This is a genomic window from Nonomuraea thailandensis, assembly GCF_024172165.1.
GTDB lineage: Bacteria > Actinomycetota > Actinomycetes > Streptosporangiales > Streptosporangiaceae > Nonomuraea > Nonomuraea thailandensis.
The window spans coordinates 5031702-5089372 of record NZ_JAMZEB010000002.1 but is presented as its reverse complement, the minus strand read 5'-3'; the positions used below and the strand labels follow the sequence as shown (position 1 = coordinate 5089372).

Sequence of the window (57671 nt, the reverse complement as noted above, 5' to 3'; positions counted from 1 at the left end):
CCAGCAGCGCGATCGTCTCCTCGCTGACCGACCTGGGCGGCACGGTCAAGGCGAGCGCGGCCCCGCTGCCGGTGCCGGACGGGCAGCGGCTGGTGCGCTCCCCCATGAACGCCGGCTACCCGTACGCGATCTCGTCCACCTCGCAGAACCCGGAGAAGGCCGCCAAGGTGCTGGAGATCATGGTCGGGGACGGGGTGCAGGAGGCGCTGGCGGCCAAGGCGGCGCCGCCGCTGAACGCGGCCGTCTGGGACTCGGCCGCGATCAAGGACAACGCGTTGCTGCAGCAGTTCCGGCCGGGCGAGCTGGATCAGCAGTGGCCGAAGACGCCCGGTGGGCTGCTGCAGGTGGAGGGGGAGAGCGTCGATCAGACGATCGAGAAGCTGCTGCTCGATCCGTCGGCGGCGATCGGGCCCGCCCTCACCGGGATGGCCGGGCGGCTGCAGGCGGCCTATGACGCCGCGGTGAAGGCCGGGGAGCTCGACCCGCAGGAGTTCCAGGCGTGAGGACCGACCGCACCGGGGAGTCCGGGGCGTGACGGCGCCGAACCTCGTCGTCCTGCTGGCCGACCAGTGGCGGGGGCAGGACCAGGGCTGGCTCGGCGGCGCGGGCCTGCCCGGGTTCCAGGTCCGCCCCCCGCGAGGCGCCCGCACGTCCCAGGTCCGCACCCCCCACCTGGACCGCCTGGCGGCCGGCGGCGCGGCCGTCGCCGGCGGCCTGGCCGGCTCGCCCGTGTGCGGCCCCAGCCGCGCCAGCCTGCTCACCGGCCGCCTGCCGCACCAGCACGGCGTCGTCGCCAACGACCTGCCGCTGTCACCGGAGCTGGACACGCTCGCCACCGCCCTGTCCGCCGCCGGATACCGGACGGGCTGGATCGGCAAGTGGCACCTGGCCGGCCTGCCCCGCGACAAGTGGGTGCCCCCGGCCGCGCGGCCGGGCATCGGGTACTACGCCGGCGTCGACTGCTCCCACCAGCACGTGGACGGCCACTACTACATCGGCCAGGGAAGCCGCGACCGGATCACCTTCACCGGCTACGAGCCGCGGGCCCAGACCGGCCTCGCCCTGGACTTCCTCGCCGAAACAGACGGCGGCCCCTTCTTCCTCACGATCTCCTACAACCCGCCCCACGACCCGTACGACTCGGTGCCCGCCCACCTGCGGACCGGCTACCCGGCCGAACGGATGACGGTCCCGCCCAACACCCCGGACAGCCCCGCCCAGCGCGAGCTCCAGCGGCTCTACTGGAGCGCCATCACCGCCGTGGACACCGAGATCGGCCGGGTCGTGGCCGGGCTGGAGCGGCTCGGGCTGCGCGAGGACACGATCGTCGTCGTCACCTCCGACCACGGCGACCTGCTCGGCGCCCACGGCCTGCGGGCCAAGCAGAGTCCGTACGCGGAGGCCGTCCGCGTGCCGATGGTGATCAACGGGCCCGGCGTGCCCGCGTACCGGCCGGACGGGCTGCTCGGCCTCACCGACCTCGCCCCGACCCTGCTCGGGCTGCTCGGCCTGCCGCCGATCGGCACGTACGGCCGCGACCTGAGCGACCGGCTCCGCTCCCGCAGGGCGCTGCGCGAGGAGCTGCTGATCGGCAACTGGGTCAGCTTCGACAACGGCTACGACCAGGGCATCGGCGAATGGCGGGGCTTCGTCACCGGCGAGCTGACCTACGCGCGCAGAGCCGACGGCCGGCCGTGGCTGCTGTTCGACGACCGGGCCGACCCGTGGCAGCTCCACGACCTGGCCGCCGATCCCGCGTCGGCCGGCCGGGTCGCCGAGGCCGACGCCCGCCTGACCGGGCTGCTGGCCGAGGCCGGGGACGCGTTCCTGCCCGCCGAGCGGCTGCTGGCCGAGCTGGACCTGGTCGACGCTTGGAACGCCAGGGAGTCCGCCCTGCGGGGCGACCGGGCCAGACTGCTGCCGGCGCCCGGTCGCCGGCCGCCCTTCGAGGAGTGAACCCGTCCATGCCCACCCGCCCCAACGTGCTGTTCGTGATGACCGACCAGCAGCGCTTCGACACGATCGCGGCGCTCGGCAACCCCCACGTCGCCACCCCCAACCTCGACCGGCTGGCCGCCCGGGGGACCGTCTTCGACAACGCGTACTCCACCAGCCCGGTGTGCGTCCCGGCCCGCTACACCCTGCGCAGCGGCTGCGAGGCGACGCTGACCGACGTGTACGACAACACGGTCCCCGACGGCGGGCACGCCGCGATCCGGGAACGTTGCGGCCCGTACCTGGCCGAGGCGATGCGCCTGCGCGGGTACCGCACGTGGGGGGTCGGCAAGTTCCACACCACGCCGTGGGACGCGCCGGTCGGCTACGACCGGCAGCGGCACAGCGAGGAGTTCTACGACAGCCCCGAGCAGCGGGCCGGTGATGCGTACGCGGCGTGGATCGCGGCCGAGCACCCCGCCTACGACTGGATCGAGGCACTCATGGGAGAGCGGACCGACATGTACTACATGCCGCAGCTCAGTCCCCTGCCGGCGGAGTGCACCGTCGAATCCTGGGCCACCAGGGAGGCGATCGCGCTGATGGACGCCGACGACGGCCGCCCCTGGTTCGGGCTCGTCTCCTACATCGGCCCGCATCCGCCGTTCGCGCCGCCGCTGCCGTACAACCGCATGTACGACCCGGACCGCATGCCCGACCCGGTGTGCGGAGACCGCGACGTCGACCACCTCGACCAGCACATCCCCTGGATGAACCACCTCGTCTACGCCGAGGACGTCGACCCGCACCGCGCCCGTACCCTCAAGGCCCGCTACTACGGCGAGATCAGCTACATCGACGGCTGCGTCGGCGACCTGCTGGACGCCGTCGAACGCAGGCCCGACGCGGACGACACCGTCATCTGCTTCTTCTCCGACCACGGCGACCTGCTCGGCGACCATCACGGCTGGCAGAAGGAGAGCTTCTTCGAGGCGTCCGCGCGGGTGCCGTTCCTGATCTCCTGGCCGGGCCGCGTCGCCGCCGGCGAGCGCCGCTCCGAGCTGGTCTGCCTGACCGACCTGTTCGGGCTGGCCACCTCCGCCGCCGGGCAGCCCGAGCTGCGGCAGGGCGGCGACCTGCTCGGCCTGCTGACCGGCGCGGCACGACCCCGCGAGACCCTGTTCGGCTTCCACGGGCGGCCGGGGACCCGCCGGTTCAAGGCGATGGTGCGGCAGGGGGATCTGAAGCTGATCTGGATGGCCAACGGTGGTCATCGGCTGTTGTTCGACGTGGCCGCCGACCCGTACGAGCTCGAACCGCTTCGGTCGGAACGGGCCGGCGAGCTGACGGCGCTGCTGGCCGAGCGGCTTCGGGCGGATGGTGTGGTGGAGGCCTTCGACGGTGGCGAACTGCGCACCTTCCCGTACGAGGAATGGCCTCTGACCCGGATCCACCAGTTCGACCGGTCGCGAGGGGTGACGGGCTTCGGCGAGCCCGGCTGAACGGCCACCGGCCGGTCGTGGCCGCACCGTTATCCGGTCACGGCATGATCTCCGGGCATGAAGAAAACGATCTCCGTCCTGGTCGTCTGCGGCGCCTTCCTGGCCGGGACCACCCCCGCCCAGGCGCAGACCGCGCCCAAGGACCCCGTTCGCGTGCTGAAGTCCGAGCTCGTCCCCGGCCATGGCGTCCGCTACACCGAGATTGCCAACTGGTCCGACGGCACCGAGACCTCGCAGGCGTACGCCACGAAGGGTGTCCTGCAGTTCGGGAAGAAGGGCCTGGCCGCCTACGACATCGCCAGCACCGCGTTCGACGACGAGAAGGACCGCGTCATCTACGACGGCAAGGCCACGTACTACTCCGGCGCGCTCGCCGGAGACCTGCCCAAGGGCAAGACCTGGCTCAAGGTGCCCGGCGGCGGCGGCATGCCCAGCGAGTACGACCAGGTGCTCAACCCCACCGAGCCCGCCACGCTGTCGGCGCTGCTGCAGAAGGGCAGCAGGAGCGGCAACACGGTCACCGGCACGATCACCTTCAAGGACCTGCGCAAGGTGTCTGGCTGGTTCTCCCGCTCGGACCTGCGCTCCTGGGCCTCGGACACCGAGGTCTCCTACAAGCTGACCCTCACCTCGGCCGGACTGGTCGGCAAGCTGTGGAGCTCGTACACCGCCAAGGGCGTCTCGGACGGCTTCGAGGAGTTCGAGGGCAGCACCGTCATCGTCGACACCCGCTACACCGGGTGGGGCGCCAAGGTGTCGGTGAAGACGCCCAACCCCAAGACCGTCAGCGAGTGACGTCCCGTGACCGGGCGGGGCCGGGCCTCTGGACCGCCGCCTGGTCACTCCAGTGGCAAGACGTGGAATTGACGGGGAACCTCGGCGTCGATCGCACCTGGACGCGAATCCCTCTCGGTGACGGCCTGCGGAGGCTCGCACCGAAACTCGGTCATCGCGCTGTCACGAAGTCGGGGTCAGCAGGGCGTGGTGCGTCCCCATGTGCCGGACAAGTGTTCCCGGCCAAGGGCAGGCCCTCCAGCGAACGCTCGGCTTCTCCCCTGAACAGGCCCCGGGACAAGGCCGTCGCCGACCAGGACGAACAGGCCGGGCTCGAACCGGATCGGGTCACTCCACCAGCCAGTGACAGGACGCCCCGGTGCGGCCCGGGTCGGTGCGGCGCCTGACACCCGGGCCACCCCCTCCTGGTACTCCTGTCCGCGCCGTGCTACTTCTGCACGGCCAATCCTCCGGCTCGCGGGATCCTGGGGATTCTCCGTGGACGAGCGGTACTGAGCCACGCTCCCGCAGGCGTCCCTCCGCGGTCGCGGAGGGACGCCTGCCCATGGGTGCTCGCCATGGGCGTGGGACGCCCGGCGGCGTCAGGCCGCGTGCGCGCGGATCCCGGCCTTGCGCCACACCTTCAGCAGCCGCCTGGCCGAGCCGCCCACCGGGCCGACCGCCTCGTAGAGGACCTCGCGCGAGACCGGCCCGGCCGTCTCCACGGCGTTCACCGCCCCGTCGGGGGTGGTGATCGTGTGCGAGCAGACGCTCAGCAGGTAGCCGGGGATCTGCAGCGCGGGGTCGGTGCAGCCCACGAGCGGCACGCCCACCGCCGCCACGACGGGGAAGACGGTCCCGGGGATGCCGACGGCGACCTCGGCGCGCGCCGCCGCCTGGACCGACGGGACCGTGCTGATCTCGTACCTCTCCCACAGCGAGCGGTCCTCGCGCGGGTGCAGGCCGACCAGGATGTGCCGGCCGGCCGCCGCGAGCCGCTCGGCCGTGGCCAGCAGCAGCTCGGTGCCGGGGGCGGAGCCGCCCGTCTGGCCCGACTTGGTGACGCTCGTGAGCACGAGGACGGTGCCCGCCTCCGGCCGGTGCCTGGGCAGGGCGTCGGTCTGCGGGGTGCCCACGACCGAGATCGCGCGGCGGGTGCCCAGATAGTCGTCGAACACCTTGGCCTCGGCCGGCGACGACGCGGTGATCGCCCGCAGCCGGTCGCGGAACTCCTCGGCCCGCGGCGCCTCCCGCGGCAGCTGGTAGGCCAGCGAGGAGGCGACGAGCGGCAACAGGCGCAACCGCGCGGCGCAGTCGGCGGGCCAGTCGCCCGCCCCGGTCACCACGAGCAGGTCGGCCCGGGAAACCTCCTCGGGCGTCACGACGGGGACCGGGTCGTCCGGCTTGATCTGGGACCGGTCGGGAACCAGTTGCACGACGTCCCACCCCTGCCGGCGCGCCTGCGGCAGCAGCGGCGCGGTGTGGTAGGTGCCCCACGGCTCGTTCGTCGCGATCAGGACGCGTGGCCGGAGGCCGTCCGGCCGGCTCGCGGCCTGGGCGGAGGTGCCGCCCAGGACGGTGATCCCGGCTCCCGACACGAGCCCGGCGAGCAGGGATCTGCGCGACAGAGGACCGGAAGACATGTCATTGATTGCCATGGCTTGGTAACTTATGGGGCTTTTGTGAACGTTGGGGGACGGGCAGACGAACCCACGGCCCGATCGTCGGGCATGGCCTCGGGGCGCATGCCATGCCGGAGCGGGTCCGCGACCAGGGAAGGGCCTGATCAAGGGAGGCCCGTGATCATTCCCGCGCCCACCGTGGCGTTGTCGGCCTCGTCGATGAGGATGAACGCCCCGGTCGCCCGGTTGCGCGCGTACTCGTCGGCGAACAACGGCCGGGCGGTGCGCAGCCGGACGCGGCCGATCTCGTTCATCGTCAGCGCCCGCGCCTCGGTGTCGCGGTGCAGGCTGTTGACGTCCAGCCGGTAACGCAGGTCCCCGACCAGCGCGGTGGCGGTGGCCGTGGTGTGCTTGACCAGCAGCCTGGTGCCGGCGGTGAGCGGGCGCTCGCCGCTCATCCAGCACACCATCGCCTCCAGGTCCTGCGCCGCCCGCGGCCGGTTGCCGGGTCTGGCGATCATGTCGCCGCGTGAGATGTCGAGGTCGTCGTCCAGCCGCAGCACCACGGACATCGGGGCGACGGCCTCGGCCAGCGGGCCGCCGGGGCCGTCGATGTGGGTGATCACGCTGGTCAGCCCGGAAGGCAGGTGCACCACCTCGTCGCCGGGCCGCAGCACGCCGCCCGCGACCTGGCCCGCGTAGCCGCGGTAGTCGTGCAGCAGCGGGTCGGCGGCCTGACGCGGCCTGATCACGCACTGGACGGGGAAGCGCGCGTCGATGAGGTTGCGGTCGGAGGCGATGTGCACGTGCTCCAGGTGCCGCAGCAGGGACGGGCCGTCGTACCAGGGCATGTTGATCGAGCGTTCGACCACGTTGTCGCCGTGCAGCGCGCAGACCGGGACGAACGTCAGATCGCCGATGTCCAGCTTGGCGGCGAAGGCGGCGAACTCGGCCACGACCCGCTCGTACGCGGCCTGCTCGTAGCCCGCCAGGTCCATCTTGTTGACCGCGACCACCAGGTGCGGCACCCGGAGCAGCGAGGCCAGGAAGGCGTGCCTGCGCGATTGCTCCAGCACGCCCTTGCGCACGTCCACCAGGATGATCGCGAGGTCCGCCGTCGAGGCCCCGGTCACCATGTTGCGGGTGTACTGGATGTGCCCCGGCGTGTCGGCGATGATGAACGTCCGGCGCGGCGTGGCGAAGTAGCGGTGGGCGACGTCGATGGTGATGCCCTGCTCCCGCTCTGCCCGCAGCCCGTCGGTGAGCAGCGCCAGGTCGGCGTGCCCGGAGCCGCGGGCGGCGCCGGCCCGCTCCAGCGCGGCGAGCTGGTCCTCGAAGATGGCCTTGGAGTCGTAGAGCAGCCGGCCGATCAGCGTGGACTTGCCGTCGTCCACGCTGCCCGCCGTGGCCAGGCGGAGAATGTCCATCAGAAGTAGCCCTCTCTCTTGCGGTCCTCCATCGCGGCCTCGCTGACGCGGTCGTCGGCGCGGGTCTGGCCGCGTTCGGTGACCCGGGTGGCCCTGAGCTCCTCGATCACCTCGCCGACCGTGGCGGCGCCCGACTCGATCGCCCCGGTGCAGGAGGCGTCGCCGACGGTGCGGAAGCGCACGGTCGCCGGGAAGGCCGGCTCGTCGTCCTGCCGGCGGGTGTGCGGGTTGTCGTCGAGCAGCAGCCCGTCGCGCTCGAACACCGTGCGCCGGTGGGCGAAGTAGATGGCCGGCAGCTCCAGCGACTCGCGCCGCACGTACTCCCACACGTCCAGCTCGGTCCAGTTCGACAGCGGGAAGACCCGCGCGTGCTCTCCTGGCCGGATGCGGGTGTTGAAGAGGTTCCACAGCTCGGGCCGCTGGTTCTTGGGGTCCCACTGCCCGAACTCGTCCCGGAAGGAGACCACCCGCTCCTTGGCGCGGGCCTTCTCCTCGTCGCGGCGGGCGCCGCCGAACGCGGCGTCGAAGCCGTGTCCGGCGAGCGCGTCGAGCAGCGTGACGGTCTGCAGCCGGTTGCGCGAGGCCCGCAGGCCGCGCTCCTCGCGCACCCGGCCCCGGTCGATGGACTCCTGCACCGAGGCGACCACCAGGCGGACGCCCAGCCCGGCAACCTGCCGGTCGCGGAACTCGATCACCTCGGGAAAGTTGTGCCCGGTGTCCACGTGCAGCACCGGGAACGGCACCGGCGCCGGGCGGAACGCCTTGCCCGCCAGCCGCAGCAGCACCACGCTGTCCTTGCCGCCGGAGAACAGCAGCACGGGCCGCTCGAACTCGGCGGCGACCTCGCGGATGATCTGGATCGACTCGGCCTCCAGCACGTCGAGCTGGGAAAGGCCGGGGGTGGTCAGCATCGTGCTCCTCCGGTGGTCAGCGCAGGTAGCGGTCGAGGAACGGGCTCGCGAACTTGCCGGCCGGGTCGCAGTCGCCGGCCAGGCGGGCGAAGTCCGCGAGACGGGGGAAGAGCCGCCCCAGCTCCGGCGGCCCGATCGTGAAGATCTTCGCCCAGTGCGGCCGGGCGGCGAACGGCGCCAGCCGCTCCTCCACCAGCCGGACCACCGGCAGCACGGCCGTGGTGTCGGAGGTCCAGGTGAAGTGCACGCTGACCGAGTCGGCTTCGTAGAAGGGGCTCATCCAGAGCCGGTCGGCGGCGATCGTGCGCACCTCGCAGATCTGCAGGACCGGGCGGATGCGGTCGCGGACGGCGTCCAGCGCGTGCAACGCCGCCACCGCGTCGCCCCGGCCGATCATGTACTCGGAGTGCAGCTCGTCACCGGCGCTGCTCGGCTCGTGGTCGGGCCGGAAGTGCGGCAGGCGCTCGTGCCAGCGGCCGGGCACGCCCAGCTGCCCGGTGCAGCTCGCCGCGGGCATCCCGTCCACGGGATGGCAGGGCCCGTCGGCCGGCAGGGCGGTGAACCACGGCAGCTTGGCCACGTCCGCGGGGGGCTCGTCCAGCCGCTCGCCGATCCAGATCTGGGTGAGGCGGGGCGCGCTCCAGTCGGTGAACAGGCAGACGCTGTACGCGCTCGACACCAGCTCGCCGAAGTGGTCGTCCAGCACGTCCAGGGGCAACCCCTTGTAGACCTGCTGGCGCATCTCGTACGCGGGCACCAGGTCGAGCGTCAGGTGCGTCACCACGCCCAGCGCGCCCAGCCCGACGACCATCCCGTCGAAGCACCCGTCGCCGCGCGCCACGGTGACCAGGTCTCCCTCGGCGGTCACCAGGTCGAGGGCGGACACCGAGGCCGCCAGACAGCCGTTGCGGACGCCGGAGCCGTGGGTGGCGGTGGCGCACGCGCCGCCGACGGAGATGTGCGGCAGCGAGCCCAGGCTCGGCAGCGCGAAGCCGCGCTCGTCCAGGCACCGGGTCAGCTCGGCGTAACGCATGCCGGCGGGCACCCGGGCGGTGACCCGCCCGGTGTCCACTTCGACGGCGGCGGGCAGCCCCGCGACGGACACCAGCGCGCCGGGGGAGTCGGCGAGGTCGTTGAAGGAGTGCCGGGTGCCGAGCGCCCGGACCCGGCGGCTGCGCGCCACCACCGCCTGGAGCTCCGCGACCGAGGACGGCCGGTGAACCTCCTGCGCCCGGTAGGTGATGTTGCCTGCCCAGTTGGTGGTCATGTCCCTTCCTCGATTCTGATGATCAGGCCCTCGCCGGGCGCGAGCCGCAGCGGGCGCAGCCCCACCGCCGACCCGGCGGGCCGGTCGCCGGTGGACACCTCGGCCAGGCCCTCGCCCGGCAGCCCGGACAGGACGGCCGCTGCCGGGCGGGAGGCGAAGTTCAGCGCGACCAGCAACCGCTCCCCGGGCGCTGACCGCAGGTACGCGAAGACGTCATCGCCGGCCTCGACCGACCGGTAGTCGCCGCCGCGCAGCGCCGGGCTGGCCCGCCGGTAGGCGATGAGCCGCCGGTACAGGCGCAGCAACGAGCCGGGATCGTCCTGCTGGGCCGCCACGTTGACCTCGGCCTGGCCCGGCGCGAACGGCATCCACGGCTTCCCGGCGGTGAACCCGAGGCCGGTGGCGTCCCACTGCATCGGGGTGCGCTGCCCGTCGCGGCCGTCCACGTCCAGGGCGTCGGGCGGCGGGGCGTCGGTCATCCCGATCTCCTCGCCGTAGTAGACGCACGGGATGCCCCGCAAGGTGAGCGCCATCATGGCCGCCACCCGGGCGCGCGCGGCGCCGTACCGGGAGGCGGAGCGGGGGATGTCGTGGGTGGCCAGGGCGTACGTCGGCAGTGCGCCGGGCCGCATCGCGGCGGCCAGCCCGTCCACGGTCCGCCGGAAGGCGGCGGCCTGCCAGGGCTGCTCCCAGAACGCGAGATGGAAGGCCGTGTGCATGCCGTCGCCGCCGAAGTAGTCGGCCAGCCGCCGGTCGTCGGAGATGGGCACCTCGCCCAGCGCCAGCTTGCCGCCGTACTCGTCGAGCGTACGGCGCAGCTCGCGCAGCACCTGCAGCGTCTCGGGCAGGTCGAGGTTGCGCATCCGCAGCGTGGGATGGACGGTGTGCCGGCGGGCGTGCGCCAGCTCGGCCGGGTTGTCGCGCAGGCCGGCGTCCTTCAGCAGCCGGTGCGCGACGTCGATGCGGAAGCCGTCCACGCCCCGGTCGAGCCAGAACCGCCACACCCTGCGCATCGCCGCCCGGACCTCCGGGTTGCGCCAGTTGAGGTCGGGCTGACCGGGGGTGAAGCTGTGCAGGTAGCACTGCCGGGTCTCCGGATGGTACGTCCACGCGGGCCCGCACCGCTCGAACGAGCTCAGCCAGTTGTTCGGCGGCTCGTTCCCCGGGCGCGGATCGGCCCAGATGTACCAGTCGCGCTTGGGGGCGGCGCGGTCCGAGCTCGACTCGGCGAACCACGGGTGCGCCACGGACGTGTGGTTCATGATCAGATCGATCAGCACGCGGATGCCCCGCTCGTGCGCGGCGTGCACCAGCTCGTCGAAGTCGGCGAGCGTGCCGTACGCCGGGTCCACCGCCTCGTAGTCGCTGACGTCGTAGCCGAAGTCGGCCAGCGGCGAGGGATGGAACGGCGACAACCAGACCGCGTCCACGCCCAGCTCCCGCAGGTAGTCCAGCCTGCCCAGCAGCCCCGGCAGGTCGCCGACGCCGTCGCCGTCGCGGTCGGCGAAGCTGCGCAGGTAGACCTGGTAGATGACGGCCGCCCGCCACCACTCCGCCTGGGTCGTGACGCTCATCTGCCCACTCCTGACATGTCCGGATATCGATCGCCGGCGGCGCTGCCGGGCGGGGCCGCCGCGTCGAGCAGCGCGCGGTCCTCGGCGCTGAGCCGCAGGCGCGTGGCGGCGACGTTCTCCGCCAGCCGGGCCCGGTTCTTCGCGCCGGGGATGGGGACGACGTCGTCGCCCTGCGCCAGCACCCAGGCCAGCGCGAGCTGCGCCGGGGTGACGCCGCGCTCGCGGGCGAGCCGGGCGATCCGCTCCACCAGGCGGGCGTTGCGCGCCAGGTTGCCCGGCTGGAAGCGGGGCAGGGTCCGGCGGAAGTCGTCGTCCGTGAGGTCGTCCGTCACGGTGATGCGGCCGGTCAGCAGGCCGCGGCCGAGCGGCGCGTAGGCGATGAACCCGATGCCGAGCGCGCGCAGCGTCGCCAGCAGCCCGTCCTCCGGATCGCGGCTGACCAGGGAGTACTCGGTCTGCACCGCGGCCATCGGATGCACCGCGTGCGCCCGCCTGACCGTCCCGGGGGACGCCTCCGAGATCGCCAGGTGGCGGACCTTGCCCGCGCGGACCAGCTCGGCCAGCGCCCCCCACGTCTCCTCGACCGGCACGGACGGATCGACGCGGTGCTGGCAGTAGACGTCGATGACGTCCACGCCCAGCCGGCGCAGCGAGCCCTCGCAACTGGCGCGGACGTACTCGGGACGGCCGTTCACGCCGACCACCCGCCCGTCCGGGCCCTTGACGTTGCCGAACTTGGTGGCGATCAGCACCTCGTCCCTGCGGTGCCGGACCGCCCGGCCGATCAGCTCCTCGTTGGTGTAGGGGCCGTACATGTCGGCGGTGTCGAGCAGGTTGACGCCCAGGTCCAGGGCATGGTGGATGGTGCGCAGCGAGTCACCGTCGTCCCAGGGGCCGTAGAACTGCGACATCCCCATGCAGCCCAGGCCGAGCGGGGAGACCCGCGGCCCGCCGCGTCCCAGCGTGCGATGAGGCGCCGGCGCGCCCTCGATCGTGTGCGTCATCATGCCGCCCTCTCCGTCGTCAGGTGCTCGATGAGCCGGCTCCACCGCAGGAGCTGGCCGTCGGGCAGGTACCGCTCGCGCACCCGGCGCCGCGCGCCCTGCCCGAGCCGCCGCGCGAACGGCCGGTCACCGCAGAGCCGCCGCAGGTGCGCGGCCGCGGCCGCCACGTCGCGCGGATCGTCCAACAGCAGCCCGGACCGGCCGTGGACCACCTGGTCGCGCAGCCCGCCGACGGCCGAGGCGAGCAGCGGCCTGGCCTTCCACATGGCCTCCGTCGCCGTCAGCCCGAACCCCTCGGCCAGGCTCTTCTGCACGACGACGCTCGCGTGCCGCTGCAGCGCGTTGACCACCACGGCGTTCTCGCGCAGGTCGTCCATCGGCAGGCAGGCGAGCTGGCAGCGGCGGCGGTGCGCGGCCGGCAGCGCCTCCCATACCCGCCGGCACTCCTCGTAGACCCGGGCCGCGCCCGGGTCGTCGGCGACGCCTGCCAGATCGGCGCCGGCCAGCGTCAGGTAGCCGTCCACGCCGGAGGCGAGGAAGCACTCCAGCACGCCGGCCATGTCCTTCAGCCGGTCCCAGCGGGAGACCTGCACCACCATCGGCAGGTCCGCAGGCGGCGGCGGGCCCTCGCGCAGCACCACGGCCGGCCTGCTCACCCGGACCGGCGCGCCGACGGGCACGGGCGTCTCGACCGGCGCCGGCCGTTCGTGGGCGAGGATCCCGGCCGCGCCGAGCACGTCACGGACCTGGGCCGGAGTGAGAGGCATGTTCTTGGGCCCGCAGGGGTCGATCGAGGGCGGGACGACCACCGGCCGGGGCGCCCACCCCGGGATGTGGCCGGGCGTGGAGAACACGCCGGCGTCGGCGGCGGCGACGTGTTCGGCGACGAACCGGCCGCCGTCGCGCGTGTGCTCGTTCGGCCGGTCGCTGCCGATGTGGCAGCGCCACACCACGCGGGCGCCGCACCGCCGGGCCGCGCCGATCAGGCCCGCGGGCTGCGGGTCGTGCACGACCACGACGTCCCCGGGCCGGACGAGGGCGGCCAGCTCGCCGGCGGCGCCGGCCAGGTGACGGCGGTATCGGCGGGCCTCGTCCACGCCGAGCGGGCCGCCGTCGCCCGCGACGCCGTACAGGCGCGACACCAGCCGCTTGGCGATGGCCTGGAAATCGGCGTCGCCGTCCAGCACGAGCCAGCGCACGTCCACGCCGGTCGCGCGGGCCAGCGGGCCGAGCACGTGCAGCAGCTCGGCCACGCCGCCGCCGGCGGCGGTGGAGTTGACGTTCCAGACGGTACGGCCGCCCAGCAGCTCACGCACCCGCTCGCCGCCCCTGCGCAGCTCCGCCAGCCGGCGCTCCCCGAGCACGTCCCCGTACGGCTCCAGCGGGACCTCGGCGAAGGGGATCTCACGCATGGCCCGCCCCCGCCGTCTTCGGCTGCTCCAGCATGCCGATCCAGCTCGTCTCCCACAGCGCGGCGCCGGCGGGCGGTATCAGCTCGACCAGGCTCGGCCCGGGGCCCGCGGCCAGCGCCTGCAGCGTGACGGCGAACGCCTTCGTCTGCGCGGCCAGGTAGTCGGGGTCCAGGCGGCCGCTCAGGTCCACCCGGCGGGTCCGCAGCCCGAGCGCGGCGGCCAGCTCGCCGTAGCGCGGGCCGCCGTCGCCGCAGACCACGAACGTCACCGGCGCGGCCTGGCGGGCGGCGTCGGCCAGCGCCCGCACGCCGTCGCCGCCGCCGAGGCCGCACAGCACCTTGGCGGACGGCTCGCCGAGCGCCAGGCCGGTGGCCAGCGCGGTGGCCAGGGCGGGGCGGGAGGCGGCGGCGAACGCGGCCGCCGGCAGCTCCTCCGGCGCGCCGCCCAGCACGTCACCCAGGACCGCGGCCACGGAGGCCGCCGTCTGCCCAGCCGTTGTCCCGGCCGTCTGCCCAGCCGTTGTCCCGGCCGTCTGCCCGGTTTTCTGCCCGGCCGACTGCCTGGCCGTCTGCTCGGATGTCTGCCCGGCGGCCTCTTGGCCGGGCGACCGGTCCGCGTCCACGGCGGCGTCCGTGGCCGCGCCCGTGCCCGTGCCTGCGAGTGCGGCCAGCGGCACCCAGGTGGTCTGCGCCCACTGCTGGGGGAGCGCCACGAGCGTGGGGCCGGCCGGCGACCGCTTGCTCTCGTGCAGCGCCTGCCGGACCGTCGTGACCAGGGCGTGCGCCGCGGCCGTGCCGTCCGTCGTGGCCGGAGGCGGCAATGGCTCGTGACAGGACTTGGCGAACGCGCCGCAGGCCGCGAGCAGGCCGGGGTCGGCGGCGGGCAGCTCGGCGAAGACGACCGTGCCGATCCCGTCGCGCCGCAGGTCGGCCAGCGCGCCGAGCGCGTCGGCCAGGCCCCGCGCCCCGGACAGCACCGCCGCGCCGTTGCCCGGCCGCACCATGCCGGCGCCGCCCGCCTGGATGGCCGCCTCCCGGTCGTCACGCGCCTCCGCCAGCAGGCCCAGGCGCGCGGCGGCGTCCCGCAGAGGCGACTCACCGGCTCCGGGTGCGGCGAAGACGATGCCGACGCCCTCGCGCCGGAGCGTGAGGGCCACCGCCTCCGCGCCGGTCAGCAGCACATCGGCGGGATCGGGCAAGGCCTGGGCGACGGCGTGCCTCAGCGCCTGCTCGGACGCGCCGCCCAGCGCGCCGGCCAGCGCCCGCCCGAACGCCGGCCGCCCGGCCTCCTCGACCAGGGCGGCGACCAGGCCGTCGAGGCCGCCGTCCGGGCGAGTCAGCAGGGCGCGGAGCAGGTCGTGCACCGTGGGCCCGGCCGTGCGGGCCGCGTGGACCTCGCGCGGGCTCAGGCCGAAGGGGGCCAGGGCGTCGGCGGCGGGACCGGCGGCGAGCACCCGAACGCGCACGTCCGCCGCGGCGGACGGGTCCAGCTCGTCGAACGGCACCCCGCCGTCCTGGGCGAGCGTGATCCGCAACCGGTAGTCGCCCGGCTCGCCGGGCGTGCGCGCCCGCACGGGCACCGCGACGACCCCTTCGGGCGGCAGCGTACGCGGCAGCGCCGCCCTGATCGGCTGGGTGGGCACCTCCTGGCCGTCCGCGTCGTACCAGCGGTGCACCACCCTGACCGGGTACGGCGGCGCGGGCGTGAGCAGGCCCGCGCCCGTGTTGGCGACCCGGCACTCCACGGTCAGCAGGCTGCCCGGCTCGGCCCGCTCCTCGGCCGGCCCGCCCGTCGTGATCTCGGCCCGGCACTCCTCCTCGGCCAGCCGGTCGCCGATGGCCCACAACCGGCTCGGCTGACGTCCCAGCAGGTCGAACAGCTGCCGCTGGCCCTGCTCGTGCAACCGGGTGTGGTTGGCGGCGAACCCCTGCCGCGCGCCTTCGGCCAGCGGCGAGGGCACCAGCGCCAGCGCGTACACCTCGCGGGCGGGCAGCGGGACGAGCGCGACCTGCCGCCACTCGGCGCGGTCCACGATCGCGACGGCCGCCGTCTCCACCGAGGCGGTCAGGTAGCGGTGCGGGCTGACCCCGACGTACAGGTAACGGTCGGTCACGGCCAGGCCGCGCGGCCAGCCCGGCAGCCCGAGCCGCCGGGTCTCCTGCCGGGTCTCGTCGGAGAACTCCACCAGGTCGCCGGCCGCCGAGTCGCAGACGAGCCAGGTCCCGTCGCCGTAGTAGGGGTTGTGGGGGGCGTGCAGGCCGCGCAGCACGGGCTCACCGGTCTCCAGGTCGACGACCTGGCCGGTGGCCGGTTTGCCGCATTCGTCCCAGCCGCGGCGGCGCAGGAACGGGCCGAAGCCGCACACCATGATCTGGTCACCGACCACGGCCAGGCTGTTGAGGTGCCAGCTGTCCGCCTCGCCGGGAGCCCGCCAGAGCCAGGCCACCCGGCCGTCGGGGGCGACGCAGCGCACCTCGTTCTGGGTGGTGCCCACCACGAGCACCTGGCCGTTCACGGCGAGGATGTCGTGCGGGGTGGAGACGTTGTCGAGCCGGTGGTAGCGGCGGACGCCGGTCGCGTCGTAGGCGATCAGCTCGGCGGGGCTGCCCTCGGCGCTCCACAGGCAGCGGTACAGCAGCCCGTCGTCCGCGTGCAGGCCGGTGCTCGAGATGTGGTCGATCTCCTCGACGGCGCCGTCCGCGCCGTCGATGGCGAACAGGCCGCCGCCGATCGTGTGATGCGCGTCGAAGCAGGACGCGAGCAGGTGGTGGCCTGCCGGGATCAGCCCCGGCGGGCCGGTCGGCTTCTCGCTGGTCATGGGTTTCCCCTCGTGGTCGTGGTCGTCTCGGGGGCTCCGGACGCGGCGACCAGCGTGGTGTCCAGCCACGTCGTGCCGCCGGAGCCGGTGAGGAAGATCGCCGCCCGGGCGACGGCCTCCGGGTCCGTGGCGACGACCGTGTGCACGGCCGCCCCGCCCCCGGCGAGCCCGTCCGAGCGCGATCGCCCGTCGCCGGCGGGTTCGCAAACGGATGGCTCCGCGCCGCCCTCGCCGAGGAGCAGGATCGAGCCCGGGCGGCCCTGCCGGGCGAAGACGGGCAGCGCGGCGCGGGCCAGGCCGTTCCCACCCGCCGCGGGGTTCACGCGCGTGGCGGGCGCCACCACCGCGTCGGAGGCCGCGGCGGTCATGCGCGTGGCGGGTGCCACCACCACGTCGAAGCCTCCGTACGCCAGCACCGCCTGGCGGACGGCGCCGCGGTCGGTGTCCCTGACGAGCGCCACCGCGCGCCGTTCCCCGTACCGGCCGCTGATCGCCGCGGCTGCCGCGACCGCCGCCGCCCGCCGCCCGGGCGGGGCGGCGAGGGCGACGTGCGCGCCGGCCGCGGCCAGGCGTTCGGCGACGGCGTCCGCGCGCTCGTCGTCCGCGGCGACGAGGAACACCACGCCCGCCAGCGGCTCCTGGCCCGCCCGGAGCTGCGGCTTGAGCCGCATGAGCGGCCAGTACTCGTCCGCCGCGCCCTGCGCCTCCGACAACGACCGGTAGCCGCCCGCCGCGTCGGCCGCCCTGATGACCGTCATGGTCTGCGTCAGGTGGTCGGCGCACAGGCGGGCCTTGGCGGCGTCGGGGCCGCTGGTCACCGCGCCGAGGCCGGGCAGCACGACGGCGCGCGGCCCGTTGTCGCGCTTGCCCGGGGCGCGCGCGGGCCCGGCGACGTGCCGGTCGTAGTACGCGTCGTACCAGTCGCGGTGCCGCCGGATCGCGGCCAGCACCTCGGCGGGCCCGGCGGGCGTCCGGTCGAGGACGAGGGGCCGGTAGCCCACCGTGACCAGGTGGTCGGGACAGCCCGGCCCCGCCTGCGTCCACCCGGGCCCGCGCACCGACGAGGCGAAGCCGACAGCCTCGGGGCTGCGGTCGAGGTGCAGGACGACCCCCCGGCCGACCCCCCGGCCGTCCCCCCGACCGGCGCCGGGAAGGGTGCCGGACAGGGCGCCGCGGACCGCCGGCAGCAGCTCGGCCAGCAGGTCCTCGGCCGCGTCGGGCGGGGGAGTGGGCACGGCCTGGCCGCCGAGGTCCGCGGGCCGGCACTGCACCTTGCGCAGCGCGCGCGTCGCCCGCTCGACCGCCTCCAGGGAGTTGCGGTAGCACCGCTCGCTGGTGTCGGCCCAGGTGAAGATGCCGTGGTTGGCGAGCAGGACGAAGCGGCAGCGCGGCTCGGCGGCGATCCGCTCGGCCAGCTCGCGGGCCACGCCGACGTCGAACTGCCGGTAGTCGAACCAGATGGCCTCCTCGCCGAACTCGTCCTCGGCCGCCTGCCGCCCGCCGGGGGAGGCGGTGAGCGCGATGACCGCGTCCGGATGGCAGTGGTCCACGTGGCGGGCGGGGATGAAGGCGTGGGTCAGCGTCTCGATGCCCGGCCGGCGCTGCTCGCCCCGCAGGCCGCTGTCCACCAGGTGGCCGATCATCTCGCTCTCGCTCAGCGGGCCGCTGTCGCGCAGGCGCAGCAGGTCGGCCAGGCGCAGCGCCGGGAAGTCGTCCGGCGTGGCGGTGGCGCCGTCGCACCCCCACGCGCTCATGTACAGGACCTCGACGGTCCGGCCGCCGCGGTTCACGGCGACGTCCTTGACGGAGAAGTTGCCTCCGCCCTCCTTGGTCAGCGCCGGATCGGCCCCGACCAGGTGGGAGCGGTAGACGACCTCGTCCCGGCCCGAGAGCCTTCCGGCGACGGCCGGATCCCACCGGTCCACCGGCGGCGTGAACAGCTCATCCATGACCGCTCCTCGACATCGGCTCGGTCCGGCGGGCCGGGACGAACGGGAACGAGGTGCGCGCGTCCACCCGCAGGGTGGCGGCGGCGGCGTCGAACGCGGCCTGCCGGAAGTCCGGCACCACGGCCGTCGCACCCGCCGCCCGCACCTGTGCCTCCCGCCGCGCGCAGGCCAGTGCCACGCACGCGGCCCCGGCCGCCACCGCGGAGGTCACCCCGCTCACGGCGTCCTCGAAGACCAGGCAGCGGCCGATGTCCACGCCCAGGCGCTCGGCCGCCAGCAGGTAGCCCGCCGGGTCCGGCTTGCCGCGCGGCACGTCGTCGGCGCAGATCACGGTCGCGAAGGCGGAGGGCAGGGCGAGCTGGCGCAGCACCTCGACGGCCTTCCAGTCCTGCGCGCCCGTCACCAGCGCGAGCGGCACGCCGGCCCGGCCGAGCGCGCCGAGCAGCGCGGTCGCGCCGGGGATCGCGGTGTAGACCAGGCTCTCCTGGTTCTCCCTGAGCCGCTGGTAGATCTCGCCGTACGCGCTGGGGGGCACCTCCGGGAACAGCACGCGCAGCGTGTGGTCGGCGCGGTGGCCGTACACGTGGCGCTCCAGATCCTCGGCGCGCAGCAGGTAGCCGAGGTCGGCGGCCAGCCGCTGCCAGAACTCCGTCACCGACCGCTCGGTGTCGGCGATGACGCCGTCCATGTCGAACAGCACTGCCTGGTACACCTCAGGCTCCTTCCGCGCGCGCGAACCGGTCGAGCCGCCCGATGGGCTCCGCGGGCTTCCAGCTCAGCGGAGGGATGTGGGCGTTGATGAGCGTGCCGTCGTCGTTCAGCACCGACGACTCGGGGTGGGTCAGGTGCAGCAGCCGGTCGTCGTAGCTGTCGAACGGGGCGGCGATGTCGAAGCGGTAGACGAAGTCGTGGTCCTCGCCGCCCCAGCCCTCGTAGCGCTCGTCCATGCCGCCGATGCGCTCGAACACCGACCGGCGCACCCACAGGCAGCAGCCCGGCGGGCGCCGCAGCAGGAAGCCGCGCAGCCCGGCGGGGGCGGCGTCGGGGGCCCCGCGGTCGATCCGCTCGCGGATCGCCCAGGAGGTGGCGGCGTCGTCGAGGCAGAACATGTCCCGGTAGGTCAGGTGACCGGCGGTTCCCGGCCGCCGGAAGCGGGCGATGTTGCGGGCGACGAAGTCGCGGTCGGCCAGCACGTCGGCGTCCAGGATGCAGACCAGCTCGGCCGCGCCGCCGCGGTTGGCGACGCCCGCGTTCACCGTCCAGCACTTGTTGAACAGGCCCCCCTTGGGGGCGAACAGGTAGTCGTCGGCGTACGGCTCGATCTGCTCCCGCCACCGGGGCTCGTCGTCGGACTCCACGACCACGACGCGGTAGTCCGCGCGGGCGGCCGACTGGTCGCGCAGGGCGAGCAGGCAGGCCAGCAGGTTGCGCAGCCGGACGCCGCCGGTTTCGCGGTCGCGGAACGGGATCACGATGAGCGCGCCGGCCGTGGACGGGCCGGGCGGCGGCCCGTCCACCGGGCGGCCGGCCAGCTCCGCGGCGCTCACCCGCGGCTGCGACCGGTCGTAGGAGCGTCCGACGTGGTAGGCCACCCGCGAGTTGCACTCCGCCTGCCACGCCAGGTCGAACAGCGTGCGCACGGCGGGCTCGCCCGGGTCGCGGCGCAGCAGGGCGGAGATCAGCCCGTAGTACGCGCCGGGGTCGGCGGGGTCGTCGGCGAGTGCCTGCCCCAGGGACCTGAGCGGCTCGTCGATCTCCTGGACGGCCTTGACCACGGCCGAGGTCCACGGCTGCGCGAGCTCCCAGTAGAGCAGGCCCGCGCGGCGCGCCCCCAGGTCGGAGGCGATCACGAGGGAGTCGGCCACCGCGGTCGCCAGGACGGTGGGATTCGTCGGCATGAGGATGGACATCGCGGTTCTACCCCTTTGCGGTGGAGGCGTATTCGCGGGCGAAGGCCTGCTCGGCCTCGATGCTCGCCGGGTGGCTGAGCAGCTCCCGCAGGACGGGGAGCGGCGCGGTCACCGCGTCCGCCCCGGAGGCGAAGGCGTGCAGGACCTGCCCGGAGTTCTTCACGGAGGCGGCGATGACGCGGGTGGACCCGCGGCGCAGGCCGGCCAGCGACCGGATCAGCTCGGAGTCCGTCCGCAGGTCGCGCACGGCCCGGTCCAGGTACGGGATGACCGCCGCGCAGCCCATCGACTCGGCGACGAGCATCGCGTGCGGCGTCTGGGCGGCGGTCAGGGCCACGCGGGCGCCCCGCCGGGTCAGCGTCCCGGCGAGCGCGGCGCCGTCCGGGGTGGCGGGCAGCTTCAGCACGACGCGGTCCTTGTCCGCCGACCACGCCTCCTCCGCCTCCGCGCCGGGCGTCCCGTACGCGCCGGTCGGCTGGTAGTACACCTCGGGCAGGTCCACTGCGGCGAGCAGGTCGCGCAGGTGCCGCAGCGGGTCGCCGGTCTCCTTGCGCATGAGCGCCGGATTGGTGGTGATGCCGCGCACGAACCCGAGCGCGGCGGCCGCGACGGCGTCGTCCAGGCCGGCGGAGTCGAGGTAGAGGCCCATCACACCGGCACCGCCGTCCGCTGCTCGAAGCCCTGCGTGATCCAGATGCCGCGCCAGACCTCGGGGTCGGCGGGCAGGACCAGCTCCACCAGAGCGGGGCCGTCCGCCGCCGCGGCCCTGGCCAGGGCGCCGGGCAGTTCGGCCACCGCCCCGCGCACCTCGTCCGGGGAGCCGCCGATCGGGATCGGGACCCGCTCGGCCGGCATGCCGAAGGCGGCCGCGAGCCGGCAGTAGGAGAACCCGGCGACGTTCGACAGGTAGCCGCGCCCGCCGAGCGGCTCACCGAAGGAGGCGAGCGCCTGCTTGGTCAGCGACACCGACCGGCCGTTGTTGCACACGACGAACAGGACGGGCGCCCGCTCCTGGACGGCGGCCACCAGCCCCTGGAAGGAGTTGGTGAACCCCTGGTCGCCGAGGGTGCACAACACCTGGGCGCGCGGGTCGGCGATCGCCAGGCCGACCGCGTACGACAGGCCGCCGCCGACGAACCCGCCGTGGCCGCCGAAGACGCGCAGGCCCGGCGGCAGGTCGTCGTAGTGCTCCGACAGCAGCCCGCCGAACATCTGGCTGTCGTCCACCAGCACCGGCCGGTCCCAGCCTCCGAGGAGGCCGGCCAGCGCGCCCGCCACCGCGCCGCGCCCCCTCTCGACGGCGGCGGCGGCCGGCTCCGGGGTGACGCGGGCGGCCGACAGCACCTCCTCGCGCGGCCACCACCGATCCGCCCGCCCCCGGCCGGCCCGGCGCAGCCGGTCGGCGAGGCCGGACAGCACGCCGGGGGCCTCTCCGATGACGAGGACGTCGTCGGCGTCCAGGTACTCGTTCTTGAGCACCTTCTCCGGATCGGTGTTGATCGCGATCTTCCGGCAGGCGGGCAGCCGGCCGGCGGTGCGTTCGTAGAGGTTGCGGTCCTCGACCGTCACGAGCAGGTCGCATGCCTCCAGCAGGTCGGTGTGCACGGAGCTGAACTGGTTGAGCCAGCCGGCGAAGTTGGCCACCTCGGAGGTCTGCAGCCGCTCGAACATCATGGGGCCGCGCCGGTAGCGCAGTTGCAGGACGGGCGCGCCGAGCATGCCGGACAGGTCGTCGAGCGCCTGCCGCAGCCCGGGGTGGCGCAGGGCGTAGTCGTCGATGAGGAACAGCGGCTTGTCGGCGTGGCGCAGCTCGCGGAAGGCGGCGTCGAAGGCCGGCTGGTCGAGGTCGAGCGGCCGTTCGGCGGCGGGGGCGCGCATCAGGTCCTCGACGGGGATCCACCGCTGCTCGGCCACGTCCTGCGGCACGCCGAAGATCGCGGGCCGGGTGGGCGGCTGGGCGGAGCTGTCCAGGCCGTCGCGGAGCTGCGCGACGAACCGGCGGGCGGCCTCGCGCCGCCGGCCCGGGTCCTCGGGCACCGGGCCCGCCTGCCAGATCCAGTCCGCGAACGCCCCCATCCCGCCCATCAGGTCGTCCTCGCCGTGCGGCGGCAGGAATCGGGCGGAGCTCGTGGACGGCATGCCGACGATGAACAGCGTCCCCGCCTCGTTGCGCCGGGCGTCGGCCACCGCGCCGGCCGCGTTGGTCAGCCCGCGGGCGCCGTGGAGGATGGCCACGCCCCGGTTGGGCTCCAGCAGCGACGCGCCGGCCGCCATGAACGCCGACTCCTTGTCGCCGCGGCCGTTCACCAGGCGCACGCCGTGCACCCGCTCGACCGCGTCGCACATGGACAGCTCCGAGGTGCCGGCGTAGACGAACACGGTCTTCACCTCGCCGGCGGCCAGCAGCACGGCCACCGCCTCCGCGCCGGTCAGCCGGACGCGCCAGCTCAGCACCTCGTCCACGGCGGCGCGGGCGATGGCCTGCTGGGCCTGCGGGTCGGTGACGCCGCGCAGGCCGAGCACCTTGCGCAGCAGCAGCTCCGCCCGCTCCCGCCCGGCGACCAGGAACTCGCCGCAGCGCAGCGCGTCGGGGGTGCCGTCGGGGCGGCGGAACGCCTTGGTCAGCAGGGCGGCGTCGGGGCGGTCGCCGTTGAGCGAGTAGATGATCTCGGTTTGGAGAGATGACATGGGAATCCGTCTCCTTCAGCGGATCAGGGCAGGGTGAGGTGGCTCGCCGGGCGCCGGGCACGCTGGGTGCCCGCCCGTGAGCGCGGTCGTTCAGTGATCAGTCAGTGGTCGTTCGGGAGATGATCAGGAAGGGAGGGTGGCCTCGGCGCGGTCGGGTTCGCCGCCCGCCACCCGCCAGTGCCGCTGGGCGAGCGCGCCCACCAGCGCGCCGGCGGCCACCGCGATCGCGGCCGCGCCGAAGGCGGCGGCCGGGCCGCCCTGCTCGACGATGACGCCCGCGAGCGCCATGCCGAGGGCGGAGCCCGAGGTCAGCGAGGTCTGCAACCAGCCCTGCGCCTCGCTGCGGCGCTCCGGCGCGGTGTTCCGGTCGACCAGCGCCTGCTGGACGATGAGGCTCGGCGAGATGCACAGGCCGGTCAGCACCAGGGCCGGCAGGACGGCCGGCAGCAGGCCGCCGCCGGGAAGCAGCACCAGCATGACCAGGGCCAGGCCGGCGGCGTAGGCGGCGAGGGTGAGGGGCAGGTGCCGGCGTTCCGGGCCGGTCCAGGAGCGGCTGCCGTACCAGAGCCCGCCGGCGGTGCTGCCGATCGCGGTGCAGGCGAAGAAGACGCCGATCAGGCCCTCGCTGTGGAACAGGCGCTCGGCGGAGGCCGTCATGGCCACGTCCATCTGCCCGAAGCCGACGGACATGCCGAGGGCCGTCAGCAGCGCGAGCCAGACGCCGCGCACCGTCAGGGGCGGACGGCCACGCCGGGGCGCGCCCTTCACGCCGCCCTCCACACCGCTTCCCGGGTAGGACATACGGGAGGCGCGGGTCCGGCTGTAGGTCAGGCCACCGGCCGCCATGAGCAGCGCCGTCACCAGCAGGGGCACCGCCGGTGGCAGCCAGAGCAGGGCGGTGAGCAGCAGCGGCCCCAGCACGAAGATCGTCTCGACGGCGACCGCGTCCATCGCGTACGCCGTCCGCCGCTGCTCCGGATCGGGCACGACGGCCGACCAGGCCACCCGGATGGCCGGGATCACCGGCGGGAAGCTCAGCCCCGCGAGGCCGATGAGCACGAGCAGGAGCAGGTCCGGCGCGCCCGCGGCGGCGGCGAGCGTCCCGCCCGCCAGGAACGCCGCCGACCCCAGCGAGGTGCCGGCGATCACCGCCGACTGCCCCACCCGGTCCATGGCCATGCCCCACAGGGGCGAGGAGGCGGCCGTGGCCAGGGCGTAGACGGCCGTGACGAGCCCGGCGTCGGCGTACGAGCCGCTCACCTCCTCGATGAGCACCACGATGCCGAGCGGCGTCATGGCCAGGGGGAGGCGGGCGACGAACGCGGAGACGAAGGGCAGCGCCACGCCTGGCAGTCGTAACAGGGAAAGGTAGGGGGCGATCACGCCGGACATGTCCCGCTCCTCACTTCGACTCGCGGATCAGCGCCACGGACCGTTCCGCAATCATGATCACGGTTGCGTGCAGGTTCGCCCGGACGTTGTCGGGCAGGATCGACGCGTCGAGCACCCGCAGCGCCTCTACCCCGTGCACCCGGCCGCACTCGTCCACCACGCTCGCCGCGTCCCCGGCCGGGCCCATCCGGCAGGTGCTGGACGCGTGGTAGCCGGTGGCCGCGTTGCGCAGGATCCAGCGGTCGAGCGCGGCGTCGGAGCCCAGGACGTCCTCGGCGGGCGTGGCGCGCGCGTCGATCAGCTTGTCGAACTCCGGCTCGCGCGCCATCGCGGCGCACATCCGGACGCCCTCCCTCTGCCGCTCCAGGTCGGACGGGGCGGAGAAGTAGCGGAAGTCGAGGACGGGCGGGTCGTGCGGGTCGGCCGAGGCCGGCATGAGCTCGCCCTGGCTGACGGCCAGGTTCACCGTCGGCCGCATCGCGAACGTGCGCTCGTTCCACCGCGCCGCCGCGTACACGATCATGTCGTTGACCGGCGCGGACCCGGAGGACGTGTGCCGCAGCAGCACCTGGTGGGGGTGGTGGAGGCCGTCGGCCCGGAAGTCCTGGCGCAGCGGCCAGATCAGCTCCGTCGTCATGTGGTCGCGCAGGTTGCGGCCCACGCCGGGCACGTCCGCGACCACCGGCAGGCCGGCCCGGCGCAGCCGCTCGGCGGGCCCGACGCCCGAGAGCATGAGCAGGTGCGGCGAGCCGATGGCGCCGGCGCACAGGATGACCTCCCGGCCGCGCACGGTCTCCGTCCGGCAGCCGGTCTCGACGACCACGCCGGTCGCGCGCCCGCCGTCGAGGACCACCCGGCAGGCCAGCGCGCCGGGGGCGACCGTCAGGTTGGGACGGCCGCGGGCCGGGTTGAGGTAACCGGTCAGCGTGCTGCTCCGCAGCCCGCCCGCGTCGTTCAGCGGGGTCGGGCCGACGCCGGTGGAGCCCGGCCGGTTGTGGTCGTCGCAGACCGGATGGCCGAAGGAGCGGCTGACCTCGTAGAACGCCTCCTGGTCCGGCGTCCAGGTGTGGCGCGGGAAGCGGCGCACCGCGATCGGGCCGTCCGTCCCGTGGTAGGGGCCGGCGAAGTCCTGGTCGCTCTCCAGCATCCGGTAGTACGGCAGCGCCCGCTCGAAGGTCCACTCGGGCAGGTTCCACGAGTCCAGGTCACCCGCCTCGGGACGCAGGAAGACCTGGCCGTTGGTGGTGCTCGACCCGCCGACCACCTTGCCGCGCGGCATGGGGATGGTGGCGTGCTCGGTCACCCGCGCCCGGAGGTTCCAGTCGTGGGTGTCGTAGCCCTGGACGACGTGCCCCACGCCGTAGCTGCGCCGCAGCTCCCACGGCAGGTGGTCGGTGCTGGGGTAGTCCGGCCCGGCCTCCAGCAGCACCACCTCGCACGAGGGGTCCTCGCTGAGGCGGGCGGCCAGCACCGCGCCGGCCGCCCCGGCGCCGACGATCACGTAGTCGTAGGTCCTGCAGCCCATGCCGCTCACCCCAGGATCGTCTCGTCGAGGGCGCCGGAGAAGGCGGCCAGCGCCTGCTCGACCTCCGCGGAGCCCCACGCCGCGCTGGCCAGCACCTCGTCCAGCGGGTGGTAGAGCACGCCGCGGTCGTAGAGCGCCCGGCACAACTCGTCCGGGTGCACGGTGCCGGGCAGCTCCAGCCGGAAGAAGGTCGGAATGCCGCGGACCGCGACGCCGTAGCGCGGGCCGATCTCGCTCAGCCCGTCATGCAGCGCGGACGAGGCCGCGGCGAAGGCGTCGTAACCGCCGCCGGCCAGCTCGTCCAGGCAGGCAGTGGCCGCCGCCATCGAGACGAACTCCGAGGCGTAGGTGCTGAACAGGCTGAAGGTGGACTCCGAGGCCAGCAGCTCGCCGCCGGCCAGCGCCGCGATCGGGAAGCCGTTGCCCATGGCCTTGCTCAGCACCCGCAGGTCCGGCACCAGGTCCCACACCGCCGTCACGTTCGGGTAGGCGTAGCGGAACCCGGCCTTCACCTCGTCGAACACGACGAGCGCGCCGGCGTCGCGAGCCGCCCGCACCACCTCGCGCACGACCTCCGGGGCGGGGGTGAGCGCGTTCGGGGTGATGAGGACGCAGGCCGCGCCGCGGGCGGCCTCGCGCACCTGCTTGACCAGGTCCGGCGACTGCCAGTCGAGGTCGACGACGTCGACGCCGGAGGCGTTGCCGGACGACTCCCGCGCCGAGGTCCGCTCGGCGGCCGAGCGGCGCTCCGGCTTGAGGTAGCCGAGCGGCAGCAGCCAGCCGTGATAGGTCGTGGTGAGCACCTTGCGCCGCCCGGTCGCCCGGATGCAGGCGGTGATGGCGGCGTGCACGGCCTCCGAGCCGGTCTTGAAGAAGGCGGCGTACTCGGCCTCGGGGCACAGCTCGACCACGCGGGCGGCCAGCCGCGGCTCCAGCGGGTGACGCAGGCTCACGGTGGCGCCGCTGCCGAGGACCGAGCTCACGGCCTCGATCTGCGCCTGGTTGCCGTGGCCGAGGATGATGGTGCCGCTGCCGCCGTACAGGTCGAGCAGGCCGGTGCCGTCCTCGGCGAACACGCGGGCCCCCTTGGAGGACCGGAAGAACGCCGGCCGGCCGGCCGAGAGCGCGAAATTGTGCCAGACCTGGGCGCCGGGGGCCAGCGGGCCTTTTCCGCCGGGAGCGGCCGGTCGCCTCGGGTCGCGGGTCAGAACGTCGTCACGCATCCTGCCTCCCATACATCGGAATTTCTGCGCCGACGTTTCCGACACTAGGCGGCCGGACGTCCCGGACTCTTGGGAGCGATGTCCCTGTTGAGTCCCTTATCGAACAGGCCCTGCGGGCATGGGTGCAGCCGGTCCCGGCGGAGCCGGAACCGGTCACGGGAAAAGGAATCAGGAAACGCGCTCCAGGCCGATTCCGGCGTTTCTGGCGCGCAATGCGGCGGTCATTCTGTCGGGGGCGTCCAATTTGGTGAAAATCCGCGTGATGTGGTTGCGGATCGTCTTCTCGGCCAGGACGAGGCGCCGCGAGATGCTGCGGTTGTCGTACCCGCTGGCGAGCAGTTCGAGGATCTGCGTCTCGCGGTCGGTGAGCTCGGGGAAGGCCACCCGGCCGGGCACCTCCTGCAGGGCCGAGAAGTAGGCGGGCAGCCGGTCGGCCACCTTGGGGCTGAAGGCCGCTCCGCCGTGCACCACCAGGTGGATGCCGTGCAGCAGCTCATCGCGCGAGACGGCCTTGTCGATGAACCCCTTGGCGCCGGCGCGCAGGGCCCCGATGACGACGTCGTCGTCGTACACCGCGGAGATCACCAGGACGCGGGGCGCGTGCGGCTGGCTGGTCATGCGGCGGGTGGCGTCGATGCCGGAGCCGCCGTCGAGCGTGACGTCGATGAGGACGACGTCGGGTCGCACGGCCGCGGCCAGGTGCACCGCGCTCGTGCCGTCGCAGGTCTCCCCGACGACGCGGGCGATCCCGGCGGACTCCAGGGCCACGCGCAGACCGTCGCGGAAGGCGGGGTGGGCGTCGACGAGGAGGACTTCGACCTCCGTCGCGCGTCGCGGCTCGGGGGACCAGCCGCCCCTCACGCGGCGCGGTGCTCCGGGCGCTGCCCGGTCGTTCGGCTCGCTGAGGCTCATGGTGTCATCCCATCAGCGGTACAGTTATAGACTCAAGTCTAACTTGAGACTCAAGACCATGTCTAGGGCGACAGTGTCACGTCGTGGGCGAGTATGCCGTCGAAGATCAGGCCCAGCGACGACGTCAGCGACTGCGCCAGCGAGAACGGCGCCGGCCCCTCGCCCACCCAGCGGTAGAGCGTGCCGAGGTAGGTGTCGCGCAGCAGGTGGCCCACGGCGATCGGGTCGACGTCGGGGCGCACCTCGCCGCGCGCTTTGCCGTCGGTGATGATCTGCGCGAAGATGAACGAGGTGTAGGGCTCCTCCAGCACCGGCGCGCCCGTGCGCACCCAGGCCAGCAGCAGCTCGCTGGTGACCCGGCGCTCGTCGGTGGTGACCTCGCCGAGCCTGTTCATGCAGCGGGTGAGCTGGTCGAGGACACCGCTCTCGCGCGAGCTCTCCTGGATCAGCATGGCCCCGAGCCGGCGGCGCCGCTCGTCACCCCAGGCCAGCAGGAACTCGTCCTTGCGCTTGAAGTAGTTGAAGACGGTGGCGCGGGCGACGTCGGCCCTGTCGGCGATCTCGTCGAAGGAGGTCGCGACGTAGCCCTTCTCGGCGAAGAGCGAGATGGCGGCCTCGTACACCCGCGCCCGCATCGCCTCCCTGTTGCGCTCGCGCCGTCCCGTGCTGTGATGAGGTGTCATCGCGTGGGTCCACCTCGATGGTCCGCAGTAAATTCGTAGACTGGAGTCTACACTAGCGGGCCTCCCGGGCCAACAGTTCGATGGTGTCCAGCACCTCACCGAGCGGCCGGTCGGCCAGGAGCAGACCGGGGGTGATCCGTCCTCCCGTGGCCGCGCGGAGGCGCGCGGTCAGCCGGGCGGCCATCAAGGAGTCCAGGCCGGCCGAGGACAGGCAGCGGCGGGGCTCCAGCCGGTCGGCGGGCAGGGACAGCTCGCCCGCGATCTGCGCCACCACCCACGCGGCCAGCTCATCGGGCGCCTCGGGAGCCGCCGGGGAGGGGGCGGCCGGGGGACCGGCGGCGTGATCGGCGGCGTGATCGGCTGGGGGACCGGCTGGGGGAGCGGCTGGTGAGTGGGCGGGCGCGCCGAACCAGAAGCTCTCGTGCTGCCACGGGTAACCCGGCAGGCCGACCGGCCGTCCCGCCGGATACAGCCGGGCCCAGTCCACCGTGCCCCCGGCCACGTGGACGGCGGCCAGCGACTCCAGCACCTGCTCCCACGACGCCCGCCCGCGCCGCAGCGAGGGCACCGCCGTGCCGGGCAGCCCGTGGTGGCGCAGGCAGTCCCGCATCGCGCCGGCCAGGATCGGGTGCGGGCTGATCTCGACGAACACCACCGGCCGCTCCTTGGCCACCCGCTCGATCGCGGACGCGAAGCGCACCGGATCACGCAGGTTGCGCACCCAGTAGGCGGCGTCGAACGAGCCGTCGTCCGCGAGCCGGTCCAGCACCGTGGACCACACGGGGACGTCCCCGGCCGTCGGGCGCAGGCCGTCCAGGGCTTGGGCCAGGTCGCGGGCCAGCTCGTCCACCTGCGGGCTGTGCGAGGCGAAGTCCACCGCGACCTCGCGCTGGAACACGCCCCCGCGGTCGAGCCGGGCCGCGATCTCCGCCAGCGCCGCCCGGTCCCCGGACAGCACCGTGCTGGACGGGCCGTTGAGCGCGGCCACGGCCACCCGGTCCGCGAAGCCGGTGACCACGTCCTCGGCCTGCTCCTGCGTCAGGCCGGTCGTCAGCATCGCGCCGCGCCCGCTGAGCCGTTCGGCCAGGGCGCTGCGGCGGCAGATGACGGCTGCCGCGTCCGGCACGCTGAGGCTGCCCGCCACGCAGGCCGCGGCCACCTCGCCCATGCTGTGGCCGATCAGCAGGGCGGGCTCGACCCCGGCCGAGCGCCACAGCGCGGCGAGCGCCACCTGCACGGCCCACAGGATGGGCTGGACGTCCCGGGCGCGGTCCGGGAGCGGGGCGTCGCCGGACAGCCGGTCCAGCACCGACCAGCCCCGCTCTTCCGCCACGGCGTCGGAGCACTCGCGCAGGGCCGCGCGGAACACCGGCGAGCCGGACAGCAGGTCGCGGGCCATCCCGGTCCACTGGGAGCCCTGGCCTGGGAAGACGTAGACGACGCGAGGCGGCTCGCCGGCCATCGCCTCGCCCGCGACGGCGTCCCCGGCGTGGACCGGGCCGTCCTCGGCGTGGGCGAGCAGGGCCGCGGCCAGGTCCTCGTGGGTGGATCCGGTCGCCACCAGGCGGTGCTCGTGGTGCTTGCGGCGCCGGGCCGCGGTGTAGCAGATGTCGGTGAGGGTGAGGCCGCGCCCCATGCCACCGGGTAAGAGGAAGTCGGCGGCCCGCGAGGCGGCGGCCCGGAGGGTCTCGGGGGAGCGCGCCGACAGGGTCAGCAGATGGCGCCCGCCCGCGGGCGCGGGCGCCGGCCCGCGGTCTCCCGCCTGCTCGTCGGGCACGTGCTCCGCCAGCACCACGTGCACGTTCGTGCCGGTGATCCCGAACGAGCTGACCCCCGCCACCCGTGGCGCGGCGCCCGTCAGCGGCCGGGTCCGGGTGGGCAGTTCGAGCGCCGAGGAGTCCCAGGCCAGAGACGGGTTCGGCTCGCGCACGTGCAGCGTGGGCGGCACGACGCGGTGGTGCAGGCACAGGGCGGCCTTGATCAGCCCGGCGACCCCGGCGGCGGCCTCGGTGTGGCCGATGTTCGACTTGACCGAGCCCACGAAGCACGGCCGGCCGGGCGGGCGGGCCGTGCCGAGGACGTTGCCGAGGGCGGTCAGCTCCACCTGGTCGCCCACGGGCGTCCCCGTCCCGTGCGCCTCGACGTAGTCGACCTGCTCCGGCCGCACGCCGGCGTCGTCCAGGGCGTGGCGGAGCATCTGCTCCTGGCCGACCTGGCTGGGCGTCATGAGCAGGCCGTTGCTGCGCCCGTCGTTGGTGGCCGAGCTGCCGCGGACGACCGCGTACACCCGGTCGCCGTCGGCCTCCGCGTCCGCCAGCGGCTTGAGCACGACCACGCCGACGCCCTCGGACCGGACGAACCCGTCGGCCCCCGCGTCGCCGAACTTGCAGCGCCGGTCGGAGGCCAGCATGCCGGCGCCGGAGAAGGCGTCCTCCTCGTACGGCAGCAGCGCCAGATTGACCCCGCCGGCCAGCGCCAGCACCGACTCGCCCGCCCGGATGCTCTGGCAGGCGAGGTGGACGGCGGCCAGGGACGCCGAGCAGGCCGTGTCGACGGACATGCTCGGCCCGCGCAGGTCGAGGTGGAAGGAGGCCCGCCCGGGCAGCGACGCCCGGAACTCGCTGCCCACCAGGCTGTAGATGTCGGGATCGGTGCTGCGGCAGAGCAGCTCCCAGTAGTTGGAGGTGGCCTGCCCGACGAACACGCCGGTGCGGCTGCCCGCGAGCCGCTCCGGCAGGACGCCGGCGTCCTCGATGGCCTCCCAGGCGGTCTCCAGGAAGAGCCGGAGCTGCGGGTCGGCCTGCTGGGCCTCGCGCGGGGACATGTCGAAGAAGGCCGCGTCGAACTCGTCGATGGCGTCCAGCCGCCCGCCCTGCGGGCCGGGGCGCCGCCCGGGCCGGGGGGCGTCGTCGCCGATCGTGTCGTCGGCGTCCAGAAGGGAGCGCCAGAACTGCCCGGGGCCGTGGATTCCTGGATACCGGCAGGCGATCCCGATGATCGCGATCTCGGCCGGGCTCTCTTGTCGCAGATTGCGCCGGTTCATGATCTACCCTATCTCTGGTTGGTCTCGGGACTAAAAGTAAACTCGAATCCAACTTTTATGACCAGGGTTTCAGCACTTCATCGCCGTTAAGACCTTCTGTACCCGAGCCCAAGTAAGGACCGAAAGTCGATCGAGAGAGCCGGGCGTCCTGCTCGTCTTCCCCCGCGCGCACGCCTCATGCCCGGCACCGCGCGGCCGCTTGCACCGAGACCGCCGCCACCGAGATCGGCAGTGCCGCGGCCGGTTACGCGGGCACCCCGAGGCGCGTGGCGGTGCCACAGGGCCGTCACAGCCGTCCGGTCAGGACGGCGGCCCCGTCGCCGGAGAGCAGGGGCAGGGCGGTGGCGGCCAGCCGGAGCCCGGCCACCTTCCGCGTGGTGTGCAGAGGTGGCGGCCAGCGCATGGTCAGCGCCCGGTCGGTCGCGGCCGCCGCGGCCTGTGGCGGCATGTCGAGGGACCGGACGGGCGGGATGGCGATGTCCTGGCCGTGGACGAGGCCGGTTCAGTGGTTCATGATGATCGGCGCGTCGCGCTCGGGATCGGTGGAGCCGGCGCCTCGTCTAGAGGTTCAGGGCCCGGGCGGCGGCCCAGGCTCTCGGCAGGCCGAATTCACCGATGCCGCGGAGCAGGTCGCGCAGGGTGTCCTCGGTGGCGCCGGCCGATCGGGCGAGCTCGGCGTGCAGGCGCAGGGATTCTCCGAGCGTCTGGTGGAAGACGTCCGCCACCAGGCAGGCGATGGCCCGCTCACGGACGCTGAGGTGCGGGCGCGCCCAGCGCTGGGCTAGTTGGTCCTCGGTGAAGGCGGCCAAGCCCGGGTCCAGATCCTCCAGGGCGTGTACGGCTCGCGCGAGCGGCCCGGCCAGCGGCGTCGGCTCGACGGGCTTGTCGTCCTGCGCCTCCGGCAGGCCGAGCTCGGTCAAGCGCTGGAACGCGGTGACCACGATCGGGTAGCCGACATAGGGCGCCAGGTGCCGGTAGAGCTCGCGGATCGCCTCGGAGCCGGCCCCGTGATCCTGGGCCATCTGCAGGTGCATGGCCAGGGGCAGGCCGAGGTGAGGGTGGCACAGGTCGGCGGTGAGGCAGATGAACGCCTTCTCTCGCATGGTCAGGTGGGGCAGGCCCCAGAGGTTGTGGCCCGCGCCCACGGCGCACTGGGCGAAGACGGGGTCGAGCGCGACGAGGGCCTCGGCGCCGGAGAGCTGGGGCATGGTGACGGACTCCGTTCAGGACAGGCCGAGCGCGCGCAGGCGTACGGCGTCGAGGGTGTACTGGGGGACGATGCGCCCCATGGTGCTCATCAGGCGGGACTTCTTGCCGACGGGGTAGCGGGAGCGCGGCCTGCGCGCGGTGAGGGCGTGCAGGACGGCGCGGGCGACGACGTCGGGGCTGGATCCGGTGCGCTCTTCCTTGAGGCCGGCGCTGGTCATGGTGCGGTACGCCTGGCCGTACAGGCGCCGCCCTTCCTCGCCGAGTGAGGCCAGGCGGGGTTCGACTTCGTCTTCGAGCTTGTCGACGGCGTCGGTGTGGATGGAGCCGGGTTCGATGAGGACGGCCGCCACCCCGTACGGCTTGAGCTCCATGCGCAGGGCGTCGTTGAGTGAGCGGATGGCGTGCTTGGAGGAGCAGAGCGGACCGCCGAAGGGCAGGGTGATCCAGCTTCCGACCGAGCCGACCGTGACCACCCGCCCGTGCGAGGCGCGCAACATCGGCAACATCGCCTGGGTGACGGCGACCTGGCCGAACACGTTGACCTCGTACTGCCGGCGCAACGCGTCCAGCGGGACGCATTCGAGGGGACCGGTGACGCCGATGCCGGCGTTGTTGACCAGGGCGTCGAGGCGGCCGAGCCGCTGTGCGGCGTCGGCGATCTGACCGGCGTCGGTGACGTCGAGCTTGATCGGGGTGACGGTGGGGCCGAGCGCCCGGCCGTCGGCGTCCTTGCGCACCCCTGCGTAGACGGTGAAGCCCTCACGGGCCAGCAGCAGGGCGGTGGCCCGGCCGATTCCGGTGGAGGCGCCGGTCACCAGCGCGTTCTTCGACATGGTGTGCTCCTCTCCGCACTACCTGACCGCCAGCGGCTGAGGCGCTTGGTCCTCGGCCTTCAGCTGACGGTTCTCCTTGACGAGGAAGTAGATGAGCAGGGTGCTCATGATGAGGTGGCCGCCGGCGGTGTAGAGACCGGGGAAGTAGCCGCCCTTGATGATCGGGAAGACGAAGTGGGCGACGCCGTTGAGCAGGCCTGCGCCCAGGGCGTACCACCACAGGAAGAAGTTGGCCACGCGAATCCGGTAGAGCGCGCCCGCTCCGGCGAAGAAGTAGAGGGAGCCGAAACCGAAGACGAAGACGAGCAGGAACTCCCGCTCCGGCCAGTCGCGTGGCGAGTCGAACAGCTGGACGATCTCGTGGGGGAAGCCGCCGGTGTACTCCTCGGCCATGTGGATGAGCTGGAAGCCCACCGCGCACAGGTAGACGGCGATCACCTTCCTGGACTTCACCGGGCGGACGTAACTGAAGGCCATCCAGCCGCTCCAGCCGAGGACGCTGGCCACGACGAGGATCATCGCGCCCTGAAGGGGGAGCGTGAGCAGGGCCCAGGCGCAGAAGGCCACGGCCAGGATCGCCATGACGGCCGCCGAATAGGGTTCAGGTCGTTGGGTCATGGCCCGCACCCTACGAAGATCGCGATGACGCCCGCCTCCGTCGCGTGACTGATGTTCGCCGCGCGATCACACCAGTCACGCGACGGAGGCGCTACGCACGGTCCCCGGACTAGCGTCTTGCGGCATGAAGCCGATCGATGACCGGGCGGCGGCGTGATCCGGGTCCTGGCTGCCGCGTTCCTGCTGGTGCTGTGGGCGGCCGTCCCGGCTCGGGCGCATGTCGTCGAGTCCGGTGCGGAGCTGCGGGTGACGCAGACGTTCGCGGCGGGCGAGGTCACGCTCGTCATCGCGGGCGTCTCGTCGGTTCCGGCGCCGCTGCTGGTGAGCGCGCACGCCGTCCGGTCCACGGGGCTGCAACTCGGGCTGGAGCTGCGATCGCTGGCCGACGGGAGCAGGTCGGCCGGTTCCGCGCGGGTCGGGCAGGGGCCCGCCGCGTTGCCTGTCAGGCAGGCCGGGCCGTACGAACTGCGGGTCCGGGCCGGCGGGGAGGCATCGGTGATCCCGTTCCGGGTGCTGGTGCCCGCCGCCGCTCCCTGGACCATGGTGATGGACGGCGCCTTCCTGGTGGCCGGGCTGCTGGTGGTCGGCGGCGTGCTCGCCGGCAGCAGGTCCAGGCTCCTGGTGGGCGGCGCGAGCGCGGCCGGAGCGGTCGCGGTCGCCGTGATGCTGCTGACGCCGTACCTGCCGCCCGCCCCGCCCGAGGGCGCCGCGCCCGTCACCGAGGCCGGCCGGCCGTACGTGCAGGGGCGGTTCTCGACGCTGCCGGCCCGGCCCGCAACGGGCGCGGAGTTCACCCTGACCCTGCGGCTGACCGACGGCGCGACCGGGCGGCCGGTGGACGACCTCGCCGTCCACCACGAGGCCCCGGCGCATGTGGTGATCACCAGCCAGGACGGCGCCGTCTTCCGGCACGTGCACCCGTTGCGGACCGCGCCGGGCGTGCTGTCGGTACGGCTGCGCCTCCCGAGCCCCGGCCGCTACCTCGCCCATGCCGAGATCGAGCGGCAGGAGTCGGGCGGGCAGCTCGTCTCCGGAGCCTTCGCCGTCGCCGGCCCGGCCCGCCCCGAGGCCGAGCCCCAGGAGACCGCGCCCCAGGAGACCGCGCCCCAGGAGACTGCGCCCCAGGAGACTGCGACGCCCCGGATCACCCCGGCGGAGCCGGTCGCCGGGAGCCCGGTGACCGTCGAGATCGGAGTGGAGGGGCCGCTCCAGCCGTGGCTGGGCATGCCCGGCCACCTGATCGTCAGGAGCGAGGACGGAGCGTACCTGGCTCACGCGCACGGGGCCGCCGCGCTGCGCTTCACGCTCACCCTGCCCGATCCCGGCCGCTACCAGGCCTGGGCCCAGTACGTCACCGGAGACCGGCTGGTGACCCGGCCCTTCACCATGGAGGTGGATCGATGAAGTACGCGGGCCTCTGCCTGCTGGTGGCGGGCGTGCTGTTCGCCGTCACGGCGCGCTGGTCCGGCGGTGGTGCGGAACCGATGCGGGCCGCGGGTGAGCGGTACAGCGTCACCGTGCTGCCCGCCGATCCCGTCGAGGTACGGGTGACCTCGGGCGAGGCGGAAACGGTCACGCTGGCCGCGGTCATGCCCGCCATGGGCCATGCGCTGCCGCCGGTCGGCACCGTACCGGCCGGGGCCGGCCGCTTCGTCGCGGAGAAGGACCTGTTCACCATGGACGGCGTATGGGAGCTGTCGATCACCCTCTCCGGCGCCCAGGGGCAGGAAGTGATCAACCTGAGTACGGTAGTGACCTCAGTGCGATGACGGAAGCGGCCGGCGCCGGGCGCGAGCTACCGTCGCCGGCATGAAACTGATCAACGATCACCTGGCCGTCAAGGCCCGCCTCCTGCCCACGACCGGCGACGGTTTCGTCGTGCTGGCCGGCGAGGCCGGCACCTGGCGCGGCCACTTCCCCTCCCCTCCCGCCCGGCTGGCGGCCCGCCTCAAGGCCCTGGCCGCGAACGTGAAGGCCCGCGAGGCCGACGTGTTCCGCGCCGTGTTCCGCACCCCCGGCGAGGGCGACGAGCTGCTGGCCGCCAGGGGCATCAAGCCCGCGCGCCACGACGTCGTCGTGCTGATCCGCACCGCGTCCGTGGAGGAGGCGCTCGCGGTGCGCGGCAGCGCGGCGTACGAGGAGCTCGCCGGGACGCTGCGCGCGTCCGCCCGCCGTACGCACGAGGTCGTCGCGAGCAACGCCGGACGGCTCGGCGACGTGGACCACGGCCAGGACCACTACTTCCTGTTCAACTACTTCTACGCCGACGACCGCGAAACCCTGCTGAAGGTGTGGGAGTACACCGCCGGCTGGTTCCAGACCAAGACGGCGCTGCCCAACTCCGCGCTGATGCGGCCGCTGGAGGGCGAGCCCGCCGACTACGGGCTCATCAACCACGCGAGCTGGCCTGCCCTGGGCACGTTCCTGCCCAGCCTGATCCTCCGGCCCACCTTCCGCAGGTTCGTGCTGGCCAACTTCAAGGCGAACGGCGTCGCCGCGCAGCCGATCATCTACCGCCGGGTGTGACCAGCCTGGCCAGCTCGGCCCGGGAGGCGACGCCCAGCTTGGGAAAGGCCTTGTACAGGTGGGAGGCCACCGTGCGCGGGCTCAGGAAGAGCTGGGCGGCGATCTCGCGGTTGGACGCTCCTGTGACCGCCAGCCGGACGACCTGGAGCTCCTGCGGGGTGAGCGTGGCCATCAGGTCGTCCGCACCGCCGCTGGGGACGGACACGCCGGCCGCGCGCAGCTCACTGGCCGCGCGGGCGGACCACGGCGCGGCGCCCAGGCGGTCGAAGGCCTGCATGGCGGCCTCCAGGTGGACCCGCGCCTCGCTGCGCCGCTGGTGCCGCCGCAGCCACTCCCCGTACACCAGCCGCGTGCGCGCCTGGTCGAAGGGCTGCTCGTGCTGCAGGTGCAGCTCCAGCGCACGCTTGTACTCCTGCTCGGCGCGGTCTTCCGCGGCCATCAGCGCCCTGGCCCGGTGCTGGACCGCCAGGGGGCCCGGCTGCTCCGTGGCCTCCGTCCAGTCCGCATGCCGGCGCAACACCTCCCGCGCCCGCTCTGGGGTGCCCGCCCTGACGGCCGCCTCGACGTAGTCGGGCCAGGCGTAACGCCAGATGAAGGCGTGACGGGAGGGGCCCGCCATCGCCCGGTCCATGTGGTCGAGCACCGCCTCGTAGCGGCCCCGGCCCAGATCGAGCAGCGCCCCGGCGTACTCGGCCCAGCAACGGCTGGGCATCCATCTCCGGGCCTCGGCGTGCCGGAAGGCCTCGGCGGCCAGCGCCGTGTACTCCTCCTCCGCGCCGGCGACCGCCGACAGCCAGGCGTGCACGCCCGCCAGATAGCTGCGCCACACCGGCTGGCCCACGTCCGCGGCCAGGGCCTGCCCTTCGGCCGCCGTGTGCCGGGCGGCCGGGTGCCTGCCGTCCATCAGCTGGGCGATGGCCAGAACGGTCAACGCCTGCGGCATCCGCCCCAGACGTCCCTCCGCCCGGCACTCCCGGACCATCTCGGCCGCGGCGTCGAGCATCCCCTCGCGGTCGGCGGGAATGATGGCTTGGAAGGCGACGATCAGGCGCAGGTCGAACGGCACCCGCTCGACCCTGGCCGCGCGGGTGGCGGCCACCGAGGTGCCGCCCTCCAGGATCGTACGGAAGTCCTGGTTGATCGCCTTCACCACCGCGGCCACCCCCTCGCCGGTCGGGGTCAGCTCCGCGATCCGGCGCGTCAGGTCCATCTGGTCGGGGTGCGCGGCGCTGGTCCAGGTGTAGAAGCCGGCCATGCTGAGCAGCGACAGCCGGGTGAGGTGGTCCGTGCCTGCCTGGGCGCCTTCCATCAGCAACCGCGCGGCCTCCAGGGGGCGGCCCGCCTCGACGGCCAGCCGCGCCCGGACCACGGTCAGCTCGGCCATGACGGGCCCGGCCGGCGCCCCCGGTTCGGCCCTGCGCAGCGCCTGGGCGACCAATTCGGCGGCACGCTGCCCCAGCCCGACCTCGGCCGCCGCCGACGCGGCCCGCGTGTACCGGCGTGCCGCGTCGGCGGCGCCGGCCGACAGTTCGGCGGCACGCGCGTAGGCCGCCGACACCGCGGCCTGGCCACCGCGCCGCTGCGCGCGCACCGCCAGCCGTTCCATCTCCATGGCCACCTGCTCGTCGGAGCGCAGCGTGACGGCGGCCAGATGCCAGGCCCGCCGGTCGTCGTCGACCGCCTCGGCCAGGGCCCGGTGCGCGGCCATCCGCGCGGCGATGTCGGTGGCCAGCAACACCGCGGCCCGCACCAGGGGGTGGTGGAAGGCGACACCTTCCGGGGTGATCCGGATCAGGCCCGCCCACTCGGCCGGGGCGGCGTCGTCGAGCGAGGCGCCGAGCAGGCCCAGCGCGTGGGCGAGCGCGCCCAGCTCGCCCCGGTCGTTGAGTGCGGCCACCAGCAGGCAGGAGCGGGTCCTGTCGGGCAGCGCGGCGATGCGGTCACGGAAACCGGCGAGCACCCGGTTGGTCACCGGTGTGGCGTTTCCCAGGCAGAAGGGCAGCGGGCCCGTCGCTCCGGGGCTGAGCATGCGCGGCAGTTCGAGGAGGGCGAGGGGATTGCCCTGGGCCTCGGCCACCACCTGCTCGCGTACCGCGGGCGGCAGTGTCCCCGCGTGCTCGGCGAGAAGCTGACGGGCGGCTTCGGGGTCGAGGTTCCCCAGGTGGAGCTCCGGCAGGCCGCCGGCGGGGAGGCGGGCGCCGGTGCGGGCGGCGAACAGCGCGGCGACGGGCTCGGCGTGCAGGCGGCGCGTGGCGAACAGCAGCGCGTCGGCCGACTCGCCGTCCAGCCACTGCGCGTCGTCCACCAGGCAGACCAGCGGCCCCTGCGCCGACAGCTCCACGAGCAGGCTGAGCGTGGCCAGCCCGACGAGGAAGCGGTCGCCCCGGGTGGTGCCGCCCAGGCCGAGCGCGCCGAGCAGCGCCTCGGCCTGCTGCGGCGGCAGCACGCTCACCCGATCCAGAGCCGGGCGGAGCAGCAGGTGCAGTGCGGCGAACGGGAGCTCGGCCTCCGACTCCGCGCCTGTCACCCGCAGAACCTGAGCGTTGGCGTTCGTCGCGGCGTAGTCGAGCAGGGCCGACTTGCCGACGCCCGCCTCGCCGCGTACGACCAGCGCGCGGGGACGGCTCTCGAAGGTGTCGAGCAGCAACTGGTCGATCACGGCTTGCTCCGCCGCCCGGCCGTACAACATGTCACTCCTCGTGCCCGTTATCCCAGATGTCCCCGTACTGCTCATGAGTGTCCAATGTAGATCTTGTGGTGAGAGTCCGGTTGAGGAAGCCGGCCACTGCCGCCGTGTCGAGCGGGAGGCGGGGTGGAGCTCTCCCGGCCGCCCCACCACGGGGATGTAGTACGGCCGCAGCCCCAGCCTGCCCCGCAGCGCGTCCCAGACGATCGCGCCCCAGCGCTCTCAGCGTCTCACCGGTCGACCGTCCCTCGACCTTCTTCGGGAACCCGTTGAACGGGATCTGCGCCACCACGGCCGCGATGCGGGGACCGTCCGCGGCCACGGTGGTCACGTGGGCGCCGCCCAGCGAGTTGCCCCACAGCAGCACCTTGCCGGGGTCGGCCCGCTCGTCCTCCCGGGCGAAGGCCAGGGCAGCGCGCACGTCGGCGAGCTGGCCGCCGATGTCGGGAACCTGGCGGGGCTCGCCGTCGCTCTCGTCGAAGCCGCGGTGGTCGAAGACCAGCGCCGCGAACCCCTCGGCGGCGAAGCGCTCGCCGTGGTCGAAGAGCCGGTCCATCGTCTCGCTGAAGCCGTGGCAGAGCACCACGCACGGCGCCGGGCCCGAATCGGCGGGCAGGTAGAGGCAGCCGGCGCACCGGACGCCGTCAGCGGTGAAGGACACCTTGGATCGCATGCGGATCTCCCTGCGGCGGTGGGCCGACTTGGTGAGCACACTAGCCAAGAATCTGACCGTTGGTAAGTGAGATTCCTTGACCTCCAGGCGAACCATGGAGGACTTCCTCTGCTTGTTCGCCATCTCAAAATCTAGAGATCGTGAGACTTGATTCTGAGACTGAGAACGGCCGGATCAGATAAGAGGCGCGCATCAGCTCGGTCGCCCACTCCGGCTGCACCGTCTCGCCCTGCGGGCCGAACTCGGCCATGCAGGGCTTGACGTCCAGGACCGGGCTGCCGTCGATGGCGTCCAGCCCGCGTACATGGAGGTCGAGCCCATCGACGGCGAGCAGCCGGCAGCGGGAGACGCCCAGAAGGTTCGGGCGGTTCTTGCTCCGCTGGGCGAAGATGCCGGCCTTGGGCCACTCGGGGTTGTCGCGCGGGTGACGGGCCGAGGTGGTGACCGAGGCCGGGTCCACGAAGTGGAACCGGAACACCACCTCCAGATGCGAGAACGCGTCCAGCCCCGCGAGCGCGTCCGGTTCGAAACACGTCCCGTCGTTGCGGATCACCGCCTGTTCGGTGTTCCAGTCGTCGTCGAAGGCCTCGGCCCGGCCACCGACGACGCTGCCCACGGGCTCCAAAGTGATCGCCTGCACGGCAGTTCCCCATTCCACTCGTATGTCTCCCGGGCTGATCATGACCGTACGGCCCGGCGATCCCGGCCGAATCAGTCAGGGCGACTGGAGTCCTTCGAAGCCGCGACCGGCCGCTTAGGTACGGGCTGAGCCTCACACGCCGGGCCGGCCCGGCGTGTGAGGCAGGTCACCGTCGCGGCTGTCACACCGGCCGGCCCTCGCCCGTCCTCGCTGCGTCGAATTTCCCACCACCAGGAGCGATCATGGTGCACCTCGCAGAGACACCCGAACGGCTCGTCCGCCGGCGACCTGGGCGCCGCTGGCCGCGGTGGGCGGCGGTCGCAGTCGCGTTGCTGGTGGCCGTGACGCTGTTCGGCGCGTACGGCTGGCAACCGGCGGCCGTGGACGGCCACCGCTCGGCGTACGAGGGCGGCTACCTCGACACGCCCCAGGCGCGGTTCCACTACAGCAAGACGGGCAGCGGCTCCCCGGTGGTGCTGGTGGCGGGCGGGGCGCAGTGGCTCTACTCCTACCGGGACACGATTCCGGAGCTGGCGCGTGAGCACACCGTGTACGCCGTCGATCTGCCCGGACAGGGATACACCACCGTCAAGGGTGAATTCGCCTACGACATCCCGGCCATGGCCCAGGCGCTCGGGTCGTTCCTGGACGCGGCAGGGCTGAGCACGGTCTCCCTGGTCGGGCACTCCTGGGGAGGCGCCTGGTCGCTGTACTACGCCGAGCACAACCCGGCCCGCGTCGACCGGCTCGTCCTGCTCGACTCCCCGGGCCTGGACAAGCCGCTCGCCTCGCAGACGGCGCTGTTCTCCGTGCCGGTCGTGGGGGAGCTGGCCGTCAAGCTGATGGGCCGCGCCGACTTCGAGAAGAGCCTGCGCACCGCCTTCGCCCACCAGGACCGCGTCACCGCCGAAACCGTGGACGAGACCTGGCACTGGATGTCACGCCCGGACAAGCGAGAGGCGTTCGTGAGCCTCGTCCGGACCCAGGACTACAAGGCGACGGACGCCGGGCTCGCCCGCCTCCGCGCCCGTACCCTCGTGATCTGGGGACAGGCCGACCAGTGGCTCCCGGCCGCGTACGCGCAGGAGTACGGCCGGCGCATCCCCGGCGCCACAGTGAAGATCGTCCCCGGGGCCGGGCACAACGTCCACGAAGACGCCCCCGAACAGGTCAACCCGCTCCTCACCGCCTTCCTCAAGGCCTGACCGGAGCCGGGACTGCTGGATGACGGCTCCAGCGCCCGCGAGCTCGGCCGGCGGGTGCCCGAGGACCTGGCGATCGTCGGCTTCGACGACGTGGACGCCGCCTCGGCCACCACCCCGGCGCTCACCACCGTGCGGGTCCCCGTCGCCGAACAGGCGCTGGCGCCGGCCCGGCTGCTGCTGTCCCGCCTGGAGGGCCGCCACACGACGTCCGCGGTGCTGCCCACCCGGCTCGTCGTGCGCGACTCGGCCCAGCCTGCCGGACGCCGCGGCCCGAACATCGCCCGCCGGCTCGTTCGCGTTGTGGTGATCTTGGTGAACGACCAGGAACAAGATCATTAAATCTGGGAGATGATGCCGAGAAAGCGCGGAAATGCCGGATATCGTCCCTTTGCACGTCGGGTGCTCAGAGGGGGACGGGAGGCGAGCTCGTTGAGCGACGAGTTCCGGCAGGCCATCGAGGAGATGGCCGCGGAGTACAACCAGCACGCCGCCCGGCTGCGAGAGGCGTACGGCAAGCTGTCCGAGATGACGGTGACCGCCGAGTCCGACGACCGCCTGGTCACCGTGACCGTGGGCCCTCGTGGGCAGGTGCAGGGCATCGAGCTGGACCCGCGGGTGTACCGCAAGCTCTCCCCGTCCGAGCTCGCCCAAGCGATCATAGAGCAGATCGGCGCCGCCACGGGTGAGGTGGGCAGGCGGACGAAGGAGCTCATCGAGCCGTTCGTGCCGAAGGACCTGCCCTTCGAGGACCTTTACGGCGAGGGCGCGAGCTTCGAGTCCTTCCTGCCGCAGCCCGTGCAGCCGCCCTCGCGCGATCAGGGCGCACATGGGTAGTGGCCGCGCCGGGGGGTACCACGTCGCGTGGCAGGCCCTGCGGGCCGGGTCCACGCGCGCCGAGGGCAACGTGGACTACCTGGTCGAGGAGCGCGACTTCCTGCTGAACGTCTTCGACCGCGAGGGGAACCCGCTGGGGCAGGACCAGTACGGCCTGGAGCTCGAGCGGAAACTCCCCGGGATCAGGGAGAGCGTCTTCGGCTCCTTCGACTCCTACATCGAGGAGATGGAGTACCTCGGCGACGGGCTGTCGGGCAACGCGCGCAACTACGAGGACGCCGAGGACACGTGGGGTTCGCCGGAGGACGGCGGGCTGCCCTCCTCGGAGGTCCCGGCACTGCCGTCCGACGGCTGGTGACCTTTCATGGGGTTCGACGGCTTTCTGGTGCCTGACTGGGCCAAACCGTACGTCGGCTATGCCGTCGGCATGGACTGGCCGGAAGGCGACGAGGACGGTTGCTTCCGGCTGGCCGACGCGTGTGCGGCCAGCGCGAAGAACGTGAGCCTCTACGGCGGGATCGGCGGCGTCTCGCAACTGGGCGACGACTGGGACGGCGACGCCCTGGAGGCGTTCCTCGAGCACGCCCGCAGCGTCGCGGACCCCGTCCTGGCGCGGTTGGTCATGCAGCTCGTCCAGTCCGCGATCGACTTCAACGAACTCGGGGTCCAGGTCCAGTACACCAAGCGGATGATCGAGGTCTCCGTCTGGTTCCTGATCTTCCAGATCGGCTGGCTGCTGGCCATGGCCTTCGGGCCGTGGGGCGGGCTCTCCCTCGCTCTCATCGGAAGCCGGGTGCAGCTCACCCGGCTGGTCATCGCGCAGCTGGGCAAGCGGCTGCTCGTCAACGTCGGCCTGTTCGGCGCCCTGCTGGCCGGCATGGACCTGGCCGTGCAGGCCTCGCAGGCGCGGCGGGACCATCTCGACTGGGAGCAGATCATGACGTCCGCCGGGACGGGCGCCGCGCTGGGCGGCTTCCTGACGGTCTTCACCGGGCTCTGGCCCGCCAGGTCGATGTGGGGGCTGATGTTCCGGTCGGGGCTGGCCAGCGGCGCGACAGACCTGACGTTCCAGCTCGCCGGCGGGGAGCCCCTCGATCCTGAACGGCTGCTGAAGAACTTCACCTCGGGCGTCGTGGGCGGCGCCGACGCGCACTGGGCGAGCTGGTCACCCGGCTCGCACCTCGACGGCGGTGGCGCCGCGCCCGGCTCGCCCGCTCATCCCGCCTCTTCTGGCAGCGGCCACAGCTCCCTCGGGGGTGGGTCACACCCGGCTTCCACCGGGCACGGCTCCCCCTACGGGACCGGGAGCCACTCGACGTCCACGTCGCCGCCCTCGAACGTCACGTCCCTGGCGTCCTCGTGGGTCCAGCATGCCGATCAGTCCAGCCCGTCGCCTCCGGTGACCATGACGGATCCGGGGCCCGCAGGCCGGTCGGGCACGGACGCTGTCCCCGCACCGGCCGTGGTCAACCGCCTGCCGCCGGACACCGCCGCACGCGCGGACGGCGGCGCAGGCCCGTACTCAGGTCTGGGGAACAAGCAGGACGTCATCCCCGCCAAGCTGGGACGCAGCATCGACTCGATGATCAACAGCACTGCGACGGCGGACGCGCCCAGTACGGCGAGATCGAGCGCCGGGACGGTGGACGCGCCCAGTACGGCGAGACCGGGCGCCGGGACGGTGGACGCGCCCGGCGCGCCCAGACCGGCCGAGAACGGTCCGGCCAGCGCGAAGCCGGCCGGCCTCGGCCCGCCGTCCCTGTCGGCCCAGGCGACGCCGCTGTCGGTCCCGCACCAGCCTGCTGCCTCCGGCGCGGCGCCTCTCGGCGACGCCAAGCTCGACCCGCACCCCTCCTCCGGCCATCCGGCCGCAACGCTCGACGCGAACCAGGCCGCACGCTCCGAGGACGCGACCGCGCCGGCCGCCCGGCAGTCCGACGGCCCGGGGGACTCCTCCTCTCCCGCGCGTGCCGCCGCCGAGCAGCCGGGCCCGTTCCAGATCCTCGACAACCCCGGCAGGTCGGGCGACGGCTATGTGCCGTCGGGACACTGGGGCAAGTACGGTGCCGCCGGCGTGCTGATCAGGGCCATCGACAAGTGGGGAGTGCCGCGTTACCTCCTCATGCAACAGAGCCAGCACGTCTCGAACGCCGGCAAGTGGCAGCTGCCCGGAGGCGCCCTCGACAGCCTGGAGACCCCCGTTCAGGGGGCCGCCCGCGAGATCAGCGAAGAGCTCGGCGTCGATCAGGCGTATCTCGACCAGCTCCAGCTCCGTGGCGAGCTGCCGGTGGAGGCCGCGAAGGGCTGGACCTACACCAACCTGGCCGCCGAGGGAAAGATGTTCACCCCGAAGCTCGACACGTTCGAGGTGGGTGCGGCCAAGTGGTTCTCCCTGGAGGATCTCGTCGGCCTGGCCAACGCGAACCAGCTTCACCCTGCTCTGGCGAAGGCGCTCCCCGACCTGGTGGCCCTGTTCCACAAGGAGACCCGGCAACCGGACTCCGGCATCGCCGGCCCCAAGCCTGAGACGGCCTCCCGGCCTGAGACGGCCTCGGCCTCCCGGCCTGAGACGGCGAACCGGCCTGAGACGGCGCCCAGGCCGGATGCCGTCCTGAAGCGGAACGCCGGCGACGACCCCGCACCCGCGACGACCCCTCACTACACCAGCGCGGGCATGACCTCCCGGATCACCCCGCCGGTGAACTTCGGCTCGTCGCAGGTCCCCCCGCCCGGCCACCTGTTCGTCCCCGGGCAGGCGGACCCGGTCCCGGTGCCGCCCGAACCGGAGCACCCGCCGATGCAGGTGCCACCCCAGCCGGCGCAGCCGCCACTGCCCTTCTCCGGTCTCGCGGACAAGGCGGCGGCGGATCTCGCCGGAAGCACCATCCGTCAGGCCCACACCGGCCTGCTGTACACCGGGCCGGCCCTGCACGTCCCCATGGACGCGCCCTTCGGCGCCCGCGTGGTCGGCACCTCGTTCGGGCAGGCGGTCTGGGGCCAGGTCCTGGAGAGCCTGCCCAAGGGGGAGGCCGCGTCGGTCAAGCACTACTCCGACAACGGCTACACGAGCATCAACGGCCTGCTGCGTACGAGCGGGCAGCCGCACGTCAGTGGCTTCGCGATGGTGAAGAAGGGCCCCATGAGCGTCGTGGCGCTCGCGCACATCGAGAACCTGAAGAAGGCCCTGAGCCGGCAGCCGGTGCCGGAGACGATCGACGTGTTCCGGTCGGTGCGCATGCACAGGGACCTGTTCACCGTGCCGATGGAAGAGCTGCCGGGCACCGTGCAGCGAGACCCGGCCTTCCTGTCGACCAACATCGGCAAGAGCTCGGTGTGGCACTACGACGTGGTCATGCACCTGCGGGTGCCCGAAGGCACGCCCGCCCTCTACCTGGATCCGATCAGCCACCACGCGGGCGAGCGAGAGCTGCTGCTGGGCCCGGGCCGATCCTGGTTCGTCGAGGACGTGCAGCGCAGGGACCACCAGTGGCACGTCTACGGCTGGATCCTGCCCGAGGGGGCCGGATGAGCGGGAAGAGGCACAGATGTCGTTGAGGGACCAGCCACGATTCCAGACGGTGTCGAGCCCTGAGAGCTATCCGCGGACGACGTCCTCCGCCGTCCGGTACGTCCCGGTGCTGATGGGAGAGAGCGTCATCGGCTACGTGTGGGCGGCGGTGACGGACGACGCGGCCCGGTACGTCCGGCGGCTGAGCGCCGGGGAGGCCGCCGACAACGCCGCCGTCATGTGGACCAGGCGGCTGCGCTGGGCCAAGGCCAACGGCCTCACCCCCCTGCAGGCCCTGCGGCACTGGGCGGGGCAGGACGAGGACGAGCGGGCCGGCAGGGTGCCCGCGGGGGTGGAGTTCGAGCTGCCCGGCCTTCAGGAGCTGGAGGAACTGGCCGCCGTGGGATGAGGCCGTGGCGGTGTCAGAGCTGCTGCTGCTCGGACAGGTGCGGGAAGACCTTGGAGACCTTGGACAGCAGGTACTCGCCGTAGGTGCCGGTGAAGTCCACCTGGCCGTCCCAGCGGCGCCCGGGGGCGTAGGGGGGGGCGGGACCTCGCTGGGGGCGCCTCGATCCAGCCCGTGCCCGTACGGTCCTGGAGGCCGCCGTTGTCGTCCTGGAGGAGCAGGGTCGGCAGCCCGTAGTCGGTGTGCTCGCCGACGCCCCAGGTGTCGGGGTCGTCGGCAGGCCCGGGCGGATAGTGAAATATCCGGAAAAGGGCACCTGCCGCTGGCTTTCGGGTCCAGGCGGCTGGCCGCTGACAGCAAGTACTGAGTTCCTCTGGCGAGTAGAGGTAGGGGGCGAGGCTGCGGTAGTGGCAGGGCATGAGCGCGACCGGCGGCACTTCGGTGGCCGGATCCAGGGCGCCGTAGTGCCGGGCAGAGCACCGCACGACCGACAGGCGGTGATTCCAGCGGGCCGGGTTCACCCCCCGGGCCGAGTGCGGATCGCGCAGGCGACGGTCAGGCCCCCGGGTGATGCTCTCCACCCCGGCCGCCTCGAGGTGGCGACGAAGTTCGAGAGCGTCTTGCCCTGACCGACCAGGGCGAACCCGAGCGCCCGCCGCATGGCCAGGTGCGGCTCGGCGGCCCGCCGCAGGGTGCCCCTAACACATCACCGGGCCAAGGTCTGGCCAGGCCCGTAGCCGGTTCCGGTCGACCTTGGCATCGATCGACGTGGACAGTGCGCTGCGGTGGCGCAAGACCTGGGTCCTGTACGGCCTGCGGGCGAAGTGCCGCGCAGGCCGCCGAGCGTCAGGATGTGCGGCGCAGCCGGACGGCGTCGGCGATGACGTACCCGTCCGCCGCGTTGCTCAGCCCGATCGTGGTCACCCCCTCGGTCATGCCGAACGTGCCGAGCGACACCCACGAGCCGCCGCGCGGCTCCGTCACCCCGGCCTGGCGCTGGTCGACCCGCACGGTCTCGGTTCCGCCCGCGTGGGCGACGGTGAAGGGCGCGTTGCTCGCCCGGTTCTCGTGCGCGGTGTGCGAGGCCTGCACCTCGTACGTCCCGTCGCGCGGCACCACCAGGCGCCACTGGACGGCCGAGCCGCCCGTCCCCGCGGGCGCCGAGCGGTAGTTGCCGCCCCGGTAGCCGGTCACGCCCGTCGCCGCCGACCAGGTGCCGCTGAGCACCTGGTAGCCGAGCTCGTCGTTGTCCACCACCACCTCGTCGGACACGTCGGGCCGCGACGGCGCCTCGATCAGGCTGAGCGTGTCCAGCGAGACCGTCCGGCCGCCCCCGCGGCCGGGTCCGGAGGCGGTGAACCGGACCTTGTGCCGGCCGGGCAGCAGCGTCAGCTCGCCGAGCGCGGCGACGTCGTAGCCGTCGGCCCGGTCCGCCGTGGTGTCCAGCACCGCGGTCCGGGCCCGGCGGCCGTCCACGGTGACGGTGACCAGGCCGCCGTCCGCGGAGCGGAAGTACCGCAGCAGCAGCTCGTACGTGCCCGCCTTCGGCACGACCACGGTGTACTCCACGTAGGCACCGGTCTCGGACGAGGCGAACACGGCGCGGCTCCCCTCGCGGGCCACGGGGTCGGCGATGGTGGACATCGTGCCGCCGGTCGCGGCGGCGCCGGTGGCCAGGCCGACCACGCGCTCGTGGTGGCGGGGGCCCGTACGCAGGCTGTCGCGGCCCCCGGTCAGCCATTCGAGGGAGAAGCGGCAGGCCACCACCCGGCGCGGGAAGCTCGCGTTCTCGCCGTCACAGCCGTAGATCAGCAGAATCGTGCCGTCGGACAGGCGGCCCAGCTCCGAGTAGTACGACCGGCCAGGATTGATCACCCGGCTGTAGCGGAACGAGTGTGCCTCGTCGTAGCTCACCGAGACCGTCATGTTGGTCCGCACCGGCGAGTCGGGACGGCTGAACAACACCCGGTCGGGCTCGCGGCTGCCCGGCCCGCCGGTGTAGCGCAGGATGCTCGCGTCCACGGCGTTGAACGTGCCGGTGGAGCCGTCCAGACGGGGCGGCGCCCAGGTCAGCCCCCGGTCGGAGCTGACCGACACGATCCGCTGCCGGTTGCCGCCCGCCGCGGCGCGGCCGTTGAGCAGCACCGTCCCGTCGGAACGCTGGATCACCCTGGCCTCGTTGATCGGGTAGGCCGTGGAGACCGGCACCTCGGCGGTGGCCTGCCAGGTCCGGCCGTGGTCGTCGCTGTAGATGGAGGCCACGCCGTAATACCGCTGCTCGACGGTGTTGCCGACGATCACCCGGCGGTGGGAGCAGTTGAGCAGCAGCCGGCCGTTGTCGAGCTGGATGCCGTGGCCGGGCCCGGGGCCGTGCAACGCCCAGTCGTACGGGAAGTGGTCGAACAGGCCGGACATCTCACGCGGCTCGCTCCAGGTCAGGCCGCCGTCCGCGCTGGAGATCAGGTAGAGGTCACCCTTGTCGCCTGAGCAGCTCGTGTTCTCCGGCAGCCGCAGCGACAACATGTAGAACAGGAACACGCCGCCGGTGGTGCGATCGACGACGAGCGCCGGGTTGCCCCACGACTGGCCGTCCACGGAGGCGACCAGCGTGCGCGTGGCCTCCCAGGTGTCGCCGCCGTCCGGGCTGCGGCGCAGCACCAGGTCCCTGGGGCCGGCGTCGCACACCTCGTGCCGGCCCTCCGTGACGACGAGGATGCTGTCGTCCGGCAGCACTGCCAGGCCGTGGACGTGGTAGCTCTGCAGGGGATCCACGGTGTTGTCCCACAACGTGGTCTCGTCGAACGAGACCGCCGTCCGCCGGGACGCTGCCGTGCTCGCCGTCGCGCTCGCCGGTAGGGCGGGAGCGAGGGCGACGGACAGGGACGCCGCGGCGACGCCCTTGCCGAACGTCCTGCGGCCGATGCCGCCGGCGTCCTGGGGATGAGATGGTGCCACGTGCTACCTCCGGGGGGTCAAAGGCAAGAGCTGGGCTTCGTCGCCGGTGAGCAGGGTGATCAGGTCGCGCCGTTCCGCCTCGGTGCACGGCACGAGCGGCGCGGCCACGTACGGGGGGCACAGCCCGCGCTCGTCGAGCAGCGCCTTGATCGCGGGCACTCCCGGCCGCACCGAGTGCAGGGCGAGCAGCCGGTCGAGCAGCCGCTGCGCCTCCTCGGCGTCGCCGTCCCGGCCGCTCTCGTGCGCGGCGACCAACTCGACGGCGGGCCCGGGCGCGAGGTTCGCGATGCCGGGGACGATGCCGTCCGCGCCGAGGCGCAGCGCCGCGAGCAACTGGGTCTCCGCCCCCTGGCTGACGCCGAAGTCGGAGCGGCGCCCGGCGGCGGAGACGATGTGGCGCATCAGGTCCAGGTCGCCGGAGCTGTCCTTGATGCCGATCACGTGCGGCATGCCCACCAGCCGGTCGATCAGGGCGGGGCCGAGCGGGTTGCTGTAGCGCGGCGCGTTGTAGGCGACCACCGGGACGCCGAGGCCGGCCAGGGCCTCGTAGTGGGCGGTGACCTCGTCGTCGCGGTGCCGGAAGTAGATCGGCGGGCTCAGCACGAGCGCGTCCGGCCGGGCCTGCGCGACCGCCGCCGCGCGCTCCAGCGCCTCGGCGGTGCCGGCCGCCGTGACGTTGCACAACACCGGCCCGCCGGTGAGCTCCCGCCACTGCGCGGCCACGCCGGTGGCGAACCCGGCAAGGGCCGAGACCGGCAGCAGCGGGCCCTCGCCGTTGCTGCCGAACAACATCAGGCTGCGCGCACCCGCCGCCGCCAGCGCCTGGAGCAGCCCTTTCGCCGCGTCCGCGGACGGGACGCCGGGCTCGCTCATCGGGGTGACGAGCGGGATCATCACGCCGCCGAGCAGGCGGCGGCCGTCGGAGGCCATCAGTATCCCTTGATCTCGGGCCAGGCCAGCTCGACGCCGTCGGCGGCCAGCTCGCCCTGGAAGGCCGCCAGCCGCGCGCCGTCGGCGTGCACCTGCTCGGGCTCCAGCCCGCGCTCCAGGCAGTGGGCGGCCAGCGCCCCGGCGACCTCGCCGATGTTCCACTCGACCGGGTGCAGGCGGTAGCAGCCGTTGGTGATGTGGGTGGTGCCGATGTTCTTGCCCGCCGGCAGCAGGTTGCGCAGCCGGACCGGCAGGAGCGCGCCGAGCGGGATCTGGAACGGGGAGCTGGCGACGTCGATGTAGGTGTCGCCGCCGGTGGAGGGATGCAGGTCGATGCGGTACATGCCGATCCCGACCGTGTCGGGGTAGGCGACCGCGCCGGCCTCGCCGCGCACCGCCAGCGACAGGTCCTGCTCGACGATGCGGTAGCGGGCCTGGATGCGCCGGGACTCGCGGATGTAGGGCGCCTTGGCCAGCCCGTCGGCGGTGCCCATCACGTCGCCGCGCAGCCGCAGCCCCGGCCAGCCGGTGCCGCCGTCCTGACGGGGCGCCTCGGTCTGGAGCCAGTAGAGCATGCTCAGGCTCAGCTCGCGGGCGCCGGCCAGGTGCTTGTCGCGCTCCTCGTCGCTGACGCCGATCAGCGGGCCCGGCAGGTAGTCGATCATCGGCCAGTTGACGATCGTGACGTCGCTGGCGGCGAACCCCGGCCTGAACAGGTGCCGGGACAACACCCGGCGGAACGCCCACAACTCCTTGTCCCCCGGATCGGCGCGCTGGTCGGCGACGAACGGCACCGGGTCCGGGTTCGGGACGAAGCCGCGGCGCACCGTCTCCAGCGTCCTCGGGTCGGGCGCGCTCAGGCTGAGCAGCGGGTTCGGCCACTTCGGCGGCTGGTAGCGGGCCCAGTCCGCGTAGCCGGCGGGCCGGTCGATCGTGTGGTCCTCACCGGCCCGGTGCTCGATCGCGAACACCCAGGAGAACGCCTGCATGTTGTCCGGCTGTGCTTCGTCGGGGGCGCTCGGCTCGCCGGTGTCGTGCCGGGACTCGAAGCCGGTGACGTGCTCGGCGCCGGTCAGCGGCAGCAGCTCGCCCAGCTCGGTGGCGTCCAGCACGTACGACGCCGTCACCTCCAGCCGGTGCCCCTCCGCCGACTCGACGGTGACGGCGTGCACCCGGTCGCCGTCCACGGTGGCGCCGACGACCCTGTGGCCGTACAGGACGCGCAGCCGGCCCGCCGACACGTACGGCGCGACCATGGCGTGGACCACGGCGGCGGCGACCTTGGGCTCGTGGCACAACCGCGAGACCCGTCCCTCGCCAGGGTTGAGGTCGGGGCGGGCGCGGGCCTCCTCGGTCAGCGGATACCAGGTGCGGTAGTACGCCCGGATCGCGTCGCGCAGCCCCCGGTAGGAGCGGGTGCAGCCGAACTGCTCGATCCAGGTGTGCTCGTCCGGCGGCACTCCCTGGCTGGTGAGCTGCCCGCCGATCCAGTCGGTCTCCTCGACCATGAGCACGGACCGGCCCCTGCGCAGCGCCGCCAGCGCGGCGGCGACTCCGCCGAGCCCGCCGCCTGCCACGAGGATGTCGGCCTTCGTCTCGGATTCCCTTGTCACGCGGGCGTTCCCCCATCGTTGTCGTGTCGGTCGTCGCGGGATAGTCGAAAGCGCACCGGCTCCGCGGAGACGGGCACCCGCACGGGGGCGCCGTCTCCGGGCGGGCTGACGCGGAGGTCGCCGGTGCCGTGGGCGATGCCGGTGACCTCCTCCGCGGTGCGCCGGTAGGCGGTGACGACGACGCCCGGCGCGGCGTCGAGCAGCGGGCGGCCGTCGAGCGTCACGCTCAGCCGGTCGCCGGCGGTCACCGCGAGCCGGCCGTCGCCGAGCGGCAGCCCGGCCAGCTCCGCGGGCTCGCCCGGGTGGGCGAAGCGCCAGCCGTCCTCGCGGGCATCGGCGAGTTCGCCGTAGGCGAGGTAGGCGAGCAGGCCGCCCCAGGCCATCAGCCCGTCGGAGCGGGCCTGGAACGCGCGCACGTCCTCGCCGGAGGTGGCGGGATAGTTCTCGCGGACGTGGCTGTGCTTGTCCCATTCGGACAGGAACAGCCGCAGCAGCGGGACGACCAGCGAGCGGGCGGTGTCGTTCAGGTCGTAGCGGCGCAGGCCCTCGATCGCGAGGAACGCCATCGGCGCCCAGATCCGGCCGCGCCAGTAGGTCGCCGCGTAGCCGGGGTCGTCGCGGGCGACGCTGGGCAGCGGCGGATCGCCGCCGAGCGTCTCCGGCCGTAGGAGCCGCCCGGCCAGCTCGGCGGCCCTGCCTGGGTCCGGCATGCCGGCCAGCAGGGGGTAGAGCAGGGTCGGGGCGACGTGCGGGTCGTGGGTTCCGTCGGCGCGCAGGTTCCGGTAGCCGCCGCGGGCGGTGTCCCACAGCAGCGGGTCCGCGGCGGCCCTGGCCTCCGCGGCCTCCCGGCGCAGCCGCCGGGCCACGTCGCCTTCGCCCAGCGTGCCGGCGATCGCGGCGAGTGCCTCGGCGTCGGCGATGTGCAGCGCGACCAGGCCGACGTCGGTGAGGGCCATCGTGCGGGTGCCCGGGTCGTAGGTCACGTCGTCGTACATGGGGGAGTCGTCCAGGCCGGACTCGCGCTTCGTCCGGTCGAGCGTGGACGAGCCCGGATCGCCCTCCACCGGATCCGAGCCCCAGGCGAGCAGCCCGTGCGGGCCGCGGCGGGCTCGCGGCCACCAGTTGTGCCAGGCCAGGAGCGCCGCGAACGTCCCGCTGAGCAGTTCCCGGTCGCGGGTCCCGTCCGACAGGCCGCTCGCCAGGTACGCCTTGCGCACCGTCAGCGCCCCCACCGGGGGCTGGGAACGGTCGGCGGTGACGCCCTTGTCGTCGGACACCCGGTTGGGGATCATGCCCGCGGCGTCGGCGAAGGGCAGGATCTGACCGAAGATCTCCCGGGCGTGCTCGCGATCGACGGTGGAGGCGACCAGGCCGGTGAAGAAGGTGTCCCAGGCGTGCAGCGCCCAGGTGCCGTAGAAGCCGCGGCGGCGTTCCGCGACGAAGTCACGCGAGGTCGGGGTGAGGGCCCGGCCCAGGTCAGGGGCGTAGATCCGGTTCCAGGTGACAGCCCTGGTCGCGGCGTCGGCGGCGTCGCCCAGCCAACCGCCCGAGCGCGGCGCGCTCCGCTCCGCCCCGGCCCTGCGCTCCGCGAGCACCGCATCCACCCGCGCGCCCAGCTCCGCGCCCGCCGTGACCTCGCCCGCCGTGTCCTGGGGAGCCACGCGCAGCTCGACCTGGCCGGCGAACTCCAGCGTCAGGCCGTCCACCGGCAGAAGCTCCACGCCCTCCCGGGCGGGCCCGCCGCCGGTCTCGCGCCAGTCGAGACGCCAGCCGGCGACGGAGGCGTCCCGCCACCCGTCCACCGCCACGAGCACCCCCGCGGTCCCCTCGGCCCGCACGTACAACTCGTCGGTCGGCCCTCCGGCCATGACCAGGTGCAGCCGCCCGCCGCCCGCCTCCACGGTGACCTCGGCGTAGTCGCCTCCGACGGTGTGGTGCCCGAGCCGGACCAGCCCGTCCCGCCAGGTGAAGCCGTCGAGCGGGGCACCTGGCACGCCGAAGCGGACCCGCAGCCCGGAGGGCAGGTGCACCATGCCGGTGTGGGTGGTGACATCCCAGGTGTTCCAGCCGGCGATCATGCCTCAACTCCCAGGTCCAGCGCGGCGTCCAGCAGCGCCTGTGTGTACTCGTGCCGTGGTGCCTTGAGCACCTCGCCCGTGGGGCCTTCCTCGACGACCACGCCGCGCCGCATCACGGCGACCCGGTCGGCGATCTGGTGCACAACGCCCAGGTCGTGCGAGATGAACAGCAGCGCGAGCCGGTGGCTGCTCCGCAGGTCCACGAGCAGCCGCAGGATCTGTGCCTGGACGGACACGTCGAGAGCCGAGACCGCCTCGTCGCACACCAGCAGCCGCGGCCCGACCGCCAGCGCGCGGGCGATGCTGACCCGCTGGCACTGCCCGCCCGACAGGTCACCGGCGCGCCGCCCGGCCACGTCGGCGTCGAGCCCGACATCGGCCAGCAGCCGGTGCAGCGCCTCGGTCCGGTCGCCCTGGGGCGCGGCGGCCGGATGCGTACGCCACGCCTCGCCGATGAGGCCGGCGACCGGCATCCGCGGGTTCAGCGACGAACGCGGATCCTGGAACACCATCTGGACGGCCCGCTGCAACTCCGGCGCGCGCCGGCCGGCCGGGCCGAGCGGCTGCCCGTCGAAGGCCACCGTCCCGGAATCCGGGCGTTGCAGGCCGACCACGCAGCGGGCCACCGTGGTCTTGCCCGACCCCGACTCACCCACGACGGCGAGTGTCTCCTCCGGCGCGACCCGCAGGCTGACGCCGTCCACGGCGACCACGCCGCGCCGGCCGCCGAACGTGACGCGCAGGTCGGACACTTCGAGGCTCACGGGATGAGCACCTCCTCCGCGAAGTGACAGGCGCTCCACCGGCCCGGCGCGACCTCGCGCGTCCGCGGCACCTCCGTGCGGCACCGGTCACGGGCCAGCGGGCAGCGCGGGTGGAACGCGCACCCGGACGGCCGGTTGGCCGGTGTCGCGGGCGCCCCGGGAAGCGGGTCGGCGAGAGCCGTCCTGGTACGCACCGCGGGCACGCTCGCCACCAGGGCCCGCGTGTAGGGGTGCCCGGGACGCCGGAGCACCTCGGCGGCCCGGCCGCGTTCGGCGACGCGGCCCGCGTACATGACCACGACCTCGTCCGCGACGTGGGCGATCACCCGCAGGTCGTGGCTGACCAGCAACATCGCCAGCCCCTGCTCCTGCTGGATCGACCGGAGCAGGCGCAGGATCCTGGCCTGCACGGTGACGTCGAGCGCGGTCGTCGGCTCGTCCGCCAGCAGCAGCGACGGGTTGCCCGCCAGCGCCAGGGCGATCATGGCGCGCTGGCGCAGGCCGCCGGAGAACTCGTGCGGATAGCTGCTCATCCGCCGCTCCGGCTCCGGCACGCCGGCGCGGCCGAGCAGGTCGATCACCGTTGCGCGGACCTCGGCCCGAGGCCGTCCCGCGCGCCGCAGGATCTCACCCACCTGCCGGCCGATGGTCAGGCTGGGGTTCAGCGCGGCCAGCGGATCCTGGAAGATCATCGAGATCTGGTGGCCGCGGACCCGCCTCCAGTCGGTGCCCGGCCGCAGCAGGTCCTCCCCTCGCCACACCAGCTCGCCGCCGGTCGCCGCCCGATCGGGCAGCAGGCCGATCACCGCGAGCGCGGTCATCGTCTTGCCGCTGCCCGACTCGCCGATCAAGCCGACCGTGGTGCCCGCGGGCACGTCGAACGACACTCCGTCCACCACGCGGACGGCCCGCCCGTCACCGTCCGGACGAGGCAGGTCCACGACCAGCTCATCGACCCGCAGCAGCGGGGCCGTGTGGTCCGCGGGCCCCGGCTCGCCCGGACGTCGCGCCTTCACCCGGCTCTCCATCACGCGCCCGCGAGCCGGACGTGGGAGAAGTCGGGCAGGCCACTCGGGTCCGGGGTGAACCCGGTGACCCGCGACCGCCACGAGTAGGCGAGCTGCACCGTCATCGGGTACATGCCGACCGCGTCCGCCCAGATGATCTTTCCGGCCTGGCCGTAAAGGTCGGCGCGCTCGGCCTCGTCCGGGCTCGCGCCCGCCTCGGCCAGCAGCTTGTCGAGCTCCTTGTTGCAGTAGCCGGTACGCTTCGCCGCGCACGTGTAGAGCCGGCCCAGGTTGCTGGCCGCGTCGTAGGTCGGCGTGGCGAGCTGCTGGAAGTTGATGTCCCAGTTGAGCGCGAGCAGATCCTCGGTGAAGACCGCCTTCTCCTTCTCCAGCACGTCCACCTGCACGCCGGCCGCGGCCAGCCCGGAGGCCACCGCCTGGACGAACGGGCGGAACTCGGCGTCGGAGAACTGCAGCCGCAGCTTCTTGGAGAAGTCGAAGCCCGCGGCCTCCAGCGCCGCCTTGGCGGCCTGCGTGTCATGGGTGACCGGCTGCTGCTTGGCGTAGCCGAGCACCGCGGGCGCCACCAGGCCGTCTGACAGGGCGCCGGTCTGCGGATAGAGCTGCTTGATGATCGTGGCGAAGTCGACCGACTGCCACAGGGCCCGGCGCACCTCGGCGGTCTTGAGCGCCGGGACCGAGGAGTTGAACCACATGGTGAACACCGCGGTGCTCGGCACCGTCTTGACGGTCAGGCCGTCCGCGCCGCTCAGCGTCGGAAGCTGGTCGTCGGGGATGCCCCAGACCACGTCCACCTCGCCGGTGCGCAGCGCGGTCAGCCGCGCCGACAGGTCGGGGATGGTGCGCACGTCCAGGTGGCCGAGCTTCGGCGCGCCGCCCCAGTGCTTGGCGTTCGCGCTCATCGACAACACCTCGCCGGGCGCGAACCGGTCCACGGTGAACGGGCCGGAACCGATGGGATGCTCGAAGAACGCGGTGTCCTGGGCCGTGACGGCGCGCGGGAGGACGTAGAACAGGCCGAGCTTGCGGGGGATCGACGCGTCGGGGGCCGGCGCGGTCAGCTTGACCTCGGTCTCGGCGGTCGCGGTCATCTTGTAGTCGGGGAAGTTGGCGGCGTTCGGGCCGTCCAGCGACATCATCCGCTCGAAGGAGGCGACCACGTCGGCGGCGGCCACCGGCTTGCCGTCGGAGAACGTGACGCCGGAGCGGAGGTGGAACGTCCACTCCGCGGCGGTGGCGCCGGCCTCCCACTTCTCGGCCAGGTCGCCTTCGACCCTGCCGTCGGAAGTGGGCCGGACGAGCCGGCTGAAGATCGCCTGGGCGGCGAGCTGGGTGCCGGTCGTGGCACCTTGAGCCCCGTGCGGGTCGAGGCTCTCGATCGGGTACGTGCCCGCGGCCGTCAGCTTGTCACCGGCGGCGGCCGGATCGCCGCCGCCCGCGCCGCCGGTGGTCGTGGAACAGCCGGCCAGCATGAGGACGGCCGCGACGGCGAACGCCGTCACCTTGCGAAGGCCAATCATGGAGGTCTCCTAGGAGGGGGTGTCAGAGGCGGGGACGACGCTGCCCGTACCGGGCGGTGAGCTGGTCGCCGAGG

Annotated in this window: 48 protein-coding genes (2 of these 48 cut by a window edge); 13 read left to right on the top strand and 35 right to left on the bottom strand. The window is 73.6% G+C overall.

The genetic code is table 11. The annotated features are described in order from the left end of the window. The 4 genes in view from HD597_RS26980 to HD597_RS26965 are tightly spaced (at most 57 nt apart) and all read left to right on the top strand, a layout consistent with a single transcriptional unit that may run on beyond the window. Window positions 1-503: the 3' end of an ABC transporter substrate-binding protein gene (locus HD597_RS26980; protein WP_253745604.1), read on the top strand. 859 nt of this gene lie to the left of the window's left edge; the window shows 503 of its 1362 coding nt (coding positions 860-1362); the start codon falls outside the window, past its left edge; the stop codon is at window positions 501-503. Between the two features lie 28 nt (window positions 504-531). Further along, window positions 532-1956 carry a sulfatase-like hydrolase/transferase gene (locus tag HD597_RS26975; RefSeq protein WP_253745602.1) on the top strand — a complete coding sequence of 475 codons (1425 nt, stop codon included), beginning with the start codon at window positions 532-534 and terminating at the stop codon, window positions 1954-1956. An 8-nt stretch (window positions 1957-1964) separates the two neighbouring features. Next, a complete protein-coding gene (locus tag HD597_RS26970) occupies window positions 1965-3437 on the top strand; it encodes a sulfatase family protein (protein ID WP_253745600.1) in 1473 nt (490 codons plus the stop codon). A 57-nt stretch (window positions 3438-3494) separates the two neighbouring features. Continuing rightward, a complete protein-coding gene (locus HD597_RS26965) occupies window positions 3495-4232 on the top strand; it encodes a hypothetical protein (RefSeq protein WP_253745598.1) in 738 nt (245 codons plus the stop codon). 581 nt (window positions 4233-4813) lie between these two features. On the opposite strand, the gene HD597_RS26960 is transcribed toward HD597_RS26965, so the two are convergent. The 23 genes from HD597_RS26960 to HD597_RS26850 form a co-directional block, all read right to left on the bottom strand. Beyond that, entirely contained in the window at window positions 4814-5854 is a 1041-nt protein-coding gene (locus HD597_RS26960) for a hypothetical protein (RefSeq protein WP_253745597.1), read from the bottom strand. Between the two features lie 143 nt (window positions 5855-5997). Further along, window positions 5998-7260, bottom strand: coding sequence for a sulfate adenylyltransferase subunit 1 (locus HD597_RS26955; RefSeq protein ID WP_253745595.1), 1263 nt, complete (start codon window positions 7258-7260; stop codon window positions 5998-6000). Beyond that, a complete protein-coding gene (gene cysD / locus HD597_RS26950) occupies window positions 7260-8171 on the bottom strand; it encodes a sulfate adenylyltransferase subunit CysD (RefSeq protein ID WP_253745593.1) in 912 nt (303 codons plus the stop codon). The genes HD597_RS26955 and cysD overlap by 1 nt, the downstream gene beginning before the upstream one ends. Before the next feature lie 16 nt (window positions 8172-8187). Next, complete coding sequence (locus tag HD597_RS26945; RefSeq protein WP_253745591.1) at window positions 8188-9438, bottom strand: FAD-binding protein; 1251 nt, start codon at window positions 9436-9438, stop codon at window positions 8188-8190. Continuing rightward, entirely contained in the window at window positions 9435-11012 is a 1578-nt protein-coding gene (locus HD597_RS26940) for an alpha-amylase family glycosyl hydrolase (protein ID WP_253745585.1), read from the bottom strand. Before HD597_RS26940 ends, HD597_RS26945 begins: the two co-directional genes overlap by 4 nt. Then, on the bottom strand, window positions 11009-12019 hold the full coding sequence (locus HD597_RS26935) for an aldo/keto reductase (protein WP_253745577.1): 1011 nt from the start codon (window positions 12017-12019) through the stop codon (window positions 11009-11011). Before HD597_RS26935 ends, HD597_RS26940 begins: the two co-directional genes overlap by 4 nt. Further along, window positions 12016-13428, bottom strand: coding sequence for a glycosyltransferase (locus HD597_RS26930; RefSeq protein WP_253745572.1), 1413 nt, complete (start codon window positions 13426-13428; stop codon window positions 12016-12018). Before HD597_RS26930 ends, HD597_RS26935 begins: the two co-directional genes overlap by 4 nt. Next, a complete protein-coding gene (locus HD597_RS26925) occupies window positions 13421-16246 on the bottom strand; it encodes a DUF4915 domain-containing protein (RefSeq protein ID WP_253745567.1) in 2826 nt (941 codons plus the stop codon). The genes HD597_RS26930 and HD597_RS26925 overlap by 8 nt, the downstream gene beginning before the upstream one ends. Next, window positions 16243-18195: a class II aldolase/adducin family protein gene (locus HD597_RS26920; protein ID WP_253745565.1), complete on the bottom strand. Its 1953-nt coding sequence runs from the start codon at window positions 18193-18195 to the stop codon at window positions 16243-16245. The genes HD597_RS26925 and HD597_RS26920 overlap by 4 nt, the downstream gene beginning before the upstream one ends. Next, the gene (locus tag HD597_RS26915) at window positions 18188-18907 is read right to left on the bottom strand and encodes an HAD family hydrolase (RefSeq protein ID WP_253745564.1); all 720 of its coding nucleotides are present in this window, start codon (window positions 18905-18907) and stop codon (window positions 18188-18190) included. The genes HD597_RS26920 and HD597_RS26915 overlap by 8 nt, the downstream gene beginning before the upstream one ends. A gap of 1 nt (window position 18908) precedes the next feature. Continuing rightward, a complete protein-coding gene (locus HD597_RS26910; RefSeq protein WP_253745558.1) occupies window positions 18909-20105 on the bottom strand; it encodes a glycosyltransferase family 2 protein in 1197 nt (398 codons plus the stop codon). A gap of 7 nt (window positions 20106-20112) precedes the next feature. Beyond that, entirely contained in the window at window positions 20113-20754 is a 642-nt protein-coding gene (locus HD597_RS26905; protein WP_253759487.1) for a transaldolase family protein, read from the bottom strand. Further along, window positions 20754-22793 (bottom strand): thiamine pyrophosphate-binding protein, encoded by a 2040-nt coding sequence (locus tag HD597_RS26900; protein ID WP_253745556.1) that lies wholly within the window; start codon window positions 22791-22793, stop codon window positions 20754-20756. Before HD597_RS26900 ends, HD597_RS26905 begins: the two co-directional genes overlap by 1 nt. Before the next feature lie 123 nt (window positions 22794-22916). After that, window positions 22917-24185, bottom strand: a complete 1269-nt coding sequence (locus HD597_RS26895) for an MFS transporter (RefSeq protein WP_253745554.1) — start codon at window positions 24183-24185, stop codon at window positions 22917-22919. Window positions 24186-24195: 10 nt separating this feature from the next. Beyond that, window positions 24196-25710 carry a GMC family oxidoreductase gene (locus tag HD597_RS26890; RefSeq protein WP_253745552.1) on the bottom strand — a complete coding sequence of 505 codons (1515 nt, stop codon included), beginning with the start codon at window positions 25708-25710 and terminating at the stop codon, window positions 24196-24198. Between the two features lie 5 nt (window positions 25711-25715). Then, on the bottom strand, window positions 25716-26933 hold the full coding sequence (locus HD597_RS26885) for an aminotransferase class III-fold pyridoxal phosphate-dependent enzyme (protein WP_253745551.1): 1218 nt from the start codon (window positions 26931-26933) through the stop codon (window positions 25716-25718). Window positions 26934-27101: 168 nt separating this feature from the next. After that, window positions 27102-27845 carry a response regulator gene (locus HD597_RS26880; protein WP_253745549.1) on the bottom strand — a complete coding sequence of 248 codons (744 nt, stop codon included), beginning with the start codon at window positions 27843-27845 and terminating at the stop codon, window positions 27102-27104. Between the two features lie 62 nt (window positions 27846-27907). Further along, complete coding sequence (locus HD597_RS26875; RefSeq protein ID WP_253745547.1) at window positions 27908-28528, bottom strand: TetR/AcrR family transcriptional regulator; 621 nt, start codon at window positions 28526-28528, stop codon at window positions 27908-27910. 52 nt (window positions 28529-28580) lie between these two features. Continuing rightward, a complete protein-coding gene (locus HD597_RS26870) occupies window positions 28581-31571 on the bottom strand; it encodes a type I polyketide synthase (RefSeq protein WP_253745546.1) in 2991 nt (996 codons plus the stop codon). Between the two features lie 286 nt (window positions 31572-31857). Beyond that, window positions 31858-32019, bottom strand: a complete 162-nt coding sequence (locus HD597_RS26865) for a hypothetical protein (RefSeq protein WP_253745541.1) — start codon at window positions 32017-32019, stop codon at window positions 31858-31860. A gap of 112 nt (window positions 32020-32131) precedes the next feature. Further along, entirely contained in the window at window positions 32132-32779 is a 648-nt protein-coding gene (locus HD597_RS26860) for a carboxymuconolactone decarboxylase family protein (RefSeq protein WP_253745540.1), read from the bottom strand. Between the two features lie 15 nt (window positions 32780-32794). Continuing rightward, window positions 32795-33613 carry an SDR family oxidoreductase gene (locus HD597_RS26855; RefSeq protein ID WP_253745535.1) on the bottom strand — a complete coding sequence of 273 codons (819 nt, stop codon included), beginning with the start codon at window positions 33611-33613 and terminating at the stop codon, window positions 32795-32797. An 18-nt stretch (window positions 33614-33631) separates the two neighbouring features. Beyond that, window positions 33632-34231, bottom strand: a complete 600-nt coding sequence (locus tag HD597_RS26850; protein ID WP_253745534.1) for an HXXEE domain-containing protein — start codon at window positions 34229-34231, stop codon at window positions 33632-33634. A gap of 153 nt (window positions 34232-34384) precedes the next feature. On the opposite strand from HD597_RS26850, the gene HD597_RS26845 reads away from it, so the two are divergent. The 3 genes from HD597_RS26845 to HD597_RS26835 are packed head-to-tail and all read left to right on the top strand — an operon-like array spanning window position 34385 to window position 36757. Next, on the top strand, window positions 34385-35635 hold the full coding sequence (locus HD597_RS26845) for a DUF8832 domain-containing protein (protein WP_253745532.1): 1251 nt from the start codon (window positions 34385-34387) through the stop codon (window positions 35633-35635). Then, on the top strand, window positions 35632-36000 hold the full coding sequence (locus tag HD597_RS26840; protein ID WP_253745530.1) for a FixH family protein: 369 nt from the start codon (window positions 35632-35634) through the stop codon (window positions 35998-36000). Before HD597_RS26845 ends, HD597_RS26840 begins: the two co-directional genes overlap by 4 nt. Before the next feature lie 40 nt (window positions 36001-36040). Further along, window positions 36041-36757, top strand: coding sequence for a hypothetical protein (locus HD597_RS26835; RefSeq protein WP_253745528.1), 717 nt, complete (start codon window positions 36041-36043; stop codon window positions 36755-36757). Here the strand turns inward: HD597_RS26835 and HD597_RS26830 are convergent. The 3 genes from HD597_RS26830 to HD597_RS26820 all read right to left on the bottom strand — a co-directional run bounded on the left by HD597_RS26830 (window position 36738) and on the right by HD597_RS26820 (window position 40774). Next, window positions 36738-39446 (bottom strand): ATP-binding protein, encoded by a 2709-nt coding sequence (locus tag HD597_RS26830; RefSeq protein ID WP_253745527.1) that lies wholly within the window; start codon window positions 39444-39446, stop codon window positions 36738-36740. The genes HD597_RS26835 and HD597_RS26830 overlap by 20 nt on opposite strands. Window position 39447: 1 nt before the next feature. Beyond that, a complete protein-coding gene (locus tag HD597_RS26825; RefSeq protein WP_253745522.1) occupies window positions 39448-40116 on the bottom strand; it encodes an alpha/beta hydrolase in 669 nt (222 codons plus the stop codon). Between the two features lie 124 nt (window positions 40117-40240). Next, complete coding sequence (locus tag HD597_RS26820; RefSeq protein WP_253745520.1) at window positions 40241-40774, bottom strand: TrmO family methyltransferase domain-containing protein; 534 nt, start codon at window positions 40772-40774, stop codon at window positions 40241-40243. Between the two features lie 224 nt (window positions 40775-40998). On the opposite strand from HD597_RS26820, the gene HD597_RS26815 reads away from it, so the two are divergent. The 6 genes from HD597_RS26815 to HD597_RS26790 all read left to right on the top strand — a co-directional run bounded on the left by HD597_RS26815 (window position 40999) and on the right by HD597_RS26790 (window position 46712). After that, window positions 40999-41961: an alpha/beta fold hydrolase gene (locus HD597_RS26815; protein WP_253745519.1), complete on the top strand. Its 963-nt coding sequence runs from the start codon at window positions 40999-41001 to the stop codon at window positions 41959-41961. A gap of 12 nt (window positions 41962-41973) precedes the next feature. Continuing rightward, window positions 41974-42300, top strand: coding sequence for a substrate-binding domain-containing protein (locus HD597_RS26810; RefSeq protein ID WP_308210975.1), 327 nt, complete (start codon window positions 41974-41976; stop codon window positions 42298-42300). A gap of 90 nt (window positions 42301-42390) precedes the next feature. Then, window positions 42391-42795 carry a YbaB/EbfC family nucleoid-associated protein gene (locus tag HD597_RS26805; protein WP_253745516.1) on the top strand — a complete coding sequence of 135 codons (405 nt, stop codon included), beginning with the start codon at window positions 42391-42393 and terminating at the stop codon, window positions 42793-42795. Beyond that, window positions 42788-43153 carry a hypothetical protein gene (locus tag HD597_RS26800; RefSeq protein WP_253745514.1) on the top strand — a complete coding sequence of 122 codons (366 nt, stop codon included), beginning with the start codon at window positions 42788-42790 and terminating at the stop codon, window positions 43151-43153. The genes HD597_RS26805 and HD597_RS26800 overlap by 8 nt, the downstream gene beginning before the upstream one ends. Before the next feature lie 6 nt (window positions 43154-43159). Continuing rightward, window positions 43160-46324: an ADP-ribosyltransferase gene (locus HD597_RS26795; RefSeq protein WP_253745512.1), complete on the top strand. Its 3165-nt coding sequence runs from the start codon at window positions 43160-43162 to the stop codon at window positions 46322-46324. Between the two features lie 49 nt (window positions 46325-46373). Further along, the gene (locus tag HD597_RS26790; protein ID WP_253745510.1) at window positions 46374-46712 is read left to right on the top strand and encodes a hypothetical protein; all 339 of its coding nucleotides are present in this window, start codon (window positions 46374-46376) and stop codon (window positions 46710-46712) included. Here the strand turns inward: HD597_RS26790 and HD597_RS66930 are convergent. From HD597_RS66930 to HD597_RS26750, 9 genes are all read right to left on the bottom strand, one after another. After that, window positions 46679-47128 (bottom strand): 2OG-Fe(II) oxygenase family protein, encoded by a 450-nt coding sequence (locus HD597_RS66930; RefSeq protein ID WP_372513626.1) that lies wholly within the window; start codon window positions 47126-47128, stop codon window positions 46679-46681. The two genes, HD597_RS26790 and HD597_RS66930, sit on opposite strands and share 34 nt — an antisense overlap. Window positions 47129-47555: 427 nt before the next feature. Further along, entirely contained in the window at window positions 47556-49664 is a 2109-nt protein-coding gene (locus HD597_RS26785) for a golvesin C-terminal-like domain-containing protein (RefSeq protein WP_253745506.1), read from the bottom strand. 3 nt (window positions 49665-49667) lie between these two features. Then, the gene (locus HD597_RS26780; protein WP_253745500.1) at window positions 49668-50594 is read right to left on the bottom strand and encodes a dihydrodipicolinate synthase family protein; all 927 of its coding nucleotides are present in this window, start codon (window positions 50592-50594) and stop codon (window positions 49668-49670) included. Next, entirely contained in the window at window positions 50594-52207 is a 1614-nt protein-coding gene (locus HD597_RS26775; protein WP_253745499.1) for an FAD-dependent oxidoreductase, read from the bottom strand. The genes HD597_RS26780 and HD597_RS26775 overlap by 1 nt, the downstream gene beginning before the upstream one ends. Further along, entirely contained in the window at window positions 52204-54285 is a 2082-nt protein-coding gene (locus HD597_RS26770) for an MGH1-like glycoside hydrolase domain-containing protein (protein WP_253745497.1), read from the bottom strand. Before HD597_RS26770 ends, HD597_RS26775 begins: the two co-directional genes overlap by 4 nt. Continuing rightward, window positions 54282-55049 (bottom strand): ATP-binding cassette domain-containing protein, encoded by a 768-nt coding sequence (locus tag HD597_RS26765; RefSeq protein WP_253745496.1) that lies wholly within the window; start codon window positions 55047-55049, stop codon window positions 54282-54284. Before HD597_RS26765 ends, HD597_RS26770 begins: the two co-directional genes overlap by 4 nt. Next, entirely contained in the window at window positions 55046-56065 is a 1020-nt protein-coding gene (locus tag HD597_RS26760; protein ID WP_253745492.1) for an ABC transporter ATP-binding protein, read from the bottom strand. Before HD597_RS26760 ends, HD597_RS26765 begins: the two co-directional genes overlap by 4 nt. An 11-nt stretch (window positions 56066-56076) precedes the next feature. Continuing rightward, window positions 56077-57597 (bottom strand): ABC transporter substrate-binding protein, encoded by a 1521-nt coding sequence (locus tag HD597_RS26755; protein ID WP_253745491.1) that lies wholly within the window; start codon window positions 57595-57597, stop codon window positions 56077-56079. A 22-nt stretch (window positions 57598-57619) separates the two neighbouring features. Further along, a protein-coding gene (locus HD597_RS26750) for an ABC transporter permease (RefSeq protein WP_253745487.1) crosses the window boundary here: on the bottom strand, window positions 57620-57671 show its 3' end. It continues 827 nt past the right edge of the window; only the last 52 of its 879 coding nucleotides appear in the window; its start codon lies off the right edge, out of view — the gene reads right to left on this strand; it ends in the stop codon at window positions 57620-57622.

Bases quoted from the DNA above. Each gene is read 5' to 3' on its own strand.
- HD597_RS26970 (WP_253745600.1), top strand. From the start codon at position 1,965: ATGCCCACCCGCCCCAACGTGCTGTTCGTGATGACCGACCAGCAGCGC.
- HD597_RS26965 (WP_253745598.1), top strand. From the start codon at position 3,495: ATGAAGAAAACGATCTCCGTCCTGGTCGTCTGCGGCGCCTTCCTGGCC.
- HD597_RS26960 (WP_253745597.1), bottom strand. From the start codon at position 5,854: ATGTCTTCCGGTCCTCTGTCGCGCAGATCCCTGCTCGCCGGGCTCGTG.
- HD597_RS26955 (WP_253745595.1), bottom strand. From the start codon at position 7,260: ATGGACATTCTCCGCCTGGCCACGGCGGGCAGCGTGGACGACGGCAAG.
- cysD (WP_253745593.1), bottom strand. From the start codon at position 8,171: ATGCTGACCACCCCCGGCCTTTCCCAGCTCGACGTGCTGGAGGCCGAG.
- HD597_RS26945 (WP_253745591.1), bottom strand. From the start codon at position 9,438: ATGACCACCAACTGGGCAGGCAACATCACCTACCGGGCGCAGGAGGTT.
- HD597_RS26940 (WP_253745585.1), bottom strand. From the start codon at position 11,012: ATGAGCGTCACGACCCAGGCGGAGTGGTGGCGGGCGGCCGTCATCTAC.
- HD597_RS26935 (WP_253745577.1), bottom strand. From the start codon at position 12,019: ATGATGACGCACACGATCGAGGGCGCGCCGGCGCCTCATCGCACGCTG.
- HD597_RS26930 (WP_253745572.1), bottom strand. From the start codon at position 13,428: ATGCGTGAGATCCCCTTCGCCGAGGTCCCGCTGGAGCCGTACGGGGAC.
- HD597_RS26925 (WP_253745567.1), bottom strand. From the start codon at position 16,246: ATGACCAGCGAGAAGCCGACCGGCCCGCCGGGGCTGATCCCGGCAGGC.
- HD597_RS26920 (WP_253745565.1), bottom strand. From the start codon at position 18,195: ATGGATGAGCTGTTCACGCCGCCGGTGGACCGGTGGGATCCGGCCGTC.
- HD597_RS26910 (WP_253745558.1), bottom strand. From the start codon at position 20,105: ATGTCCATCCTCATGCCGACGAATCCCACCGTCCTGGCGACCGCGGTG.
- HD597_RS26905 (WP_253759487.1), bottom strand. From the start codon at position 20,754: ATGGGCCTCTACCTCGACTCCGCCGGCCTGGACGACGCCGTCGCGGCC.
- HD597_RS26900 (WP_253745556.1), bottom strand. From the start codon at position 22,793: ATGTCATCTCTCCAAACCGAGATCATCTACTCGCTCAACGGCGACCGC.
- HD597_RS26895 (WP_253745554.1), bottom strand. From the start codon at position 24,185: ATGTCCGGCGTGATCGCCCCCTACCTTTCCCTGTTACGACTGCCAGGC.
- HD597_RS26890 (WP_253745552.1), bottom strand. From the start codon at position 25,710: ATGGGCTGCAGGACCTACGACTACGTGATCGTCGGCGCCGGGGCGGCC.
- HD597_RS26885 (WP_253745551.1), bottom strand. From the start codon at position 26,933: ATGCGTGACGACGTTCTGACCCGCGACCCGAGGCGACCGGCCGCTCCC.
- HD597_RS26880 (WP_253745549.1), bottom strand. From the start codon at position 27,845: ATGAGCCTCAGCGAGCCGAACGACCGGGCAGCGCCCGGAGCACCGCGC.
- HD597_RS26875 (WP_253745547.1), bottom strand. From the start codon at position 28,528: ATGACACCTCATCACAGCACGGGACGGCGCGAGCGCAACAGGGAGGCG.
- HD597_RS26870 (WP_253745546.1), bottom strand. From the start codon at position 31,571: ATGAACCGGCGCAATCTGCGACAAGAGAGCCCGGCCGAGATCGCGATC.
- HD597_RS26865 (WP_253745541.1), bottom strand. From the start codon at position 32,019: ATGCCGCCACAGGCCGCGGCGGCCGCGACCGACCGGGCGCTGACCATG.
- HD597_RS26860 (WP_253745540.1), bottom strand. From the start codon at position 32,779: ATGCCCCAGCTCTCCGGCGCCGAGGCCCTCGTCGCGCTCGACCCCGTC.
- HD597_RS26855 (WP_253745535.1), bottom strand. From the start codon at position 33,613: ATGTCGAAGAACGCGCTGGTGACCGGCGCCTCCACCGGAATCGGCCGG.
- HD597_RS26850 (WP_253745534.1), bottom strand. From the start codon at position 34,231: ATGACCCAACGACCTGAACCCTATTCGGCGGCCGTCATGGCGATCCTG.
- HD597_RS26840 (WP_253745530.1), top strand. From the start codon at position 35,632: ATGAAGTACGCGGGCCTCTGCCTGCTGGTGGCGGGCGTGCTGTTCGCC.
- HD597_RS26835 (WP_253745528.1), top strand. From the start codon at position 36,041: ATGAAACTGATCAACGATCACCTGGCCGTCAAGGCCCGCCTCCTGCCC.
- HD597_RS26830 (WP_253745527.1), bottom strand. From the start codon at position 39,446: ATGTTGTACGGCCGGGCGGCGGAGCAAGCCGTGATCGACCAGTTGCTG.
- HD597_RS26825 (WP_253745522.1), bottom strand. From the start codon at position 40,116: ATGCGATCCAAGGTGTCCTTCACCGCTGACGGCGTCCGGTGCGCCGGC.
- HD597_RS26815 (WP_253745519.1), top strand. From the start codon at position 40,999: ATGGTGCACCTCGCAGAGACACCCGAACGGCTCGTCCGCCGGCGACCT.
- HD597_RS26800 (WP_253745514.1), top strand. From the start codon at position 42,788: ATGGGTAGTGGCCGCGCCGGGGGGTACCACGTCGCGTGGCAGGCCCTG.
- HD597_RS26795 (WP_253745512.1), top strand. From the start codon at position 43,160: ATGGGGTTCGACGGCTTTCTGGTGCCTGACTGGGCCAAACCGTACGTC.
- HD597_RS66930 (WP_372513626.1), bottom strand. From the start codon at position 47,128: ATGCCCTGCCACTACCGCAGCCTCGCCCCCTACCTCTACTCGCCAGAG.
- HD597_RS26780 (WP_253745500.1), bottom strand. From the start codon at position 50,594: ATGGCCTCCGACGGCCGCCGCCTGCTCGGCGGCGTGATGATCCCGCTC.
- HD597_RS26770 (WP_253745497.1), bottom strand. From the start codon at position 54,285: ATGATCGCCGGCTGGAACACCTGGGATGTCACCACCCACACCGGCATG.
- HD597_RS26755 (WP_253745491.1), bottom strand. From the start codon at position 57,597: ATGATTGGCCTTCGCAAGGTGACGGCGTTCGCCGTCGCGGCCGTCCTC.